Raw genomic sequence first — 41,084 nt, 5'->3', positions numbered from 1 at the left:
GCCTCGACACGGGCCGCGTGATGCGGGTGCATTTGCCCATTCATCACTGTTTCCTCCCGATGGCAGTCTAGATGCTGCCGGCGTAGCCCGATTGATCTGCGTCAATCCTGAAAATGCCGCGCGCAAGAAGGCATGAACCCGCACCGCCGTTGCCGTCAAGACGGAAGTGCCGCATCCACTTACGACCTTCGACATAGGCGCAAAAAACCGAATAACACCGCACCGTAGCAAAAGTTGGAACGCGCGTTTCACGCGGCGATCGAAAAACAGAATAGAGCGCAAACAGCGCGTCACCTATGCTGGAAGCATCAAGAGACTTTCAGCAGGAGCCGTCGTGACCAGCCCGTTCTCACTCTCAAGACGTTCCCTGCTCGGCGCGCTAGCAGGCGGACTCGTTGCGGGCAGCGCGAAAGCGCAAGGCAAGCCGGCAGAGATCGATCTCAGCGGCGTCACGCTGCGCGTCGCCTATTACAAGGGCGGCTGGCCCGCCCTGCTCCGGGCTGCCGGCGAAGACAAGACGCCCTACAAGATCGACTGGAAGGAGCTCAACAACGGCGTGCTGCATATCGAGGCGCTGAACAGCGATGCGCTCGATCTCGGCTCGGGCAGCGAAATTCCTGCCATGTTCGCCGCACGCAAGAACGCCAGCGTGCGCTTCATCGCAGTCACCCACGAAGACCTCAACACCCAGGTCACCGTCGCGGCCAGGGACGCGCCGATCCATTCGATTGCCGATCTCAAAGGCAAGAAGGTCGGCTACGTCCGCGCCACGACCGCGCACTATTTCCTCGCCAAGCAGCTCGAGGAAGCGGGCCTCTCCTTCAACGACATCGAGGCCATCAACCTGACGCCATCGGACGGCTACTCGGCCTTCTCCTCCGGCAAGCTCGATGCCTGGGCGATCTACGGCTACAACGGCCAGCTCGCGATCTCCAAACAGGGCGCGCGCCTGCTCAAGACCGGCGTCGGCTATCTCTCCGGAAATTTTCCGATCTATGCCAATCCGAAGGCGATCGACGATCCGTTGCGGCATGCGGCGCTCGCCGACTTCCTGCTGCGGATCCAGCGCGCCTATGCCTTCGCCAACAAGAATTTCCAGGTCTATGCGACGGCGCAGGTCGCGGAAACGCATCTGCCGATCGAGGACATCCTCGATCAGTTCGCCCATCGCAGCGCCGATTTCTCACTCGTCGGCGTCACGCCGGATGTACCGGAGACCCACCAGAAAGTGGCCGACACTTTCCTCAAGCTCGGCGTGCTCGACGCGCAGACCGACGTCGCAAAATTCTGGGACACGAGTTTCAGCGACGTCCTCGCCAAGGGGGCGGCGCAGCTGGCGACACTCTAGTTCGAATTGTTCATCCGCACGAGATCGTGCGGATTGACGAACTGGAGCTGGAAGCGCGCGCGCTCGTCCAGCATGTCGGGGTCGATCTTTTCCGAGCGCAGCAGCGACACCCGCTGCTCGCCCTCGGCGCGCTCGCGCTTCAGCCGCGCAAGCTCGCTGGTCAGAGCGATGATCTCCTGGTCGAGCTCCTGGCGGGCGTTGAGGCCGTATTTGCCGGTATAGGCGTTGATGCCGAAATAGCCGACGATCGCGGCCGCCATGGTGTAGAGGGCCAGGCCGGTCAGAATCGATTTCAGGCGCGCACGGGTGACCATGTCCGGCAAGATGGGACAGGTTGGTTAAGGGAACGCTAATTTGGGAGCGCCCTGCCCGACTACCAGACCCTCATGGTGAGGAGGCCGCGTAGCGGCCGTCTCCGGACGATGCTACGCATCGCCGGGAGAACCATGAAGGCCCGGGTCTTCCCCGCGGCCATCCTTCGAGACGGCGCTTCGCGCCTCCTCAGGATGAGGATCTATAACGCGGCCGCAGGCGTCTCACTCAGCCCTGATGCTTGGCGACGTGCGCGGCGAAGGCGTCGATGTACTGCTGGAGCACGGTCTTCAGCGAGTCCTTGGTCAGGTTGCCTGCGGCGTCAAAGGCGTCGCCGACTGCGTTCAGATAGGTCTCGGGCTGCTGCATGATTGCCCCCGCAATGCCCGGCAGGATGTTCTGGAGCGTTTTCGCGGCACTCACTCCACCCTGCGGACCCGGCGAGTTGGAGACGATGCCGACCGGCTTGCCGTTGAACGAGCTCTTGCCATAGGGCCGCGAGGCAACGTCGATGGCGTTCTTCAGGGCGCCCGGGATTGCGCGGTTGTATTCAGGCGTCACGAACAGGACGCCGTTCGACTTCTGGAGCTTTTCGCGGAAAGCCAGCCAGTCGGCGGGCGGGGCGCCCTCGAGGTCCTGGTTGAAGAACGAGATACCCGCCGGCGTGATGACCTCGAGCTTGAGGGACGCCGGCGCGAGCTTTGCGAGCGCGTTGGCGATCTTGAGCGAAAAGCTTTCCTTGCGCAGGCTGCCGGCGATCGTGACGATGTTGTAGGCCATGGTTGTCCTTGAACCTCTAAGCGGGAAACAGGCCGGCGCACTTAATCCACCTCCGCGGGAGGATGCAAGTGCATGAACCGTTTCGATTTGGAAACGCAGCGTTTCGCAAAAGCGACCAGTCGCCCAAAACAATCGGGCCGCCAGGCGGCGGCCCGATCAACTGACTCTAAGAACCGAACCGATCAGATCGTCGGATTCCAGGCCGACGGGATCAGACGATATTTGGCACCATCCTTCTCGACGTGGCCGACCGACGGGAAGGTGAAGTGGAAGCCGACCACCGTCGCCTTCTCTGCTGCCGCCATGTCGTAGAACTTGTGGCGGGTCTCTTGCGCCATCGCGGCATCGGTGTCGAACACGACATGCCAATCCGGATTGCGCAGGAAGAATTCCGGGATGTTGGTGACGTCGGACTGGATCAGGACCTTTGCGTTGCCCGAGGCAACCGCGAACGATGTGTGACCCGGGGTATGGCCGGGCGTCGCGATCGAGGTGATGCCCGGCGCGACCTCCTTGCCCCACTCATACTTGGTCACCTTGGACTCGATGCCGGCAAAGGTCTTCTTCACGTTGGCGAAGTAGTTCTTCATCATGTCGCTGGAAGCTTTGCCGGCGTTCTCCTCGCTCGCCCAGAACTCCCAATCCTTGGCCGGCACCATGATCTCGGCGTTCGGGAACGCGATCGAGCCGTCCGCCGCGCGTATGCCGTTGGTGTGGTCGGGGTGCAGATGCGAGAGCAGGACGATGTCGATGCTCTTGGGATCGACGCCGGCCGCCGCGAGGTTTTGCAGCGTGCGGCCGACCGCGCCCTTGCTCGGCTCGAGATTGGCGACGCCGTTGCCGGTGTCGATCAGCACGAGCTTGGAGCCGGTGTTGATGAGCTGCGGGTTGAACGGCACCGTCACCATGCCCTTCGGCATGTAGGCCGCATCGCCTGCGGCCAGTGCCTCGTCCTTCGGCACGTTGGTGACGAACTTGTCCGGCATCGGGAAGGTTCGCGCCCCGTCGTTGATCGAGGTGCACTCGAAGGAACCGACCTTATAGCGATAGAAGCCCGGCGCCTGCGCGCCGGTTTGCGGCACTGCGGCATCGGCAGACGTCGTGCCCAGGCGCGAAAGGCTGGCCGCACCGAGGGCGGCGGCGCCGGCAAGCAGGTGACGGCGGTTGAGTTCGGTCATGGGAATGTCCCCTTCTGAGCGTTGCGGTTTTTCCCGCTTTCAATTGCGGCGCGAATGTTCTCCCCCGCCGCTCAGAAGGCAAGACCTTCTTTGGTCACGACCGTTCCAGCGTCACGCAAATTTATTTGGGTTGATGAGGAATTTTTCGCCGGTCGCCCGTTTGGCGAACACCGCAATGTTGGCCGGATCGAGCACTTCAGGAAGCGACACGACCTTGGTGTAGTGGCTGGCGAACGTCGTCTTCAATTCGCTCGCGACACGTTGGCGCAAGCGTCCGATTTCCGCGGGACCGATCTTCATCAGGAACGGGGTCAACAGCCAGCCGCCGACACCCCAGGCCATGCCGAAGCCGGGCGGCAGCTCGATCGGCCGCGTGTCGAGCATGCCATAGACATAGACCTGCTTGTGCACGCTGGAGCCGTAGCGGCTGTACTCCTTGGCGGTCTTGTTGATCGCGACTTCCATGCACCTCAGGATGTTGCCGGCGAGCCTGCCGCCACTGATGGCATCGAAGGCGATGGTGGCGCCGGTCTCGACCAGCGCATTAGTGAGATCGTCAAGGAAGCTCGGCGCGGTGGAATCGACGACGTACTTGGCGCCGATCTTGTGCAGGATGTCGGCCTGCTCCTTGCTGCGCACGATGTTGACCAGCGGGATGCCGTCCTTGATGCAGATCTTGTTCAGCATCTGTCCGAGATTGGAGGCGGCCGCGGTGTGCACCAGCGCCTTGTGGCCTTCGCGCCGCATGGTCTCGGTCATGCCGAGCGCGGTGAGCGGATTGACGAACCAGGACGCGCCCTCCGCCGCGGTCGTGTCCTCAGGCAGCGGCTGGCAGTCCCTCGCCTTCAAGGTCCGGTACTGCGCGTACATCGCGCCGCCGATCATCGAGACCGTCTTGCCCATCAACGCCTTCGCGGCGTCCGACGAGCCGGTCCTGATGACGACGCCGGCGCCTTCGTTGCCGACCGGCAGGGACTGGTCGAGCCGCGCCCCCATCGCCTGCATCGCGGCGTCAGGCACTTTGGCGGTGATGACGGGAGCATCCTTCGTCCCCGACGCCTTCGCCGTGCTCATGTCGGCAGCGCCGACCAGCAAACCGAGATCCGACGGGTTGATCGGCGTCGCCTCGACGCGAACGACGACCTCGTCCTCGGCAGGCTCGGGGGTCGGCACGTCGACCAGCGAGATTTCGAGTTCGCCGCTCTTCTTGATCAGCGAACGCAACTGGAGTCCGTTTCCGCCGTCGCTCATGTCGACCTCCCCTTTTTCTGTTAGGTGCTTACGCCAGCGCCTTCAGCGCCGCCTTGCCGGGATAGACGGCCTGCTTGCCGAGCTGCTGCTCGATGCGCAGCAGCTGGTTGTATTTGGCGGTGCGATCCGAGCGCGCAAGGGAGCCGGTTTTGATCTGGCCGCAATTGGTGGCGACGGCGAGATCGGCGATGGTGGAATCCTCGGTCTCGCCGGAGCGATGCGACATCACGGAGGTGTAGCCGGCCTTGTGCGCCATCTCGACGGCGGCGAGCGTCTCGGTCAGCGTGCCGATCTGGTTGACCTTGATCAGGATCGAGTTGGCGCGGCCCGCCTTGATGCCTTCGGACAGGCGCTTGACGTTGGTGACGAAGAGATCGTCGCCGACGAGCTGGCACTTCTTGCCGATGAGATCGGTGAGCTCCTTCCAGCCGTCCATGTCGTCCTCCGACATGCCGTCCTCGATCGTCACGATCGGATAGCGCGACACGAGGTCGGCGAGATATTTGGCCTGCTCGGAGATCGAGCGGGTCTTGCCCTCGCCTTCATAGACGTATTTGCCGCCCTTGAAGAACTCGGTCGAGGCGCAGTCGAGCCCGAGCACGACGTCGGAGCCTGCCTTGAAGCCAGCCTTGCCGATCGCGTTCATGACGAATTCGAGCGCGGCGTCCGCCGACGGCAGGTTCGGCGCAAAGCCGCCCTCGTCGCCGACATTGGTGTTGTGACCGGCCTTCTTCAATTCGGACTTCAGCGTGTGGAAGACTTCCGCGCCGTAGCGCAGACCTTCGGCGAAGCTGGTGGCGCCGACCGGCAGGATCATGAACTCCTGAAAGTCGATCGGATTGTCGGCGTGCACGCCGCCATTGATGATGTTCATCATCGGCACCGGCAGGACCCGCGCCGAAGTGCCGCCGACGTAACGATAGAGCGGCATGTCGAGCGATTGCGCAGCCGCCTTGGCGCAGGCGAGCGAAACGCCAAGGATGGCGTTGGCGCCGAGACGGCTCTTGTTCGGCGTGCCGTCGAGATCGATCATGACCTGGTCGATCTGGACCTGGTGCTCGACATCCATGCCGCTGAGCGCCTCATAGATCTCGCCGTTGACGGCGCCGACGGCCTTCGAGACGCCCTTGCCGAGATAGCGAGCCTTGTCGCCATCGCGCAGTTCCACCGCCTCATGGGCGCCTGTCGAGGCGCCCGAGGGCACTGCGGCGCGGCCGAGCGAGCCGTCTTCCAGCACGACGTCGACCTCGACGGTGGGATTGCCACGGCTATCGAGAATTTCGCGGCCGATGATGTCGACAATGGCGGTCATGATGCGCTTCCATTCGTTAGAGCTGGACGTTTCGCCGCGCGTCTTACACGGAGCGCAAGCAAATGTGAACGCTTGGGCTGCGGGGTACGACTGACGGCTGAGGAGCCTCGGACTAAGCTCGACGCCACCTGATCTGCGCGTCCAACCTCAATCTGAGACAGTCGGGGTAACGCCATGAATCGTCGCCAGTTTCTTGCTTCCAGCGCCGCCCTCCTTGCCGCCCGCCCAAGTTTTGCGCAGGAGGGCCCGTTCCGGGCGAAATATTTTCCGATCAGCCCCGGTATCGGCCTGCACGACCTCACACCCGCCCCCGACGGCACGATGTGGTTCACGGCGCAAGGCAAGGGCATGCTGGGCAAGCTCGATCCGAAGGACGGCTCGTTCAAGACCGTCAGCCTGGGCCAGGGCGCTGCCCCGCACGGCGTGACGATCGGCCCCGATGGCGCGCCCTGGATCACCGAGGGCGGCCAGAACGCAATCGCGCGGGTCGATCCCGGCGATCTCAAGGTCACGCTGTTCCGCCTGCCCGAAAAGTTCGCCCAGGCCAATCTCAACACCGGCGTGTTCGACAAGGATGGTACCTACTGGTTCACCGGGCAGTCCGGCTATTACGGCCGGCTCGTGCCGAAATCCGGCGAGATGACGGTGTTCAAGGCGCCGAAGGGCATCGGGCCCTATGGCATCACTGTGACGCCCAAAGGCGACATCTGGTACGCCTCGCTCGCCGGCAGCTACATCGCCAGGATCGATCTTGCGACCGGTAGCGCCAGTGTCGTGCAGCCGCCGACACCGAATGCCGGTTCGCGGCGCGTCTGGTCGGATTCAAAGAGCCGGATCTGGGTCAGCGAGTGGAACAGCGGGCACGTGTCGGTGCACGATCCCGCCGACGGCTCGTGGAAAACCTGGAAGCTGCCGGGCGAGCATCCCCGCGCCTACGCGGTTTTCGTCGACGACAAGGACAAGGTCTGGCTCACCGATTTTTCCGCCAACGCCATCGTGCGCTTTGATCCAGTGACCGAGAAGTTCAACGTCTTCGCCAGCGACAAATCGAACGCCAATGTCCGTCAGCTCGACGGAAGGCCGGGCGAGCTGTGGGGCTGCGAGTCCGGCAACGACCGGATCGTCATGATCCAGACCGTCGCCACTGGTTGACGGCGACGACAATTGCGTCCATCTCGGCATCCACTAGAGCGCGATCCGATCGCGCTCTAGCTTTTTGATTGAGCATGATCCCTTCGGAAAACCGGTGTCCACTTTTCCGGATCATGCTGCAAAAGGATGCAAATGATGGCGAAAAAACCTCTCCAGCTCGGCCGTGCGGTCGAATGGCCGCACACACCGGAAGAAGCCCAGCTCGACCGTGTGCCCAACCCGCAGAAGGGCACAGACTATCTAGTGCGCTTCACCGTGCCGGAATTCACATCGATCTGCCCGGTCACGGGACAGCCGGATTTCGCCCATCTCACGATCGACTACGCACCGGGTCAGTGGCTGCTGGAGTCGAAATCGCTAAAGCTCTACGTCGCGAGCTTCCGCAATCACGGCGCCTTCCACGAGGACTGCACCGTGATGATCGGCAAGCGCATCGCATCCGAGATCAAGCCGAAATGGATAAGGATCGGCGGCTACTGGTATCCCCGCGGCGGTATCCCGATCGACGTGTTCTGGCAGACCGGCCGCGTGCCGAAGGGCCTGTGGGTGCCGGAGCAGGGTGTGGCGCCCTATCGCGGGCGGGGCTAAAGGTGGCCCTATTCCTCCGCAATCCAAATGCCTTGTTCGCTCAAAGCCGTCAGTAGAGCTTCAACGTCTTCCGGTTCCATCTTGGATGGGATCAATTCGTTCAGTTGATCAAAGGTAATGTGACCCGTCTTCTCCGCCAGGATGGCGGCTTTCCGTACCACTTCGGACCAGTCCAATCAGACCTCCTCGGAATACTCCCCTACTATATGGGAAGATTAGATGTCCGCGTCGGTCTCAGCGCGCATCCGCCGGAGCGCGCTGCTTGAGGAGCTTCGCGCAGACCAGCCCCAGCACCACCATGATCCCGGCGCTTGCGAACAGGGTCGGCCCCTTGCCGCCATGCGCGAGGCCAAAGCCATAGGCGATCGGGCCGACGGTCTGGCCCATGAAGAAGAAGAACGAGTGCAGCGACAGCGCGGTGGCGCGTGCCTCGACCGATAGCTCGCTGGCAAACACCTGTAGGCAGCCATGGGCCATGTAGAAGCCCCAGCCCATCACGACGAGGTTGAGCGTCTGGACTTCCCAGCGCGGACCGAACGCGACGGCGACGAGTTGCGAGGCCACTAGCACGGTGCCCGCGATCATCATGCCCTTGACGCCAAGTCGTGGCAGAAGGCGCGACACCGTCATGGTGTAAAACAGCCCGCCGACCGCAAAGCCCGCGATGACGATGCCGGCAATTGAGAGCGAGGTCTCGCCGAGGTCGAACAGGAACGAGGCGACGTAAGGGAAGAGGCCGAGCACGCAGCAGCCTTCGACGAACACGGCCGAGTAGCACACCGGTGCGTTCGGATTGGTGAAGATGGTGCGATAGCCCGTCTTCAGCGCCGAGAGGCTCGTCCTCGGCGGGTGCTTGATCCTGGCGCCACTGAATCCGGCCGCAACCGCGACCGAAGCGATGATCACCAGCACACCGAGTACGGCTAGCACGCCGCGCCAACCGAGGAAGTCGCCGATCAGGCCGGACGCAGATGCACCGAGGAGATTGCCGGTCATGGCGCCGGCGAGCGTGCGGCCGATCGCGATCTGCCGCTTCTCTGGACCGACGAGATCGCTGGTCAGGCTGAGCGCAATCGGAAACACGCCGCCGGAGCCGATACCGGCCAGGATACGGGTGGCAAACAGCAGCGAGAACGAGGTCGAGAGCGCACCGAGGATGCTGGCGACGCCGAGCACCGCGAGGCAGCCGATCATCAGCCGCGTCTTGCCGAAGAGATCGGCGGCGGCGCCGATCAGCGGCTGGATGATCGCGAAAGTGAAGGCGAAGACCGCGGCAAAGCCCGCGGCGGTCGCGATGCTGACCTGAAAATCCTCGGCGATGTGCGGCAGCAGCGGATCGAGCGCCCGGGCCGAGAGCGCCGCCGCAAAGCTCGCACCTGAGATGACGTAGAGCGCTGGCGGCAAGCCGTGATCGTGCGGCCGCGCCTCCCCTTGCGGCATCAGCGCGCGCCGGCCTGCGACGGATTTTTCGCCACCGCGTCGAACGCCATCAGCGTCCGGATGAGGCCTTCGAACTCGCGCAAAGGCACCATGTTCGGTCCGTCGGACGGCGCATGGTCGGGATCGGGATGCGTCTCGATGAAGACACCGGCGACGCCGACCGCGACTGCCGCACGCGCCAGTACCGGCACGAATTCGCGCTCGCCGCCGGAAGAAGCACCTTTCCCGCCCGGCTGCTGCACGGAATGCGTGGCATCAAAGATCACAGGCGCGCCGGTGGTACGCGCCAGGATCGGCAGCGCTCGCATGTCTGATACGAGCGTATTGTAGCCGAAGGAGGCGCCGCGCTCGGTGACGAGCACGTTGGAATTATTGGCGCTCGTGATCTTGGTCACGACATTCGCCATGTCCCAGGGCGCCAGAAACTGCCCCTTCTTGACGTTGACGACCTTGCCGGTTGCTGCGGCAGCCAGCAGGAGATCAGTCTGCCGGCACAGGAAGGCCGGGATCTGCAGGACGTCGACGGCCTGCGCGACCTCGGCGCATTGCGCCGCATCGTGCACGTCGGTGAGCACTGGCAAGCCCAGCGACGAGCGGATCTCGGCGAAGATCGGCAGCGATTGCGCCAAGCCCAGTCCCCGCGCGGCCGACGCGCTGGTGCGGTTGGCCTTGTCGAAGGACGTCTTGTAGACGAGGCCGACTTTCAGACGGGTGGCGATCTCCTTCAAAGCGGAGGCCACCTCCAGTGCATGCGCCCTGCTCTCGAGCTGGCACGGGCCGGCAATGACCGCGATCGGCAGGTCATTGCCGAACCTGACCGTCCCCAGCTCAACCACCGCTGCTGCCGACTTGCCTGCGCTCAAGGCCAAGATCCCTCGTTTCGGCGCGACCATAGCGGCGATGAGGGGCGGATCAACCCTATTCGGCCCTACCCCTCGAATATCAGGGTTGCGAAGGCGCCCCGGCGAGGCCGGCCGTCACTTCACCGCGGAGAATGCCGTCGGCGCCAGAATCTGGCTGACGATGTTGGCGACGATCTGGCCATCCGCCTCCGTCTTGGCGCGCGCCTCGAGCCACTCCGGATCGGTCATGAAGGCGGTCCATTTCGTCTCGCGCTCGGCAAGCGAGTGCCAGGCTAGAAAATAGGTCAGCTCCTGGTTGGATTCGCCGATCAGCGTGGTGAAGAACCCGGCCTGCTTGATGCCGTGCTTCTCCCAGATTTTCAGTGTGATCGTGTCAAAGCGCTTGATCAGTGCCGGCAGCCGACCCGGCACGCAACGATACTGGCGCATTTCGTAGATCATTTATCTCCTCCAGATTTCTTGCGCGGCCGTTATAGCGACTGCTGCGAGTGGTGTCTTGATGTCATCACGCACGCCGCGCGGCGCGGCGCGCATGACTGCTCAAGAGTACGGCTCTGCAAGCGCGGTCCTTGAATATCCATCTCACTCCGAAATCCGATTGCTGCGATGCCGCGAATTAACGCAACGTCCCAGGTTCCGACATCAATTGACGGTCGGGATTGCCGGGAAGGAAACCGCAACCGCGAACTCACCTTGCCGCCAAATTCTGTCCGTCCTCAACCCCGAGTGACGTGAGCGGCGACACAAACCCAGACGCCACCTCGACGCGCCCAACTGTCGGTGTAGCGTCCGAAGCCGGCCGACCCGTCGGCCCTGACATAGGTCGTCCGTGCATGGATAATCGCCATATCACCCATGATCCGGACCCGTTCGTCCTCGTATCCCAGATTCGATATGGTTACAGGCTTCGCGATTTGTTCAAGGAATTCGGCACGATCAACCACTGATCCGTCAGGGTTGCTGTTGAGGAAGTCGTCGCTCAGATGTTCGCGAAACCAATCGACATCCTTCACGGCGACCGAGCGCATATAGCCGGCGTTAAGGTGCTTCAGTGCGTTCATATCCCTTGCGGAAGGCCGCCGATCTTCCAGGTCGGATTTGATCGCAACACAATCGACTTCCACGTCAAATTCACCCGGCCAGGAAGGCACCGTTAGAAAGATGCGCGCGGGTGGCGAGACGGGAAAATAGCGATGGTAGACATCATTGAACGCACCGAAATTTGAACTCTCAGGCGTGCAGTAGACATTGCATTTCACGACGTGCTGCAGCGACGAGCCGGCAACCTCCAGGCAAAGTTTCATTTGGTCGAGAACGATCTCGGCTTGCTGCACGAACGGCAATCGCTTGATCTCACCGGTGACCGGATCAAATGGCGGGAGACCTGAGACATAAACCGTCTCACCGGCGACAATGACGGGACAGATCGGTCCCTTCCGCCGTTGCTCCAAATACGTGGAAATGGGTTCAACTCTGATGGGTTCGCGCTTCACGACCGCCTCCAAGTCACTGTCTATCAAGTGGACTAACACCCCCCAATGCTGTTGCATCCGACGAGCCAAATGTCTCCAGTCGTGAGTTTGGTGCATGCCGAACTCTCGTCGCTTGTTGGTGCAATGCCGACAATGGTAGAGGACGCTATGGTTGCAGCGGCGAATTTGGTCGAGGTTGCAGCGCTCGTCGGCGATACGGCGCGCGCGACCATGTTGTCCGCCCTCATGGGTGGGCAATCCTTGACCGGAAGTGAGTTGGCGTTCCTTGCGCGAATTTCGCGACCGACAGCCAGTGAGCACCTGTCCAAGATGGTCGAAGCCCGGCTTATCTCGGTGACCAAGAAGCGCAGCTATCGGTACTACCGCATTAGCTCACCGCTGGTTGCCAGCATGCTTGAGAGTATCAAGTTGGTGGCTGCTCTCGAGGTTCCTCTGCGATATCAACCTCGATCTGCGCGTGACGCGGCGCTGCGGTTCGGTCGCACCTGCTACGATCATTTGGCGGGTCGATTGGGCGTTGCGATTGCAGACTCTCTGATCGCCAGCGGTTGCATCGTCCTTGGCGAAGATGGTGGCGATGTCACCGATGCCGGCGCGAAGGTATTGACAGAATTTGGAGTCGACCTGAGCCATAAGCGCAGAAACAAGCGTATCTTTTGCAAGCCATGTCTCGACTGGAGCGAACGCCGGTACCACATCGCTGGTCATGTCGGAGCCGAGATCCAACGACGCTGCATGGAGCTGAATTGGCTCATCCGAGTGAATGATACGCGGGCTGTGCAATTAACAACTGCTGGCCAGGCCGGTCTTCGCGATACCTTTGGCTTGGATAATCTGGGTCTTCACGTCGACCCGCCGGACGTCAAGGTTGGAACGTAAGCGCGCTGCTCCGCTGAAGCCGAGACTACCCGTTCGCATTCCGCCGAGAACGGGTCAATCGTCCCGCGTACGGCTTGGCGAGCCGCCGCAAAGCGGCATCTCGAAGTAGCCCTATGCTTCGAGACTGTGCAAACGCGCCCCCTCACCATGAGGGGTGACTTTGCAATACTAGACCAGCCGGCTCTGCACCACCGCCGCCTGAATGAACGATGCGAACAGCGGATGCGGCTCGAAGGGGCGCGACTTCAGCTCGGGGTGGAACTGCACGCCGATGAACCACGGATGATCCTCGTACTCGACGATCTCCGGCAGCACGCCGTCGGGCGAGAGGCCTGAGAACTTCAGGCCGTGCTGCTCGAGGCGGTCCTTGTAGGCGGTGTTGACCTCGTAGCGGTGGCGATGGCGCTCGGAAATCTCGGTCGCGCCGCCATACACTTGCGAGACGCGGCTGCCGCGCTTGAGCGCCGCGGGGTACGCCCCTAATCGCATCGTGCCGCCGAGGTCGCCGGCCTGCGAGCGCTTCTCGAGCTCATTGCCGCGCAGCCATTCAGTCATCAGACCGACGAGCGGCTCTTTGGTCGGGCCGAACTCGGTGGAGTTGGCATCCTCGATGCCGACGAGGTTTCGCGCGGCTTCGATCACCGCCATCTGCATGCCGAAGCAGATGCCGAAATACGGCACGTCGCGCTCGCGCGCGAACTGCGCCGCCTTGATCTTGCCCTCGGCGCCGCGCTGGCCGAAGCCACCGGGCACCAGGATGCCGTTGACGTGCTCGAGGAACGGCGCGGGATCTTCCTTCTCGAAGATCTCGCTCTCGATCCAGTCGAGATTGACCTTCACCTTGTTGGCGATGCCGCCATGCGAGAGCGCCTCGATCAGCGACTTATACGCATCCTTCATGCCGGTGTACTTGCCGACGATGGCGATGGTAACGTTGCCCTCGGGATTGCGGACGCGCTCGTTGATCTGCTGCCAGCTCCGCAGCTCTGGCGGAATCCGCGAGCCGATGCCGAAGGCGGCGAGCACCTCGTCGTCGAGGCCCGCGGCATGATAAGCCTCGGGCACGGCGTAGATGTTGTCGACGTCGCGCGCTTCGATCACGGCGCTTTCGCGCACGTTGCAGAACAGGCCGAGCTTGCGCCGCTCTTCCTTCGGAATCTCGCGGTCGGTGCGGCACAGCAGGATGTCGGGCTGGATGCCGATCGAGCGCAGCTCCTTAACCGAATGCTGCGTCGGCTTTGTCTTGAGCTCGCCCGCGCTCGGGATGTAGGGCAGCAGCGTGAGGTGGATATACACCGCATGGTCGCGCGGCAGCTCGTTCCCAAGCTGGCGGATCGCCTCGAAGAACGGCAGGCCTTCGATGTCACCGACGGTGCCGCCGATCTCGACCAGCACGAAGTCGTAATCGTCATTGCCTGACAGCACGAACTCCTTGATGGCGTTCGTGACATGCGGCACGACCTGGATTGTCGCGCCGAGATAATCGCCGCGCCGCTCCTTGGAGATGATGTCCTGATAGATGCGGCCCGTGGTGATGTTGTCGGCCTTAGTCGCCGGCCGCCCCGTGAAGCGCTCATAGTGACCGAGATCGAGATCGGTCTCCGCGCCGTCATCGGTCACGAACACTTCGCCGTGCTGATACGGCGACATCGTTCCGGGATCGAGATTGAGATAGGGGTCGAGCTTGCGGAGGCGGACCTTGTAGCCCCGGGCTTGCAACAGAGCACCCAGTGCTGCTGAAGCCAGACCCTTGCCGAGCGAAGAAACCACGCCGCCGGTGATGAATATGTACCGCGCCATGGGACTTAACCTTTAATCCCCCGAACTCGATTCGCCAAAGCGATTCGCGTCCCGCCCCAAACAATTTGCGGGCCTGTGGGTGAGCCAAAACTGAGTGTGTTGCCAGAACCTTGATGGGGATTCTTGATGCAGGACGCTAGGCACCGTCCTGCATGGCCCCTCTGCTTTATTGCGAACGTGGCGCCTGCGGACCGCTGGGCGCCTGATTCTGCTGCTGCTCGTCCGCCTTCTTCAGCGTATCCAGGACACCGCCCGAGGTCGGCGGCGCCACCGGAGCCGCGCCACCGGCGGGCTGAGACTGCGACGCCGGCTGGCCAATGATCGAAGACGGCTTACGGTCATACCCCGCATACCAGGACAGGAAGAGGCTGGTCAGGAAGAAACCGGCCGCCAGGATCGCGGTCGTGCGCGACAAGAGATTCGCGGTGCCGCGGCTCGACATGAAGCCTGCGCCTCCACCCATGCCGAGGCCGCCGCCTTCCGACTTCTGCAGCAGCACGGCGCCGATCATCACGGCGACGATCATGAGATGGATAACGATCACAACGGTCTGCATGGTACCCTTCCGTCACAAGCCGACAGCGCCGGTGCCGGCAGCCATCGCGCTTTGCGGGTTTTCCTGAAGTTGCGCGGTGTTACACGATCAGGACTGGCATTGCCACCCCCGATCGGTCCGGACTCCGCTTTGAGCCGCCTGCGCTTTGCCGGTTAGCTAAGGGCAGCCTTTGGCAATCGCAAGGAAATCGGCCGCCTTGAGGCTGGCACCACCAACCAGCGCGCCGTTGACGTTCTTGACCGCCATCAGTTCGGCCGCATTCGACGGCTTGACCGACCCGCCATAGAGGATGCGCATCTTCGCCCCCTCGTCTCTGAAGCGGGAGATCAACAGTTCCCGGATAAAGCCATGAATCTGCTCGACATCCTTGGCTGTGGGGGTCAGGCCCGTGCCGATCGCCCAGACGGGTTCATAGGCCACGACCAGATTGTCGGCCTTTGAGCCGTCCGGCAGCGACAGGCTGAGCTGGCCGCGCAGGATATCCAGGGTCTGGCCGGCATCGCGCTGGCCTTGCGTTTCGCCGACGCAGACGATCGCGATCACCCCTGCCCGCCAGGCGGCCTCGGCCTTCTGCCGCACCAAATCATCGCTCTCGCCGTGGTCGGCGCGGCGCTCGGAATGGCCGACGATGATGGCGGAAGCGCCCGCATCCACCAGCATTTCCGCCGCGATATCCCCGGTATGGGCGCCAGAGGCCTTGGGGTGGCAATCCTGGGCACCGACGGCGACCTTGTTGCCGGCCGCCTTGGCCGCAAAGGCCGCGATCAGCGTCGCCGGCGGACACACCAGGAGATCGGCCTTGGCGGCGACCTCTGCCGCACCGGTGAGCATGGCGTCGAATTCGGCAGCGGAGGCCTTCAGGCCATTCATCTTCCAGTTTCCGGCGATCAGCGGTCGGATGGCGTCTGTCATGTCCAAATTCCAGCGAAATGAGGTTCGGGATGCGCTAGCAGACCGGGCGCCTCAGTTCCAGAGATCCGGTCCTGTTAACACAGCTTAAGGGAGCGGCAGGTTGCGGGGGGAAAGCCGCCACTTTATGATGCCATATCAATTCGGTGATGCGCTTTTGCGGAATCTGCTTTAAGGCGCGCCCGGTTCCCTCCTGCCAAACAAGTTGGACGCAATGCTTCGAGGAATGCGCAAGGCCTCATCAAACTGGCTCGGCAAAACGATTATGGCCGTCGTGATGGGCGTATTGATCATCAGTTTCGGCATTTGGGGCATCGCCGACATCTTCCGCGGCTTCGGGCAGTCCACGGTGGCCAAAGTCGGCCACACCGAGATTTCGCTGAACGAATTCCGCCAGATCTATACCGACCGCATGCAGCAGATCGGCCGCCAGTTCGGCCGCCCGCTGACGCCTGAACAGGCGCGCGCCTTCGGCCTTGACCGCCAGGTGCTCCAGCAGGCGATCGCGGAAGCCGCCCTCGATGAAGAGGCCCGCCGGCTCGGGCTCGGCGTGTCGGACGACGAGATCCGCCGCATGATCATGAACGACCCGAACTTCAAGGGCGCCGCGGGCAATTTCGATGCGCAGCGCTTCCAGGCCATGATCCGCAATTTCGGCTACACCGAGCAGCGCTACACCGCTGAGCAGCGCAAGGTGTCGGTGCGCCGGCAGATCACCGGCACGATCGGCGCGGGCCTCGAGCCTTCCAAGACCATGATCGACGCGCTGAGCCGCTATCAGAATGAGCAGCGCTCGATCGAATTCGTCAAGCTCGACGCGGCTCAGGCCGGCACGATCGATCCGCCCTCGCCCGAGGCGCTCGCCGCCTATTTCGAGGACCACAAGGTCCAGTTTCGCGCGCCCGAATACCGCAAGATCTCCTTCGTCGTGATCTCGCCCGAGGAGATCGGCAAATGGACTGACGTCTCCGACGACGACGCCAAGAAGGTGTTCGAGCAGCGCAAGGACCGGCTCGGCACGCCGGAGAAGCGCCAGGTGCACCAGCTCGTGTTCCCGACGGTCGAGGAGGCGCAAGCTGCGCGCACCCGGCTCGCAAGCGGCACGTCGTTCGAGGACATCGCCAAGGAGCGCGGGCTCAGCGCGGCGGATGGCGATCTCGGCCTCGTGACGAAATCCGCGATCCTCGATCCGGCCGTGGCGGACGCCGCCTTCGCGCTGCCCGCAGGCGAGATCAGCCAGCCCGTCCAGGGTCGCTTTGGCGTGGCGCTGGTCAAGGTCGACAAGATCGAGCCGGGCGCGGAGGCCAACTACGCCAACCTCGCCGGCGACATCAAACGGGAGATCGCGGCCGAGCGCGCGCGCGCCAAGGTTGCCGAATTGCGCGACAAGATGGAAGACGAGCGCGGCGGCGGCTCCAGCGTCATCGACGCCGCGCAAAAGCTCGGCCTTGCTGCCGTGACCATCGAGGCCGTCGACCGCTCCGGCCGCACGCCCAGCGGCCAGCCGGTTGCCAACATCCCGCAAGGGCTCGACGTGGTATCGCAAGCCTTCAACAGCGACGTCGGCGTCGACAACGATCCGATCTCCTTCCGCGGCGGCTATGTCTGGTACGACGTGCTCGGCATCACGCCGTCGCGCGAACGCAGCCTCGACGAGGTCCGCGACCAGGTCGAGGCGCGCTGGCGTCAGGACCAGATCACGACCAAGCTGCGGACCAAGGCCACCGAGATCGTGCAGAAGCTCGAACAGGGCGGCAAGCTCGCGGACGAAGCCGCCGCCATCAACGCCAAGGTCGAGACCGCCGCCGGCTTCAAGCGCGAGGACACGCCCGCCGGCGTGCCATCGAGCCTGGTCACGGCTGCATTCCGCACCGCCAAGGATGGCGTCGGCCAGACCCCGGGTGCGGCCGGCGAGGTCATCATCTTCCGTGTGACCGACATCGTCGATCCGCCGGTCGATCTCGCTTCCGAAGGGATCGCCAAGCTGAAGGAGAGCCTCGACCGCGCGCTCACCGAGGAGCAGGTCGCGTCCTACGTCAACAAGCTTGAAACCGACATCGGAACCACCATTAATCAGGCCGCCTTCGCGCAGGTGACGGGCGCGAACCAGTAAGCAGTTGAAAGCACGCGATGGACGACCTGAAATCGATTATTGGAAAAGTGGCGACCGGCGCCAGCCTGTCGCGTGACGAAGCGGCCTCCGCCTTCGATGCCATGATGTCCGGCGAGGCCACGCCCTCGCAGATGGGCGGGCTTCTGATGGCGCTGCGCGTACGCGGCGAAACCGTGGACGAGATCACCGGCGCGGTCTCGGCGATGCGCTCCAAGATGCTGCGCGTCAGCGCGCCGGCGGATGCCGTCGACATCGTCGGCACCGGCGGCGACGGCTCGGGCTCGGTCAACGTCTCGACCTGCGCCTCCTTCATCGTCTCGGGCGCCGGCGTGCCCGTCGCAAAGCACGGCAACCGCGCGCTGTCGTCGCGCTCGGGCGCAGCCGACGTGCTGGCCTCGCTCGGCGTGAAGATCGATCTCAAGCCCGAGGACGTCGGCCGCTGCGTGCGCGAATGCGGCATCGGCTTCATGTTCGCACCCGCGCATCATCCCGCGATGAAGAACGTCGGCCCGACCCGCGTCGAGCTCGCCACCCGCACCATCTTCAACCTGCTGGGACCGCTGTCCAATCCGGCCGGCGTGAAGCGGCAGATGGTCGGCGTGTTCTCCCGGCAATGGGTGCAGCCGCTGGCGCAGGTGCTGAAGAATCTCGGCTCCGACTCGGTCTGGGTGGTGCACGGCTCCGACGGGCTCGACGAGATCACCCTCACCGGCCCGACCTTCGTCAGCTCGCTGCACAATGGCGAGATCAAGAGCTTTGAGATCACCCCCGAGGACGCAGGCCTTCCTCGCTGCGAAGCGATCGGCTTGAAGGGCGGCGATGCCGACGCCAACGCGATCGCGCTGCAAAGCGTGCTCGACGGCAAACCGAGCCCCTATCGCGATGTTGCGCTGGTCAACGCGGCCGCCGCGCTGGTGGTGGCCGGCCGCGCCAAGGACATCAAGGAAGGTGTGGCGCTCGGCACCAAGTCGATCGACAGCGGTGCGGCGTCGGCGCGGCTAAAGCACCTGATCGCGGTCTCCAATAGCTGAGCCCTCGCATGTCGGACATCCTGACCAAGATCGAGGCGTATAAGCGTGAGGAGATCGCGGCAGCCAAGCGCGCGCAGCCGCTAGCTGCCTTGGAAGCCAAGGCCAAGGTCGCAGCTGCGCCGCGCGGTTTTCTGCGCGCGATCCGCAACAAGCTCGCCAATGGCGACTATGCGTTGATCGCCGAGGTCAAGAAGGCATCCCCCTCCAAGGGACTGATCCGTCCCGATTTCGACCCGCCGCTGCTCGCGAGGGCCTACGAGGCCGGCGGCGCTGCTTGCCTGTCGGTGCTGACGGATACGCCCTCCTTCCAGGGTCATATCGACTTCATGGTCGCAGCGCGCGCGGCGACGTCGCTGCCGGTGCTGCGCAAGGATTTTCTGTTCGACACCTATCAGGTGGTCGAGGCCCGCGCCTATGGCGCCGATTGCATCCTCATCATCATGGCGGCGCTCGACGATGCGGTCGCAAAAGATATCGAGGACGCCGCGCTGTCCCTCGGCATGGACGTCCTGATCGAGATCCATGACACGAGCGAGCTCGACCGCGCGCTAAAACTGCGCTCGCCGATGATCGGGGTCAACAATCGCAACTTGCGCACCTTCGAGACCACGCTTGCGACCAGCGAGGCGCTTGCGCCGCTGATCCCCGAGGGGCAGCTGATGGTCGGCGAAAGCGGCATCTTCACCCCGGCGGACCTCGCCCGCCTCGAGCGCGTGGGCATGTCGACCTTCCTCGTCGGCGAAAGCCTGATGCGGCAGGCCGACGTGACGGCCGCCACCCGTGCGCTGCTGTCGCGCGAGGCCCCGCGCGCCACGGGCACGCGCTGAGATGGCGCGTTCACCGTCCAGGGCCAAAGCAAAGGCAAAACCCGCCCTCACCCATATCGGCACCTCCGGCGAGGCACGGATGGTGGACGTGTCGGAGAAGCCCGCGACCGAGCGGCTCGCGGTCGCGGAGGGGCACGTCGTGATGACCAGGGCGACGCTCGACCTGATCCGCTCCGGCAACGCCAAGAAGGGCGACGTGCTCGGCACCGCCCGCATCGCCGGCATCATGGCGGCCAAGCGTACCTCGGAGCTGATCCCGCTCTGCCATCCCCTCGCGCTCTCGAAGGTCACCGTCGACATCGAGCCCGACGACAAGCTGCCGGGTTGTCTCGTCCGTGCCGCCGTAAAGGTCACAGGTCCAACCGGCGTCGAGATGGAGGCGTTGACCGCCGTCTCGGTCGCCTGCCTCACGATCTACGACATGATCAAGGCGGTGGAACGCGGCGTGCGCATCGAGGGCATCCACCTCGTCGAGAAGAAGGGCGGCAAGTCCGGCCACTACCGCGCCTAGAGCATGATCCTGACCCGAAGGGCCGCGTTAGCGCAAAGTTTGCGGCGGTTTTTCCTCGCGACAAACGCGGAACGCGTTTGCGCGGAGATCATGCTCAATCAATAAAGCACGCCCTGAACTATTTCGCCTCGCGCTGGCGCTCACGGTAGGCCCGCGTCTTCATCCGATTGCCGCACAGCGTCGCCATGCACCAGCGCCGGGTGGACGGTTTGGACCGGTCGTAGAATACCCGGCGGCATTCCTCCGAGGCGCACATCTTCAGCCGGTCCAGCGTACCCGCAAGCGTGCCATCGTGAAACTCGATGGCGATGGCCGACAGACCAGCAAGGGCATCCCGACGCACAGCTGCAAGCATTGCGCCGCGGCCCGCACGCGCCTCCACCCGCAACGGAAACGGTTCGAGCGCGCCGTCGAGCGCGCCAAGGACATCCCTGTTCCTGCGCCGCTCGGCCGGCTCGCATTGCAAATAGGCGCGCAGCGCCCCGCGCAGTCGCAGTGCGGTATGGAACATCGCTGGCGTGATCTTCGCACCGCCCTCGCCCATGCCGTGCTCCGCCAACCAATCCCCGAGCGCCTTCGGGCCGGAAAGCGCATCGCTTTGCGGATGCTGCACGCCGAAATGCGTGAAATGGCGAAAATCGAGCGAATTGGCGAATTCGTAGAGATTCGCCAGCTCGTCGGGAACCCTGAATTTGCGGGACTGCTTGGACATTGACACCAGTAAATCATTTTTACTGGTTTGCTGCAACTGACACTCGTATAAATCGTTTACTGGTGTCACAGATCGCGTCAGACCATGGAGGCCGAGATGACAACGGACACAACGACAATCACCCGTCCCCACCTGTTCTACGGCTGGTTCGTCGTCGCCGCGGCCTTCGCGGTGACGTTCGTTGGATTCGGTTCCGCCTACACGTTCAGTGCGTTCCTGGAACCGCTCCAGCGCGACTTCGGCGCCTCGCGCGGCGCGGTTTCGCTGGTGTTCTCGATCGCGGGCTTTCTGTATTTTGCGCTCGGGGTCGTCAGCGGCCCGCTCGCTGACCGCTTTGGCGCTCGTCCCCTGGCCGTGACTGGCATGATCGTGGTCGCCGCGGGCCTTGCGGCCGCAAGCGCAGCGCGCTCTCTCACCGGGGTCTATCTCGCCTACGGACTCGGAATAGGCCTCGGCGTCGGCTGCGCCTACGTCCCTGCGATCGGAGCGGTGCAGCGCTGGTTCGTCAAACGCCGCGGCTTTGCTTCCGGACTGGCCGTCAGCGGCATCGGGCTCGGTACGCTGGCGATGCCGCCGATCGCTTCGCTGCTGATCGCGACATTCGGCTGGCGCGGGGCCTATCTGGTGCTGGCCGCACTCGCCGTCGTACTGGGCGGCGGGATTTCATTGCTGCTCGAGAACGATCCACAAGACCGCGGCCTCGGCCCGGACGGCGACCCGCCTGAGGCAGCATGCGCTAACGGAAGCGGTGGCGTCGCGGTGCTGGAGGCCGTGCGCTCGGCGCGGTTCGCCGGCCTCTATCTTTCGTGCCTGGTCTGCTCGTTCGGCGCTTTTGTCCCTTTCGTGCATCTCGTGCCCTACGCACGCGATCACGGCGTTTCGACTTCGTCCGCCGTGCTGCTGCTTGGCACGATCGGCGTCGGCAGCACCGCGGGCCGCTTCCTACTCGGCGGGCTTGCCGACCGGATCGGCCGCGATCTCTCGCTGATCATGGTGCTGCTCGGCATGGCGCTCGCCATGGCCATCTGGGCGATTTCGGCAAGCGCTTTCGCGCTTGCAACCTTCGCCTTCGTCTATGGCGTGTTCTATGGCGGCTGGGTCGCGGTGCTGCCCGCCGTGGTGATGGACCATTTCGGCGGGCGCAACGTCAGCGGCATCATCGGCATTCTCTATACCAGCGTCGCGTTCGGCACGCTGATCGGGCCGAGCGCCGCGGGCTTCGTCTACGACGCCACGCACAGCTACACGCTGCCGATCCTGATCAGCGCGGCCACGAACGTCGTCGCGGCGCTGATCGTGGCTGCGCCGGCGTTGCGGAGCGGAATGCGGACGATCAGCGCAGCGAGGCGCTGATTGATCCGAACTTGCTGCTCAGCTTGCTGCCGAGCCCGTTGACGACGGTGATGATGGCAAGCGCGATGCCGGCGGCGATCAGGCCGTATTCGATCGCGGTGGCGCCAGACTCGTCGGCAATGAACTTCTGCAACATCGTCTTCATGATCCTGTTATCCTGTCCTCTCCGTTGGGATGACGGGACAACTCGCAAGCCGCGTGCCAGAGTGCGCGTGAGCATCGCCAGCATGTTAGGTGGTTAAGTTTCGGTTGATGCGGGCGCAACCGGCAAGAATTGACCGCTCAGATACACCGCACCGGCAATATCTGCTGGCCTTGCTCATCGCGCGCGCCCCAGGACTCTCGCGTCGATTCACCCTTCGTTAACCGCGCTTCCTAACGTCGCCTCCACATCGTTCCCGTAAACCGACGGATGTTTCCAGGCTCAAGAACTGATCCTGGCGTGTGCACGGCAGCGTTTCAGATCATGACGGGATTCGGCAGTCGCCTCCTCGACCAAACGGCAATGATCCGCAGCGGACCGATCCGCTGGCTGGTGGTGGGCGGCATGCTGCTGATTGCGGCGATCGCGATCGGCGCAACGCTGATGGCGCAGAACTTCCGCGAGCGGGCGCTGCGCAACAGTGCGCGCGAGCTGGATAACACGGCGCTGCTCCTCGCTCATCATTTCGACCAGCAGCTCCAGGATTTCGAGGTCATCCAGAAAGACCTGATCACGAACGTGCGCGCCAGCGGGATTGCGAGCGTCGAGGACTACCGCCGGCGCCTGTCCACCCAGGACGTCCATCGGACGCTTCGCTCCAAGATGGAGGCGCTGTCCTATGTCGGCGGCGTCAACATTTTCGACGCCGACGGCGAGCTGATCAACTCCTCGCTCGTCTGGCCTCCGCCGAAGGTCAATGTCGCCGACCGCGCCTATTTTAGGTCCTTCAAGTTCGACCCGCGCTCGCCGGACATGCTGGTCCAACCCGTGCACAGCCGTGTCTCCGGCATGTGGACGATCCTGATCCTCCGCAAGGTCGCGGACCCGAACGGCGAGTTCCTGGGCTTGGTCGGGCGCGGCATCGAGCCCGCCAGTTTCGAGAAATTCTTCGCGTCCGTCGCGCTCGGCGAAGGCGCGACGATCTCGATGCTTCACCGCGACGGCACGCTGCTCGCCCGCTATCCCCATGTCGACGAAGCCATGGGCCAGAACTTCAAGACCGGCCCCGAGGCGCAGCAGAAGATGTTCGATCTCGATCACTTCACCGGCCGCTTCACGAGCACGGTCGACGGTGATGACCGCCTGATCTCATCACACGCCCTGCCCCACTTCCCGATCGTAATGGTCGCGACCAACACGAGAGCGGCCGCGCTCGCAGCCTGGCACGAGCAGATCGGATTCCTGATCTCGATCGCCATCGCTTCGGCGCTCGCCATCGCCGGGCTCCTGATTGCCGTGGTTCGCAAACTGTCCGCACAGCACCGTCTTTCGCGGGAACGGCTGACGCTGGAGAAGCAACGACTCGACCGCGCCGTCAACAACATGACCCAGGGGCTTCTGTTGTTCGACGACTCGCGACGGCTGGTGGTCTGTAACCAGCGCTATCTGGAAATGTATGGATTGTCGGCCGATGTCGTGAAGCCCGGCTGCAGTTTCCACGACATCATCGCGCACCGCAAGGCGACCGGCTCGTTCGCCGGCGACGTCAACCGATATGCCGCGCGCGTGCTGCGCGACATCCACCTGCGCAACTCCATGGTCATCGACACCTCGGACGGCCGCTCGATCCAGATCGTCAACGAGCCGCTCGCGGACGGCGGGTGGGTCGCGACGCATGAGGACATCACCGAGCGCCGCCGCACCGAGGAGCGCATCACGCATCTTGCGCACTACGATGCGCTGACCGATCTGCCCAACCGCGCCATGTTCCACGAGCATCTGCGGGAAGCGTTGGGCGCGATCGCCGACGGCGAACAGATCGCGGTGCACTACATCGACATCGACGAATTCAAGGGCGTCAACGACGCGCTCGGCCATCTCGTCGGCGACGAACTGCTGAAATCGATCGCAGCGCATCTGAACCGCTGCGCCGGCGAGACCGAATTCGTCGCCCGCCTCGGTGGCGACGAATTCGCGATCGTGCAGAGCACCGTGACCTCGCCTGACCACGTCACCGACCTCGTGGCGCGGGTGTTCGCCGCCATCCGCGAGCCGTTCGACTGCATGGGCCACCATCTCACAACGGACGCCTCGATCGGCATTGCGCTGGCGCCGGACCATGGCACCGAGCTCGATCAGATCCTGAAGAATGCAGATCTGGCGATGTACGCTGCGAAGGCCGCCGGACGTCGCACCTATCGCTTCTTCGAGCCGGAGATGGATGCCAAAGTCCGCGAGCGGCGGCAGCTCGAGACCGATCTCCGGCATGCTCTCGCCCATGGCGGGCTCGAAGTGTTCTACCAGCCCTGCCTCAGCCTGAAGGACGACACCATCACGGGCTGCGAGGCTCTGGTGCGCTGGCGGCACCCCGAGCGCGGCATGGTCTCGCCCGCCGAATTCATCCCGATCGCGGAGGACACTGGCCTCATCAACGAGATCGGCGAGTGGGTGCTCGCGACGGCCTGCCGGGATGCTGCGATCTGGCCGGATGACATCCGCCTTGCGGTCAACGTCTCGCCCGTACAGTTCAAGAGCGGCACGCTGGCGCTGAAGATCATGGCGGCGCTCGCCGCCTCCAACCTGCCGGCAAGCCGGCTCGAGCTCGAGATCACCGAGGCCGTTCTGATCCGCGACGACGACACCGCGCTTGCCATCCTGCATCAGCTCCGCGCCATCGGCGTACGCATCGCACTCGATGATTTCGGCACCGGCTACTCGTCGCTGAGCTACCTGCACCGGTTCCCGTTCGACAAGATCAAGATCGACCGCTGCTTCGTCGAGGACATTGCAGGACCCGACGGCTCCTCCAGCATCGTGCAGGCCGTGGTCGGCCTCGCCGCTGCGCGGCGCATGACCACGACCGCGGAGGGCGTGGAGACCGAGGAGCAGCAGCGGCTGCTCCGCTCACTCGGCTGTAGCGAAATGCAGGGTTATCTGTTCAGCGCGGCGAAGCCGGCCGACAAGGTGCAGGAGCTGTTCACGCTCCACCGCAGCCGGCTTGCCCAGAGGACCGGCCACGAAAGCCGCCGCCGCGAAGCGGGCTAGGCGAGGCCTTCGCGTCGTAGTTCGTAGAGTGGACGAAGCAAAGCGTGCCAACCTCGTGTCTAGTCCGCGGATGCAGAAGCGGTGAGCACGTCGCTTACGCTCCTTTGCCCACCCTACCGCATCCCGGCCTACATCCTAGTTCGGCACCGCCGCCTTCGGCGTCGGTCGCGCTGCCGTGGCGGCGTTCGCGGTCACGCCGTGCAGGAAGTCGAAAGCGGCGTGCAGCGCCTTGTCGTCCTTCTCCTCCGGCGGCACGTAGGATTGCGAGCCGGTCTGCTCGCTGCCGTCGGCTGCAGAGAGATGGCCGCGCATCTGGGATTCGGCCATCGTGTCGACACGGCCCTTCAGCTCCGGCGGGACGTCCTGGAGGATCTCGATGTCGGGCGCGATGCCCTGCGCCTGGATCGAGCGGCCCGACGGCGTGTAGTAGCGCGCGGTGGTCAGCGCCAACGCGCCGCTGCCGGTGCCGAGCGGGATGATCGTCTGCACCGAGCCCTTGCCGAACGAGCGCGTGCCGATCAGCGTGGCACGTTTGTGGTCATGCAGCGCGCCGGCCACGATCTCGGACGCGGAAGCCGAGCCGCCGTTGATCAGCACCACCAGCGGCTTGCCCTTGGTGAGGTCGCCGCCATGCGCGCTGAAGCGCTGGGTCTCTTCCGGGTTCCGACCGCGGGTCGACACCACCTCGCCACGGGCGAGGAAGGCGCTCGACACCGAGACTGCCTGGTCGAGCAGCCCGCCCGGATTGTTGCGGAGATCGACGACATAGCCTGCGAGCTTCTCCTGCGGGATATCCTTGGAGATCGACGCGATGGCCTTGCGCAAGCCGTCTGTGGTCTGTTCGTTGAACGAGGTGACGCGGATATAGCCGATATCGCCGCCCTCGGTGTGGAACCGGACCGGGCGCACATGGATGATCTCGCGTGTGATCGCGACGTCGAGCGGCGCGTCTGCGCCCTTGCGCACGATAGTGAGCTTGGTCTTGGTATCGACCGGGCCCTTCATCTTGTTGACGGCCTGCTCGAGCGTCATGCCCATCACCGCCTCGCCGTCGATCTTGCTGATGAGGTCGCCGGACAGGAGGCCGGCCTTGGAGGCCGGCGTGTCGTCGATGGGCGCCACGACCTTGACGAGGCCCTCCTCCATGGTGACCTCGATGCCAAGCCCGCCGAACTCGCCGGAGGTGGTCTCCTGCATCTCGGTCCAGGCCTTGTCGTTCATGTAGCGCGAATGCGGATCGAGCGAGGTGACCATGCCGTTGATGGCGCCCTCGATCAGCTTGGCGTTGTCGGGCTTCTCGACGTAACTCGCCTTGACCCGCTCGAAGACCTCGCCGAACAGGTTCAGTTGCGAATAGGCATCGTCCGCGCCCGCCGCCGCTCTTGCCACCCATTGCCCGCCTTGCGGAGAGGTCGCCAGCAGAGTCAAACACGCGCCGGTCAGCGCGCCGAGGGGGAACAGCAGGGTTTTCCGCATGGATTAAATGGCCTTTTTGCTGGCGGTTGGGAGGCGCCATGCAAATGGCGATCCAGCCCGTGTCTCACAATACCATTCTGGTTTCTTCAAGGCCGGTCCGCCACGTCGGCGGGCATCCGGCAGAAATCCCTTCGTTCCAGCCTAAACTTTTGGCAACGTTCGCCGGCCGGTTTGCGCCAAACGGGAATCGGCCCCGTCCGGCCACGCGTTCAAGCTATGCGATTTTGGGATGGTTTTGGCGGGCCGAACCGGATAGGCGATGGATTAAGGCTTCAAATTCTCGGGAGGATAACAATGAACGAAGCGCCCCGCATCCGGCCCCAACGAAACGTCGAACTCGGCGCCAGCGACGAGCCGTTCCAGAACCTGCACGAATTCATCCGCAAGGCGCGCTCCAACCTCAACCAGAACGCCTGGGACTATATCGTCGGTGCTGCTGAGACCGAGACCACGATGCGCCGCAACCGTATGGCGCTGGACGAGATCGCCTTCCGCCCGCGCGTGCTGCGCGACATGCGCAACGTCGATGGTTCCGTCGTGCAGTTCGGCCGCAAGATGCGCCTGCCGGTGGTGCTGGCGCCGGTCGGCGCGCTCGAGATCTTCGATCCGCACGGCGCGGCCTCCGTTGCTCGCGGCGCCGGCGCCTTCGGCGCGGCGCATATGCTGAGCTCGGTGTCGGACCCGGGCCTCGAGAAGACCGCGGAAGCGGCCCCCGATGCGCTACGCTTCTATCAGCTCTATGTCCGCGGCGATGACGCTTTCGTCGAGGATGTCGTCGCCCGCGCCGTGAAAAGCACATACGCCGCGTTCTGCCTGACGGTCGACACCGCCCATTACAGCCGTCGCGAACGCGACATCGCCAAGCGCTATGTTCGCGAGAGCCGGCTGCGCGCCACCGGCGGCGACTACCAGAAGGGCCTTGAGTGGCGAACCGTGAAGCTGATCAAGGACAAATTCAAGATCCCGCTCATCATCAAGGGCATTGCGACGGCCGAGGACGCGCTGATCGCGCTCGATCACGGCGTCGAGTGGATCTACGTCTCCAACCACGGCGGCCGCCAGCTCGATCACGGCCGCGGCGCCATGCACGTGCTGCCGGAGATCGTTGATGCCGTGAAGGGACGCGCGAAGATCATGGTCGACGGCGGCTTCTGCCGCGGCACCGATATCGTCAAGGCGATCGCCATGGGCGCGGACCTCGTCGGCATCGGGCGCCTGCAGTGCTGGGCGCTGGCCGCGGCCGGAGAAGCCGGGATCACGCGGATGCTGGAGCTTCTGGAAGACGAAGTGCTGCGCTGTCTCGGGCTATTAGGGGCCGCCTCGTTTGCCGAGGTGAACGCATCCTGCCTGCATCCGGCGACGGCCACCAACGCACCAAGCGTATTCAGCGCGTTTCCGCTGCTAGATATCGAGCCTTATCGCTACTGAAAGGATGCAATGACCTCCCTCCTCTCTCCCGGCAGCGCGGATGCGCTTCTGTTCGATCTCGGTCGCGTGGTGCTCGACATCGATTTCTCCAAGGCGATCACCTGCTGGGCGGGACATGCCGGCTGCGAGCCGCAATCGATCGTGGCGCGCTATGTGCGGGACAGCGAAGCCTATCGGCTGCACGAGATGGGCAAGATCAGCGACGAGGCCTATTTCGACTCGCTGCGGCGCTCGCTGGGGATCGAAATTTCCGACGCGCAGTTCCTGGAGGGGTGGAATGCGATCTTCGCTGGCGAGATGCCCGACATAGCAAACCTGTTGCCGCGCGCCGCGCAGCACGTGCCGCTCTACGCCTTCTCCAACACCAACCGGCCACACGTGGAATATTTCTCGAAGGAGTATGCCGACGTGCTCGGCCATTTCCGCGACCTTTATCTGTCCTCCAGCATCGGCCTGCGCAAACCCGATGCGGAATCCTTCGACCATGTCGTCGCCGCGATCGGCCTGCCGGCGCAGCGAATCGTATTCTTCGACGACCTCGCGGAAAACGTCGAAGGCGCGCGGGCACGAGGGCTGACCGCGGTCCACGTGACGTCGCCTCGCGACGTCGGCGAGGCCCTGAGGGCGCTCGGTATCTGAGAGCATGGCCGCATTGCTGCGTTAGCAAAGGGTCTGGTTCCCGCCTTCTCCAGGAACTTTCTTAGGCAACTGTGGAACCAACTCGCTCTGTGTATTTTTGCACAGAGTTCCCGGAACGGATCAGGGCGTCGGGAGTCATATGCCCGTTGGGATCTCTACAACGGACGCGTGATCGTGTTGGGCAAAGCCTATTTCACCAAACAAGCCTCGATCCTTCTCCAATTCGCGAAGTCAACATCGGACAAGGAACTCTCCGCCAAGCTGGTCAGCAAGGCGGCCGATCTGAAAGCGCAGGGCGACCCGCTGCCCGAGATGGATCACAGCCTGAGAGCGCCCGACGTCGATCCGGACAATGAAACGGGAGCCACCTGATGCTAGCCGTGAGCCTGGTCGTCGCCGTGGCATGTTTGGCCACCGTCATCCCCGTCTTTCTCGTCATCGAGACGATCGCGCGGCGGCCGCACTAGGCGCATTCAACCGCGCTTGGGTTGGGGCCGATCGAGACGCTGCCGTTGCGCGCGCATGCGGCTCGTCTTCTCCTTGAGTGCCTCGATCTCCTCGTCGAGCTTTGCGCTCCTGGATTTCGGCGGCTCATCGCCGCGCAGCTTCTCGAGCGCCTTCTCGACCGACAGCTTTGAAGTCTCTGCCATCAGGGTTCTCCCGGACGTCTCCTGACGCGCCTTTCGTGCTGTGGCGCGCGGCAATTCTGAGCCGGAGGCGGGACGACGCGATATTGTCCCAAAGGGCATCCCGCCATCCTGCTGCTGGAGCGACATTTCCATCTCCACCTTCGTGATCACCCCTTTTGCCTCGACGCCCGCACTCGGCTAGAACGCAACGCGACCTGTCCTTACGATTTGCTCTGCAGGAGTTTTGCCCGTGGCCCTGATGCCGGTGTCCGATGCCCTCGCCGCGGTGCTTGCGGGCGTCGTGCCCGTGGCTGAGGAGATGGTCGCGCTGGATGCAGCCTACCACCGCGTGCTCGCGCGCGACGTCGCGGCCAGGCGCACGCAGCCGCCGCAGGCGATGTCGGCGATGGACGGCTATGCGGTGCGCGCCACCGACGCGGCGAAGGTGGGCGCAGAGATCACCGTGATCGGCGAGGTCGCGGCCGGCCGGCCGTTTGCGGGAACGGTCGGCGCGAGCCAGGCGGTGCGGATCTTCACCGGCGGCGTGGTGCCCGATGGCGCGGACGCGGTGGTGATCCAGGAGGACACCGTCGCTGACGGCAAGCGCGTCACGATCAAGGAGGCCGCGATCGTCGGACGGCACATCCGCCCCGCCGGCGTCGATTTCCGCGAGGGCGACGTGCTGCTCCGACAGGGAGCCCGGCTGACCGAACGCGACCTCTCACTCGCCGCCGGCATGAACCATCCGGAGCTTGCCGTCCGCCGCCGGCCCAGGGTCGCGATTCTCGCGACCGGCGACGAACTGGTGATGCCGGGCTCGACGCCCGGCGCGGGCCAGATCGTTTTTTCCAACGGCTACGCCTTGCACGCGCTGGCGCGGGCCGAGGGCGCCGAAACGTTCGATCTCGGCATTGCAGCCGATACCGTTGCGGCGACCACCGCCGGTATCCGCCGGGCCCGCGAGAGCGGCGCCGACATCCTGATCACGACCGGCGGGGCCTCGGTCGGCGACCACGATCTGGTCAGGCCTGCGCTTCAAGCCGAAGGCTTCGAAATGGCGTTCTGGAAAATCGCGATGCGGCCGGGCAAGCCCATGATGCACGGCCATCTCGGCGCGATGCGGGTGATCGGCCTGCCCGGCAATCCGGTGTCGTCCTATGTCTGCGGCTTCCTGTTCATGGTGCCGTTGATTCGCGCGCTTGCGGGCCGCTCGCGCGTTCATCACCGCCTCGAGCGCGCCGTGCTCGGGCGCGACGTCGGGCCCAACGATGTCCGCGAGGACTATCTGCGCGCCAGGCTCGAGGAGCGCGAGGACGGCACGCTCGTGGCCGTTCCGGTCAACCACCAGGACTCCTCGCTGCTTGCGAATCTCGCTATGGCACAGGCACTTCTCGTGCGCGCGCCATTCGCGCCAAAGGCCGAAGCAGGCACGCCTTGCGAGGTGTTGCGGCTGCCCTTGTGAGTGCGATCTGATTCGCGCGTGACGCGAACTTCGCCGCGTTCACACAAAATTAAGTGGTTGCGGAACACATATCGAACATATAGTGTCCGTTCATGATTTGTTTCGAGCATCTAGCGGCTTCTGCTGAATCTGACGTCTCGGAATCGAACGACATCAACCGGGGGACTTGGTCGAGATGTTAACGCGCAAACAATACGAGCTTCTGCGGTTCATCAGTGAGCGCCTCAAGGAAAGCGGCGTGCCGCCCTCCTTCGACGAAATGAAGGACGCGCTCGATCTGCGCTCGAAGTCGGGCATCCATCGCCTGATCACCGCGCTGGAAGAGCGCGGCTTCATCCGTCGCCTGCCCAACCGCGCGCGCGCCATCGAGGTCATCAAGCTGCCCGAGCTTCAGGCTGCAGGCGCCGGCCGCCGCGGCTTCACGCCGAGCGTCATCGAAGGCAATCTCGGCAAGGTGCGGGGCCCAAGCGCTACTGTCGACGAGGGCGAGCGTCCGGTCGCCGTGCCCGTGATGGGACGGATCGCGGCCGGCACGCCGATCGAGGCGTTGCAGACCCGCAGCCACACCATCAGCGTACCGCCGGACCTGCTCGGCTCGGGCGAGCACTATGCGCTCGAAGTGCGCGGCGATTCGATGGTCGACGCCGGCATCCTGGATGGCGACATGGCGCTGATCCAGCGCAACGAGACCGCGGATACCGGCGACATCGTGGTGGCGCTGATCGACGACGAGGAAGCGACGCTCAAGCGCTTCCGCCGCCGCGGTGCGTCGATCGCGTTGGAGCCCGCGAACACCGCCTATGAGGTGCGCATCCTGCCGCCGAACCGGGTGAAGATTCAGGGCAAGCTGATCGGGCTGTACCGGAAGTACTGATTGCCCGGCAGATTGCCGGCCATCGCGCAGCGACGCGGGCGGACGGATTGTCCGCTCCGGCGGAATGGTGTTTCCGCTTCCACCGCGATTATCCTCACACCTGCGCAGAGCTAATCCTCAAGCACCGCAAGCGCGAATGCGCGGTGCACGATAAAGAGGAAAAAACCGTGCGACAGATGATTTTGGGCGTGTTCTCGGCGGCCTTGCTCGCGGGCTCGGCCTCCGCGAGCGATGCAGCGCAACACCACTGTGCCATCCGCAAGACGGAGCACGCGGTAACCAGCGCGCCATTCCGCAATTCCAACAATGCGATCGCACCCGCGCCGCAGGTGAGCTGGCCCTATTCAGGGTACTCCGCTCCTGCCGGCCGCTGATGGAAGCTCGCGTGAGTGAATGGTGTGAACCAAGATAGACTAACAGCGAGAGGCTTTGTTCCTGGTTTGCCGGGAAAGATAATGTGATCGGGCGACGCGCACACGGGCCGCAGATTTGCCCACAAACGCGATACACTCGAAGGCTTCCAACTCTGATAGAGGCCTGCGCCTCCGGGGGGGCGCGGACCTGCTATCTCGCATGAGGAGCACTCCGATGTGTGACTACAGCCTACATGCCGTTGCGACCCGCCCCGCTCAAGTCGGCGAGACGATCGTCACGACAACCTTCCGCGGCACCTCGACGCGTGGATTTGCGTCGGAGCGTGATCTCTCGGTTGCCGTCTGCCTCCTGCCGGGCACCGAGCTCGCCTTCGCCGACAACGTCCGCTACGACAATCGCTGGATCTGGACACGCACCGTCAATTCCCGCGTCGGCAAGTTCGGCAAGGTCGATCCGCACATTCCCGATCGTCATCATGATGCGATCGAATTCCCCGACGGCAACTACGTGCTGGTGACGCAGCTCGTCGAGGGACAGCGTGCCACCGTTCTGCAATTGCCGGTGACGCAGCCGCTCGGCGAGAAGACAGAGCAGCCCGCCGTCGAGCAGCACACGACCACGACGCCTACGACACGCCTGCCGATCGGCTGACGCGTCTTTCAATCCTCGGCCTGCAGGTCGGCCTCCGACGGCGTAGCGTCCTTGCTGCGTGGAGTAGCCGGCCGCGGTGCGAGGCTGAGCTCGAAATCGCTATCGCCGGCCTCAGCCGGCGACCAGGGGCGGTTTGCGCCCCTTGCTTTCACCGTTTGCAGCGTGAAACCGTCGCCCTCGCGCGATAGGGTGAGCGCGCCTTGCGTCTTCAGACGCTCGCGATCCACGACCATTGCCGCGCAATCGGTTGCTGCCGGCTTCGCCGTCACCACCAGCGCGGCGCGGCTGCAATCATCCGCCAGCGCGTCGACACGCAGCGAGAGCGCGACCAGACGACCATCAGCGAGCGGCGTCACGCAGCCGGCCTCGTCGCATGAGACGCCGTCGGCGAGCGAGGTAGCGGTTGCGCTGCGCGGATCGGCATCGGCTGCAAGCCACTCCTTGAGGAGAAAATTGTCCTTGCCGGTTCGGATCAGGTGCAGTTGGCGGTCCCTGCCGCGCACCGCGACGCTGTGGCCGTCGCCCGCGATCAGGATGTCGGGCTGGCGCACGTGCAGCGTCGAACCAATCGAGAGCGCGAGCACGATGGCGCCCGTCCAGCGCAGCGGCGTGCGCAACAGGCCCATCACGATGAGGCCGATGCTGGCGGCAATCAGCGGACCGGTGCCGAACGCGGCGATGCGGCCGACCGCGCCCGGCAACGCCGCGACCCAGCGCGTCACAACGACCATCCAGTCGATGCCGATCCCCATCAGCCACCAGAACACGCCATCGAGCCCGAACGGCGCTGCGATCAACCCCAAAAGTCCGGCGGGCATCACCAGCGCCGAGACCACCGGCATCGCCGCGAGATTGGCGAGCACCCCGTAAGGCGTGACGCGGTGGAAATGGAAGGCGGCATAAGGTGTCGTCGCAAGCCCCGCGATCAGCGAGGCCATCAGCAGCATGACGAGCTCGCGGCCGCCCCACAGCGCGATGCGCGCTGTAGCGGAGTGATCGGGCGAGGCAAACAGGTTCGGCATACCGATGTGCACCAGCGCGACGAGGCCGAGAGTCGCAGCAAACGACATCTGGAAGCTCGGATGCACGAGAGCCTCCGGCGCGACCGCGAGCACGATCATCGCGGCAACCGCGAGCGTGCGGAAGGTGATGGCACGCCGATCAACCATCACCGCGATCAGCACCACCGCCGTCATGAAGAACGAGCGCTGCGTTGCAACCTCCGCGCCGGACAGCAGCAGGTAAAATGCGGCCGCCACCAGCGCAGCCGCAGCCGACCATTTCTTGATCGGATAGCCCACTGCAAATCCCGGGATCAGCGCCAGCAGCGCGCGCACCGCAAAGAACACCACGCCGGCGACGACGGCCATGTGATAGCCGGAGATCGACAGCACGTGCCCGAGGCCCGAGATGAACATGGCATCGTTCACGGGCTCGGTGATTGCGTCGCGCCGCCCCGTGAGGAGCGCGGTGGCGATCGCGCGGTTGTCGCCGTCGAGCGTGGCGCGGATGCGCGCGTCGATCGCGTCGCGCAGGCCTTGCATGATCGCAGCATAGCGCAGCCGCAGGCCTCCGGTCTCCGGTGGCTCAGCGACCGTGATCGCCCCCATCGCAAAGCCTGACGCGCCGATGCCCTGAAAAAACATGTCGCGAGCGAAATCGTAGCTGCCGGGCCGCAAGGGCGCGAGCGGCGGCATCAGGCGCGCCTTGAGTTGCACGAAGCTGCCGACCTCCGGTGCCGTGCCCTTGCGCACCGACAGCCGCACACGCTCGAGCTGGATGTCGCCGCGCGGCGCCTCCATCGCACTCACCCGAAGCACGAAGCGGTCGGTGCGCTCGCGGATATCGCGCGTCTCTACGAAGCCGGACAGCGCCACCGAATAGAGCGGCTTCGCCAGCACGGTGTGCGCGATGCGCGCGGTCTTCCAGGTCGCCGTGGCAAAACCTGCGGCGATCGCTGCGATCATGATGGCGGGTGCGAACAACCGGCTCCGCCGCAACAGCACGCTAGCCACCATGAGCACCAGCGCCGTGATCACGGCGACCGAGAGCACGGGTTCGTGGTCGGCGGCAAAATAGAGAGCAATTCCGGTACCGAAGGCCACGGGCACCCACGGCAGCAGCCGCCCCGCGCCGGCTTCCGCCCTGGCCCATCCACGCAACGTCTCGGCCAGCGACGACCACGCGCCAAAGCCCGCCGGCACAAGGCCGCCGGCCGAAGCCGCACGGCCTACAGGCCATGTCCCGGCGATCCCTTGCGAGCGGTGTGGCCGGGAAGGCTCCGCCATTCCTGCACCTTACAATACGCGACGGGTGCGGAGGCTACCGGAAGGTGTTGGGACGCGAATAGCGGAACGGAAAGGGAACCAGCTCGAGGACCGCTACTTTTCCTCTTCCATCGTCACGGCAACCGCCGCCTTGGCGGAGAGCCGGACCTTGTTGCCCTCGACATCGGCAACGAGGCCCTTGTCGATGAAGTGATGATGGCCCTTGTGGCTGCCCTCACCGCTGTCCTTCCTGGTCAGCTTGATGCGGTTGCCTTCGACACGGTCGACGGTACCGATATGAACGCCGTCGGCGCCGATCACTTCCATATGTTCTGCGATGTTTTGCATGCCAGTATCCTTCTCTGGTCCCCTCACAACGCCTGGAACCCCTTTTCTGTTCGTTGCCCTTGCGGCCTCCTTCGCAAACGCGCCGTGTCAGGTCGATTGCGCCGAAAGTCTCATAAGTTGCCAGCCCCTGGTGGGACTACACTATGTGTTCCCCGCCTCCCCGACAGACGGGCAAGGCAGTGGTGGCTCGCGGTTCTAAGGCCGCTGGAGCTCTCCTCAGGTGACGGAAAACGCGCCTGAGGTCAGACGTTGCAGACGCAACTCTTTGAACTGACGCCTGCAACGCCGCGCATCACGCTCTTCCCGCGAGAAGATGACCGCTGAAACAAGCGAGGAGACGTTATGAAACGATAGGAGTTGCACATGCAGGTACCGAGTGATTTTCGCCGCGTGATCATTGCTGCATCGGTGGGAAACGTCATCGAATGGTATGACTTCTATATCTTTGGCAGCCTGGCCGCGGTTCTGTCGGTCAAGTTCTTCGAGCAATCCCACCCGGTTGCAGCCCTGCTCAGCACGATCGCGCTTTTCACCGCAGGATTTCTGATCCGTCCGCTGGGGGCGTTCCTGTTCGGATGGATGGGTGACCGGGTCGGCCGCAAATATACGTTTCTCATTACGCTCAGCGGAATGGGACTAGGCACAGGCGCGATCGGATTGATCCCGACCTACCAGTCGATCGGCCTGACAGCCGCGTTCGTTCTGTTCGGTCTGCGCATGATTCAGGGCCTGTGCCTTGGCGGCGAATATGGCGGTGCCATTACCTACGTTGCCGAGCATGTGCCGGACGACAAGCGCGGCTACTACACCGGCTGGCTGCAGACCTCTCCGACGCTCGGCATCGTGGTATCGCTGGCCGTGATCGTCCTCACGCGGACCTATGCCGGCACTGAGGCCTTCGACGCATGGGCGTGGCGCGTTCCGTTCCTGCTGTCCTTCCTGCTGGTGGCGATCGCGATCTATATCCGACTCCAGCTCCAGGAGACGCCGATCTTCCAGGAGATCAGGGCCCGCGGCCAGATGACGACGAATCCGTGGAAAGAGGCCTTCCTCAGTTCGAACATCAAATATATTGGGATCGCCACTGTGGTCCTGATCGGACAGGGCGTGGTCTGGTACAGCGGTCAGTTCTGGGCGCTGTACTTCCTGCAGCAGGTCTCCAAGGTGGACGCGCTGACCTCCGCCTACATCGTGGGAGCCGCCCTGCTCATTGCAACGCCGAGCCTGATCTTCTTTGGCTGGCTGTCGGATCAGATCGGCCGCAAGCCAGTGATCCTCGGCGGCATGCTGCTCGCCGCGGTCACGTATTATCCGCTGTATCTGTGGTTGGGAACGGTGACGCAGCCCGGAAACATCAACTACGCAACCGCGACCTTCATCATCTTCATCCTCGTTTGCTATGTCGGGATGGTCTACGGGCCGGTCGGCGCGTTTCTGGCGGAATACTTCCCCGCCCGGATCAGGTACACGTCGGTCTCCGTGCCGTACCACATCGGTAACGGCTGGGGTGGCGGATTGGTGCCGTTCATCACGTCAGCAGCTTTCGCCGCGACCGGCAGCATCGGCTACGCACTACTCTACCCGATCGTGGTCCCCGCGATCTGCTTCGTGCTCGCGGTTTTCCTGATGCCAGAGACGCGAAAGATCAGCATCTGGCAACCGACCGAGCCGAGAGCCGCCTAGCGATGGAAGGATGCTGGTGCAGGACCGCAAGCGCCCTGCACCAGGCCCAACGGGTCTGCTTTTCGCGCGAGCGAGGCCAATCTCCGCCTCCCCGACCGCCAGCGGATAGCGGCCGGCAAGAGGCTCGGCTGACTGCTCTGTCAGCCGACTAGGTGATGCCAGCGATCGTGCCACCAGGAGCTGAAATCACGATCGGTTATCAGCTCCCAACCGCCGAACAAGATCACCAAGATGCCCGAGACTACGCTACTCACCATGGCTGATACTGGTTCGTAGCCAATGGTCCAAGGCGCCAGCACCAGAGCCAGACCCAGCAGCATTTCTCCCCACTCTTCCAGATAGGACGGGATGACAAATGCCTCTATGGCAAACAGCATGACGCCGAGTCCGAGCGCGATGGTCATCCAGACGGCCGCCCCCGATAAGCCCAGGACGAAGGACGACAGGACCAGCCACACGCCGACCAACAGGCTGGCAGCATCCTGCCAATGTTGGATGCGCATGATGCTCACCTCCCTTCCCCCACTATGTGGGGATTCATTGATGAAAATGCATCCGTCCAACCTGCGATGTGTTGCCGCTCATGCGATCCGATGCGCTTCCAATCAACCTGGCCGGCACCGGAAAGAGCCCTTGCGAGTGCGCCGCACCAGGATGCACACTTGCTGCGCTTGACAGGTGTCGACTACTGCTCTCGGCCCCACTTGGTTCGCGTGCTGCCGGGACAAGAGGGAGATGACGCCATGCGAGAAATCGAAATCCACGACTATGCGCGGCAGTTGCTGGAAGCACATGGCCCCAAGGCGATTGCGGAGGCCGCCCAGAATGCCATCGATCTCGAGTCAAAGGGCGAGTTCGAACTGGCCAAGACCTGGCGGCATATCGAAGACGCGATGAAGCTTATGCGCGGACCGCACCAAAGCTGAAGCAGCCGGCGCGCCTGGCTGCCTGACTCCGAGTGCCGCCAAACCGGATTGAGGCTGGAGCGGCGGCAACACAGAATATGGACCACAATTCGTCGCAAGCCGTTCGGCTGCGGCTGAACGGCAACGCGACGCGACGCGCAAGACGCATGATGCTGGGAGCGAAGCCATGGTTCGAAATTGTGCAACAGCCGAAGACCTCGTGAAGGCAATCAAGGACGAGAACGTCCAGATGATCGACCTGCGGTTCACCGACTTGCCGGGGGTGTGGCAACATTTTTCCGTCCCACCGAGCGCAGTAAATGTCGATGCTTTCAACGAGGGCATTGGATTCGACGGCTCGTCGATCCGCGGCTTCCAGGAGATCCAGGAAAGCGACATGCTGGTCGTCGCCGATCCGACGACGGCCTTCGTCGACCCCTACAGTCCGGCGAAGACGCTGGTCCTGATTTGCAACATCAGGGATCCCGTGACCGGCCAATCCTACAGCCGCGACGCCCGCTATATCGCCCAAAAGGCCGAAACTTATCTGAAGGGCACCGGACGCGCCGATACCAGCTACTTCGGGCCGGAAGCTGAGTTCTTCGTCTTCGACGACGTGCGCTACGGACAGGGCATCAACCACGCCTTCCACGACATCGATTCCAGCGAAGGCAGCTGGAATACGGGCAAGGAGGAAGAGCCGAATCTGGGTCACAAGCCGCGCCCGAAGGAAGGATACTTTCCCGTTCCTCCGACCGACAGCATGCAGGCGCTGCGCACCGAAATGGTGCTGACGATGGAAGAGCTGGGCATCCAGATCGAAGCCCATCACCATGAAGTGGCAACCGGCGGCCAAAACGAGATCGACATGCGCTTCACCACGCTGACCCGCATGGCCGACAATTTGATGATCTACAAATACGTGGTGAAGAACACCGCGCATAAGCACGGCAAGACTGCGACGTTCATGCCGAAACCGCTCTTCGAGGACAACGCTTCGGGCATGCACGTTCACCAGTCGCTGTGGAAGGGTGAGACCAATCTGTTCTACGACAAGGGCGACTATGCCGAATTGAGCCAGTTCGCCCGCCACTACATCGGCGGGCTTTTGACGCACGCCTGGGCGTTGTGCGGGCTTTGCGCTCCCACAACGAACTCCTATCGGCGTCTGGTGCCGGGCTATGAGGCTCCAATCAACCTCGTCTACTCCCAGCGCAACCGCTCGGCGTGCTGTCGGATTCCGATGTATTCGCCGAACCCGCGTGCCAAGCGCGTCGAGTTTCGTTCGCCCGACCCATCCTGCAATCCCTACCTGGCGTTTGCCGCGATGCTGATGGCCGGCCTCGACGGTATCGACAACCGGATCGACCCCGGCAGCCCCATCGACAAGAACCTCTACGACCTCCCACCTGCCGAAGCGAAAGAGGTGAAGTCGACACCGGGATCGCTGGACCAGGCCCTCGACGCGCTCGAGCACGATCACGCGTTCCTGCTACGCGGCGGCGTCTTCACCGCCGACGTGATCGAAACCTGGCTCGACTACAAGCGAAAGAAGGAGATCGACCCGATCCGGCTGCGACCGCATCCTTACGAGTTCCATCTGTACTACGACATCTAGGGGCTACGCCCGTTTTGTTACTACGAGATCTGCAGCCATGCGCATGCCAAGAAAGCGGAGCCCAACAGCGGATTTGCCGAAGCCGAAAATGCGCCACGCCGGGGCACCTGCGACCGGCAACAAGCGGCTGGCCGATCAGACCCGCAAGATTCTCGGCAAGCACTACGCGAGCAAATATCGGGTGCGGTAACTGCGATCACTAGCCTGGCCTTGAGCCTGACCGTGGGTGGCAGCGCGGCAACGAGCGAAATCGGCCGCCCGTGCGGCTTGCAATCACTTTCCGGCGGCCTAACATGGATTGCGTAGCTCTTCTCATAGGAGCCTGCAGCCATGGAACTCACCGTGGTGCCCATCGCCAAGCCGGACACGGCCAACTTCATCTTCGGTCAATCTCATTTCATCAAAACCGTGGAAGATCTCCACGAGGCGCTGGTGGGCGCGGTTCCGGGCATCCGCTTCGGGCTCGCCTTCTGCGAGGCCTCTGGTAAACGGCTGGTTCGCTGGTCGGGTAATGACGACGCCGCGCTCGCTCTCGCGCGTGACAACGCATCGGCCATCGGCGCCGGCCACACCTTCCTGATCTTCCTGGGCGACGGGTTCTTTCCCGTCAACGTCCTGGCTGCCGTACGCGCCGTGCCGGAGGTCTGCCGCATCTACTGCGCGACGGCCAACCCCACGCAAGTGATCGTCGCGCAAACGGAGCTTGGCCGCGGCGTGCTCGGCGTCGTCGATGGCGCCTCGCCGATGGGCGTTGAAACCGACGCCGACATTGCGTGGCGGAAAGACCTGCTGCGAAAAATTGGGTACAAGCTGTAGCGGCTGGATGAAGCCGAAGTCGACCGACTGACGCCGCCACGCATCGAACCCGAGGAAATTCGCGGCCAATCACTTGGCCCTCCTCCTCGCACGAATTCGGCTACGGCAGCGCACTCGATGCAACTTGACGAACGCGAGGTGGTTGGCGGCCAGCGGAAGAGCCGGCGCGCCTGGGCCGCGACTTTGACGTCGTCATTCGCCGGACGAGGGCCGGCTGGCCATCCTATCTCAAGCCGCGCCCTTTCATGGCCGATCAAGCATATCTCGTCACTGCGCCGTCGTTGCTGGAGGCCAACCCCATCGAAAAGGTCGAAGACC

Annotated in this window: 41 protein-coding genes and 1 pseudogene; 21 read left to right on the top strand and 21 right to left on the bottom strand. The window is 63.8% G+C overall.

Annotation, left to right across the window (positions count from 1 at the left end; translation table 11 throughout):
* Window positions 1-334: 334 nt before the first annotated feature.
* Complete coding sequence (locus Q2941_RS36290) at window positions 335-1,348, top strand: ABC transporter substrate-binding protein (protein ID WP_254112545.1); 1,014 nt, start codon at window positions 335-337, stop codon at window positions 1,346-1,348.
* On the opposite strand, the gene Q2941_RS36285 is transcribed toward Q2941_RS36290, so the two are convergent.
* From Q2941_RS36285 to eno, 5 genes are all read right to left on the bottom strand, one after another.
* On the bottom strand, window positions 1,345-1,662 hold the full coding sequence (locus Q2941_RS36285) for an FtsB family cell division protein (RefSeq protein ID WP_027522649.1): 318 nt from the start codon (window positions 1,660-1,662) through the stop codon (window positions 1,345-1,347). The two genes, Q2941_RS36290 and Q2941_RS36285, sit on opposite strands and share 4 nt — an antisense overlap.
* A 226-nt stretch (window positions 1,663-1,888) precedes the next feature.
* Complete coding sequence (locus Q2941_RS36280; RefSeq protein WP_027522648.1) at window positions 1,889-2,440, bottom strand: NADPH-dependent FMN reductase; 552 nt, start codon at window positions 2,438-2,440, stop codon at window positions 1,889-1,891.
* 182 nt (window positions 2,441-2,622) lie between these two features.
* Window positions 2,623-3,618 carry an MBL fold metallo-hydrolase gene (locus Q2941_RS36275; RefSeq protein ID WP_027522647.1) on the bottom strand — a complete coding sequence of 332 codons (996 nt, stop codon included), beginning with the start codon at window positions 3,616-3,618 and terminating at the stop codon, window positions 2,623-2,625.
* Between the two features lie 111 nt (window positions 3,619-3,729).
* The gene (locus Q2941_RS36270) at window positions 3,730-4,869 is read right to left on the bottom strand and encodes a zinc-binding dehydrogenase (protein WP_458195476.1); all 1,140 of its coding nucleotides are present in this window, start codon (window positions 4,867-4,869) and stop codon (window positions 3,730-3,732) included.
* 28 nt (window positions 4,870-4,897) lie between these two features.
* Window positions 4,898-6,181, bottom strand: coding sequence for a phosphopyruvate hydratase (gene eno, locus Q2941_RS36265; RefSeq protein ID WP_027522645.1), 1,284 nt, complete (start codon window positions 6,179-6,181; stop codon window positions 4,898-4,900).
* 174 nt (window positions 6,182-6,355) lie between these two features.
* On the opposite strand from eno, the gene Q2941_RS36260 reads away from it, so the two are divergent.
* Window positions 6,356-7,333 carry a Vgb family protein gene (locus tag Q2941_RS36260; protein WP_027522644.1) on the top strand — a complete coding sequence of 326 codons (978 nt, stop codon included), beginning with the start codon at window positions 6,356-6,358 and terminating at the stop codon, window positions 7,331-7,333.
* Window positions 7,334-7,459: 126 nt separating this feature from the next.
* A complete protein-coding gene (gene queF, locus Q2941_RS36255) occupies window positions 7,460-7,921 on the top strand; it encodes a preQ(1) synthase (protein ID WP_458195475.1) in 462 nt (153 codons plus the stop codon).
* Between the two features lie 8 nt (window positions 7,922-7,929).
* On the opposite strand, the gene Q2941_RS36250 is transcribed toward queF, so the two are convergent.
* The 6 genes and pseudogenes from Q2941_RS36250 to Q2941_RS36225 all read right to left on the bottom strand — a co-directional run.
* Window positions 7,930-8,097 carry an RNA polymerase sigma factor region1.1 domain-containing protein gene (locus tag Q2941_RS36250; protein WP_035662099.1) on the bottom strand — a complete coding sequence of 56 codons (168 nt, stop codon included), beginning with the start codon at window positions 8,095-8,097 and terminating at the stop codon, window positions 7,930-7,932.
* Window positions 8,098-8,155: 58 nt separating this feature from the next.
* Entirely contained in the window at window positions 8,156-9,361 is a 1,206-nt protein-coding gene (locus Q2941_RS36245; protein WP_027522642.1) for an MFS transporter, read from the bottom strand.
* Window positions 9,361-10,224 carry a 3-deoxy-8-phosphooctulonate synthase gene (kdsA, locus tag Q2941_RS36240; protein WP_254112554.1) on the bottom strand — a complete coding sequence of 288 codons (864 nt, stop codon included), beginning with the start codon at window positions 10,222-10,224 and terminating at the stop codon, window positions 9,361-9,363. The genes Q2941_RS36245 and kdsA overlap by 1 nt, the downstream gene beginning before the upstream one ends.
* Before the next feature lie 114 nt (window positions 10,225-10,338).
* Window positions 10,339-10,665 carry an NIPSNAP family protein gene (locus tag Q2941_RS36235; RefSeq protein WP_254112556.1) on the bottom strand — a complete coding sequence of 109 codons (327 nt, stop codon included), beginning with the start codon at window positions 10,663-10,665 and terminating at the stop codon, window positions 10,339-10,341.
* Window positions 10,666-10,940: 275 nt separating this feature from the next.
* Window positions 10,941-11,285 carry a nuclear transport factor 2 family protein gene (locus Q2941_RS36230; protein WP_458195477.1) on the bottom strand — a complete coding sequence of 115 codons (345 nt, stop codon included), beginning with the start codon at window positions 11,283-11,285 and terminating at the stop codon, window positions 10,941-10,943.
* Between the two features lie 39 nt (window positions 11,286-11,324).
* Window positions 11,325-11,717, bottom strand: a pseudogene (locus Q2941_RS36225) (RidA family protein); the annotation flags it as partial.
* Between the two features lie 45 nt (window positions 11,718-11,762).
* Here Q2941_RS36225 and Q2941_RS36220 point away from each other — a divergent pair.
* Complete coding sequence (locus tag Q2941_RS36220; protein WP_458195474.1) at window positions 11,763-12,596, top strand: ArsR/SmtB family transcription factor; 834 nt, start codon at window positions 11,763-11,765, stop codon at window positions 12,594-12,596.
* A 168-nt stretch (window positions 12,597-12,764) separates the two neighbouring features.
* On the opposite strand, the gene Q2941_RS36215 is transcribed toward Q2941_RS36220, so the two are convergent.
* The 3 genes from Q2941_RS36215 to tpiA form a co-directional block, all read right to left on the bottom strand.
* On the bottom strand, window positions 12,765-14,396 hold the full coding sequence (locus tag Q2941_RS36215) for a CTP synthase (protein WP_027522639.1): 1,632 nt from the start codon (window positions 14,394-14,396) through the stop codon (window positions 12,765-12,767).
* 166 nt (window positions 14,397-14,562) lie between these two features.
* A complete protein-coding gene (secG, locus tag Q2941_RS36210; RefSeq protein ID WP_027522638.1) occupies window positions 14,563-14,952 on the bottom strand; it encodes a preprotein translocase subunit SecG in 390 nt (129 codons plus the stop codon).
* A 156-nt stretch (window positions 14,953-15,108) separates the two neighbouring features.
* Entirely contained in the window at window positions 15,109-15,864 is a 756-nt protein-coding gene (tpiA, locus tag Q2941_RS36205; RefSeq protein WP_027522637.1) for a triose-phosphate isomerase, read from the bottom strand.
* A 211-nt stretch (window positions 15,865-16,075) separates the two neighbouring features.
* Between tpiA and Q2941_RS36200 the strand changes: the two genes are divergently transcribed.
* From Q2941_RS36200 to moaC, 4 genes are read left to right on the top strand one after another with little or no spacing between them, the layout of a single operon-like run.
* A complete protein-coding gene (locus Q2941_RS36200) occupies window positions 16,076-17,974 on the top strand; it encodes a peptidylprolyl isomerase (RefSeq protein WP_254112558.1) in 1,899 nt (632 codons plus the stop codon).
* Window positions 17,975-17,991: 17 nt separating this feature from the next.
* Window positions 17,992-19,005 (top strand): anthranilate phosphoribosyltransferase, encoded by a 1,014-nt coding sequence (gene trpD, locus Q2941_RS36195; RefSeq protein ID WP_254112560.1) that lies wholly within the window; start codon window positions 17,992-17,994, stop codon window positions 19,003-19,005.
* A gap of 8 nt (window positions 19,006-19,013) precedes the next feature.
* Window positions 19,014-19,832, top strand: coding sequence for an indole-3-glycerol phosphate synthase TrpC (gene trpC, locus Q2941_RS36190; RefSeq protein WP_458195473.1), 819 nt, complete (start codon window positions 19,014-19,016; stop codon window positions 19,830-19,832).
* Window position 19,833: 1 nt separating this feature from the next.
* Entirely contained in the window at window positions 19,834-20,343 is a 510-nt protein-coding gene (gene moaC / locus Q2941_RS36185) for a cyclic pyranopterin monophosphate synthase MoaC (protein ID WP_027522633.1), read from the top strand.
* Window positions 20,344-20,461: 118 nt separating this feature from the next.
* Here moaC and Q2941_RS36180 read toward each other — a convergent pair whose 3' ends face one another.
* Window positions 20,462-21,091 carry a CGNR zinc finger domain-containing protein gene (locus Q2941_RS36180; protein WP_458195472.1) on the bottom strand — a complete coding sequence of 210 codons (630 nt, stop codon included), beginning with the start codon at window positions 21,089-21,091 and terminating at the stop codon, window positions 20,462-20,464.
* A gap of 60 nt (window positions 21,092-21,151) precedes the next feature.
* Between Q2941_RS36180 and Q2941_RS36175 the strand changes: the two genes are divergently transcribed.
* Window positions 21,152-22,408, top strand: a complete 1,257-nt coding sequence (locus Q2941_RS36175; protein ID WP_458195471.1) for an MFS transporter — start codon at window positions 21,152-21,154, stop codon at window positions 22,406-22,408.
* On the opposite strand, the gene Q2941_RS36170 is transcribed toward Q2941_RS36175, so the two are convergent.
* Complete coding sequence (locus tag Q2941_RS36170; RefSeq protein ID WP_027522630.1) at window positions 22,389-22,553, bottom strand: Flp family type IVb pilin; 165 nt, start codon at window positions 22,551-22,553, stop codon at window positions 22,389-22,391. The two genes, Q2941_RS36175 and Q2941_RS36170, sit on opposite strands and share 20 nt — an antisense overlap.
* A 321-nt stretch (window positions 22,554-22,874) precedes the next feature.
* Here Q2941_RS36170 and Q2941_RS36165 point away from each other — a divergent pair, with 321 nt between their 5' ends.
* Entirely contained in the window at window positions 22,875-25,595 is a 2,721-nt protein-coding gene (locus Q2941_RS36165) for a bifunctional diguanylate cyclase/phosphodiesterase (protein ID WP_458195470.1), read from the top strand.
* Window positions 25,596-25,730: 135 nt separating this feature from the next.
* Here the strand turns inward: Q2941_RS36165 and Q2941_RS36160 are convergent, their stop codons facing one another.
* On the bottom strand, window positions 25,731-27,071 hold the full coding sequence (locus tag Q2941_RS36160; RefSeq protein ID WP_458195469.1) for a S41 family peptidase: 1,341 nt from the start codon (window positions 27,069-27,071) through the stop codon (window positions 25,731-25,733).
* A 294-nt stretch (window positions 27,072-27,365) separates the two neighbouring features.
* On the opposite strand from Q2941_RS36160, the gene Q2941_RS36155 reads away from it, so the two are divergent.
* The 3 genes from Q2941_RS36155 (at window position 27,366) to Q2941_RS36145 (ending at window position 29,510) form a co-directional block, all read left to right on the top strand.
* Window positions 27,366-28,499, top strand: a complete 1,134-nt coding sequence (locus tag Q2941_RS36155; RefSeq protein ID WP_027522627.1) for an alpha-hydroxy acid oxidase — start codon at window positions 27,366-27,368, stop codon at window positions 28,497-28,499.
* Between the two features lie 9 nt (window positions 28,500-28,508).
* Window positions 28,509-29,138 carry an HAD family hydrolase gene (locus tag Q2941_RS36150; protein WP_458195468.1) on the top strand — a complete coding sequence of 210 codons (630 nt, stop codon included), beginning with the start codon at window positions 28,509-28,511 and terminating at the stop codon, window positions 29,136-29,138.
* A 174-nt stretch (window positions 29,139-29,312) separates the two neighbouring features.
* A complete protein-coding gene (locus Q2941_RS36145) occupies window positions 29,313-29,510 on the top strand; it encodes a hypothetical protein (RefSeq protein ID WP_027522625.1) in 198 nt (65 codons plus the stop codon).
* 101 nt (window positions 29,511-29,611) lie between these two features.
* Here Q2941_RS36145 and Q2941_RS36140 read toward each other — a convergent pair whose 3' ends face one another.
* On the bottom strand, window positions 29,612-29,788 hold the full coding sequence (locus Q2941_RS36140; RefSeq protein WP_198031738.1) for a hypothetical protein: 177 nt from the start codon (window positions 29,786-29,788) through the stop codon (window positions 29,612-29,614).
* Between the two features lie 229 nt (window positions 29,789-30,017).
* On the opposite strand from Q2941_RS36140, the gene Q2941_RS36135 reads away from it, so the two are divergent.
* The 4 genes from Q2941_RS36135 (at window position 30,018) to Q2941_RS36120 (ending at window position 33,129) form a co-directional block, all read left to right on the top strand.
* Window positions 30,018-31,229: a molybdopterin molybdotransferase MoeA gene (locus tag Q2941_RS36135; protein WP_458195467.1), complete on the top strand. Its 1,212-nt coding sequence runs from the start codon at window positions 30,018-30,020 to the stop codon at window positions 31,227-31,229.
* A 175-nt stretch (window positions 31,230-31,404) separates the two neighbouring features.
* Window positions 31,405-32,103, top strand: coding sequence for a transcriptional repressor LexA (lexA, locus tag Q2941_RS36130; protein ID WP_027522623.1), 699 nt, complete (start codon window positions 31,405-31,407; stop codon window positions 32,101-32,103).
* 47 nt (window positions 32,104-32,150) lie between these two features.
* Entirely contained in the window at window positions 32,151-32,477 is a 327-nt protein-coding gene (locus tag Q2941_RS36125; protein WP_245287998.1) for a hypothetical protein, read from the top strand.
* Between the two features lie 214 nt (window positions 32,478-32,691).
* Window positions 32,692-33,129 carry a hypothetical protein gene (locus Q2941_RS36120; RefSeq protein WP_027522621.1) on the top strand — a complete coding sequence of 146 codons (438 nt, stop codon included), beginning with the start codon at window positions 32,692-32,694 and terminating at the stop codon, window positions 33,127-33,129.
* A gap of 8 nt (window positions 33,130-33,137) precedes the next feature.
* On the opposite strand, the gene Q2941_RS36115 is transcribed toward Q2941_RS36120, so the two are convergent.
* Together Q2941_RS36115 and Q2941_RS36110 are read right to left on the bottom strand one after the other, a co-directional pair.
* On the bottom strand, window positions 33,138-35,417 hold the full coding sequence (locus tag Q2941_RS36115) for a ComEC/Rec2 family competence protein (RefSeq protein ID WP_458195466.1): 2,280 nt from the start codon (window positions 35,415-35,417) through the stop codon (window positions 33,138-33,140).
* Between the two features lie 93 nt (window positions 35,418-35,510).
* Window positions 35,511-35,744, bottom strand: coding sequence for a DUF2171 domain-containing protein (locus tag Q2941_RS36110; protein ID WP_027550707.1), 234 nt, complete (start codon window positions 35,742-35,744; stop codon window positions 35,511-35,513).
* A 357-nt stretch (window positions 35,745-36,101) separates the two neighbouring features.
* Between Q2941_RS36110 and Q2941_RS36105 the strand changes: the two genes are divergently transcribed.
* On the top strand, window positions 36,102-37,427 hold the full coding sequence (locus tag Q2941_RS36105; RefSeq protein ID WP_458195465.1) for an MFS transporter: 1,326 nt from the start codon (window positions 36,102-36,104) through the stop codon (window positions 37,425-37,427).
* 140 nt (window positions 37,428-37,567) lie between these two features.
* Here the strand turns inward: Q2941_RS36105 and Q2941_RS36100 are convergent, their stop codons facing one another.
* Window positions 37,568-37,930: an SPW repeat domain-containing protein gene (locus tag Q2941_RS36100; protein WP_035662166.1), complete on the bottom strand. Its 363-nt coding sequence runs from the start codon at window positions 37,928-37,930 to the stop codon at window positions 37,568-37,570.
* Between the two features lie 240 nt (window positions 37,931-38,170).
* On the opposite strand from Q2941_RS36100, the gene Q2941_RS36095 reads away from it, so the two are divergent.
* The 3 genes from Q2941_RS36095 (at window position 38,171) to Q2941_RS36085 (ending at window position 40,766) form a co-directional block, all read left to right on the top strand.
* A complete protein-coding gene (locus Q2941_RS36095) occupies window positions 38,171-38,353 on the top strand; it encodes a hypothetical protein (protein WP_027522616.1) in 183 nt (60 codons plus the stop codon).
* 166 nt (window positions 38,354-38,519) lie between these two features.
* Entirely contained in the window at window positions 38,520-39,950 is a 1,431-nt protein-coding gene (gene glnA / locus Q2941_RS36090; RefSeq protein ID WP_027522615.1) for a type I glutamate--ammonia ligase, read from the top strand.
* A 330-nt stretch (window positions 39,951-40,280) separates the two neighbouring features.
* Window positions 40,281-40,766 (top strand): adenosine-specific kinase, encoded by a 486-nt coding sequence (locus tag Q2941_RS36085; RefSeq protein ID WP_458195464.1) that lies wholly within the window; start codon window positions 40,281-40,283, stop codon window positions 40,764-40,766.
* Window positions 40,767-41,084 lie beyond the last annotated feature (318 nt).

It is taken from the genome of Bradyrhizobium sp. UFLA05-153 (assembly GCF_054185185.1).
Note: the sequence above shows the minus strand (reverse complement) of the source record. Positions and strands in the feature narration are given on the sequence as shown.

Coding starts and splice junctions, on each gene's coding strand:
- Q2941_RS36215 (WP_027522639.1), bottom strand. CDS start 14,396: ATGGCGCGGTACATATTCATCACCGGCGGCGTGGTTTCTTCGCTCGGC.
- Q2941_RS36095 (WP_027522616.1), top strand. CDS start 38,171: ATGCGAGAAATCGAAATCCACGACTATGCGCGGCAGTTGCTGGAAGCA.
- Q2941_RS36160 (WP_458195469.1), bottom strand. CDS start 27,071: ATGCGGAAAACCCTGCTGTTCCCCCTCGGCGCGCTGACCGGCGCGTGT.
- Q2941_RS36115 (WP_458195466.1), bottom strand. CDS start 35,417: ATGGCGGAGCCTTCCCGGCCACACCGCTCGCAAGGGATCGCCGGGACA.
- Q2941_RS36100 (WP_035662166.1), bottom strand. CDS start 37,930: ATGCGCATCCAACATTGGCAGGATGCTGCCAGCCTGTTGGTCGGCGTG.
- Q2941_RS36200 (WP_254112558.1), top strand. CDS start 16,076: ATGCTTCGAGGAATGCGCAAGGCCTCATCAAACTGGCTCGGCAAAACG.
- tpiA (WP_027522637.1), bottom strand. CDS start 15,864: ATGACAGACGCCATCCGACCGCTGATCGCCGGAAACTGGAAGATGAAT.
- moaC (WP_027522633.1), top strand. CDS start 19,834: ATGGCGCGTTCACCGTCCAGGGCCAAAGCAAAGGCAAAACCCGCCCTC.
- eno (WP_027522645.1), bottom strand. CDS start 6,181: ATGACCGCCATTGTCGACATCATCGGCCGCGAAATTCTCGATAGCCGT.
- Q2941_RS36150 (WP_458195468.1), top strand. CDS start 28,509: ATGACCTCCCTCCTCTCTCCCGGCAGCGCGGATGCGCTTCTGTTCGAT.
- secG (WP_027522638.1), bottom strand. CDS start 14,952: ATGCAGACCGTTGTGATCGTTATCCATCTCATGATCGTCGCCGTGATG.
- Q2941_RS36220 (WP_458195474.1), top strand. CDS start 11,763: ATGCTGTTGCATCCGACGAGCCAAATGTCTCCAGTCGTGAGTTTGGTG.
- Q2941_RS36275 (WP_027522647.1), bottom strand. CDS start 3,618: ATGACCGAACTCAACCGCCGTCACCTGCTTGCCGGCGCCGCCGCCCTC.
- Q2941_RS36085 (WP_458195464.1), top strand. CDS start 40,281: ATGGAACTCACCGTGGTGCCCATCGCCAAGCCGGACACGGCCAACTTC.
- Q2941_RS36235 (WP_254112556.1), bottom strand. CDS start 10,665: ATGATCTACGAAATGCGCCAGTATCGTTGCGTGCCGGGTCGGCTGCCG.
- glnA (WP_027522615.1), top strand. CDS start 38,520: ATGGTTCGAAATTGTGCAACAGCCGAAGACCTCGTGAAGGCAATCAAG.
- Q2941_RS36260 (WP_027522644.1), top strand. CDS start 6,356: ATGAATCGTCGCCAGTTTCTTGCTTCCAGCGCCGCCCTCCTTGCCGCC.
- Q2941_RS36175 (WP_458195471.1), top strand. CDS start 21,152: ATGACAACGGACACAACGACAATCACCCGTCCCCACCTGTTCTACGGC.
- Q2941_RS36140 (WP_198031738.1), bottom strand. CDS start 29,788: ATGGCAGAGACTTCAAAGCTGTCGGTCGAGAAGGCGCTCGAGAAGCTG.
- Q2941_RS36110 (WP_027550707.1), bottom strand. CDS start 35,744: ATGCAAAACATCGCAGAACATATGGAAGTGATCGGCGCCGACGGCGTT.
- Q2941_RS36120 (WP_027522621.1), top strand. CDS start 32,692: ATGTGTGACTACAGCCTACATGCCGTTGCGACCCGCCCCGCTCAAGTC.
- Q2941_RS36245 (WP_027522642.1), bottom strand. CDS start 9,361: ATGCCGCAAGGGGAGGCGCGGCCGCACGATCACGGCTTGCCGCCAGCG.
- trpD (WP_254112560.1), top strand. CDS start 17,992: ATGGACGACCTGAAATCGATTATTGGAAAAGTGGCGACCGGCGCCAGC.
- Q2941_RS36165 (WP_458195470.1), top strand. CDS start 22,875: ATGACGGGATTCGGCAGTCGCCTCCTCGACCAAACGGCAATGATCCGC.
- Q2941_RS36170 (WP_027522630.1), bottom strand. CDS start 22,553: ATGAAGACGATGTTGCAGAAGTTCATTGCCGACGAGTCTGGCGCCACC.
- Q2941_RS36155 (WP_027522627.1), top strand. CDS start 27,366: ATGAACGAAGCGCCCCGCATCCGGCCCCAACGAAACGTCGAACTCGGC.
- lexA (WP_027522623.1), top strand. CDS start 31,405: ATGTTAACGCGCAAACAATACGAGCTTCTGCGGTTCATCAGTGAGCGC.
- Q2941_RS36285 (WP_027522649.1), bottom strand. CDS start 1,662: ATGGTCACCCGTGCGCGCCTGAAATCGATTCTGACCGGCCTGGCCCTC.
- Q2941_RS36270 (WP_458195476.1), bottom strand. CDS start 4,869: ATGAGCGACGGCGGAAACGGACTCCAGTTGCGTTCGCTGATCAAGAAG.
- trpC (WP_458195473.1), top strand. CDS start 19,014: ATGTCGGACATCCTGACCAAGATCGAGGCGTATAAGCGTGAGGAGATC.
- Q2941_RS36280 (WP_027522648.1), bottom strand. CDS start 2,440: ATGGCCTACAACATCGTCACGATCGCCGGCAGCCTGCGCAAGGAAAGC.
- Q2941_RS36230 (WP_458195477.1), bottom strand. CDS start 11,285: ATGAACGCACTGAAGCACCTTAACGCCGGCTATATGCGCTCGGTCGCC.
- queF (WP_458195475.1), top strand. CDS start 7,460: ATGCAAATGATGGCGAAAAAACCTCTCCAGCTCGGCCGTGCGGTCGAA.